This is a genomic window from Mucilaginibacter sp. OK098, assembly GCF_900142915.1.
Lineage (GTDB): Bacteria > Bacteroidota > Bacteroidia > Sphingobacteriales > Sphingobacteriaceae > Mucilaginibacter.
On the sequence record NZ_FRCM01000005.1, the window covers coordinates 576,717 to 634,387 of the forward strand.

Annotated in this window: 47 protein-coding genes (2 of these 47 cut by a window edge); 22 read left to right on the forward strand and 25 right to left on the reverse strand. The window is 38.3% G+C overall.

Annotation, left to right across the window (positions count from 1 at the left end; translation table 11 throughout):
• The 10 genes from BUE31_RS19225 to BUE31_RS19270 form a co-directional block, all read left to right on the forward strand.
• Positions 1-389, forward strand: partial view of a glycosyltransferase family 2 protein gene (locus BUE31_RS19225; RefSeq protein ID WP_073405436.1) — the 3' end only. The gene continues 400 nt to the left of window position 1, outside the view; the window shows 389 of its 789 coding nt (coding positions 401-789); the start codon falls outside the window, past its left edge; the stop codon is at positions 387-389.
• On the forward strand, positions 390-959 hold the full coding sequence (locus tag BUE31_RS19230) for a DapH/DapD/GlmU-related protein (RefSeq protein WP_073405437.1): 570 nt from the start codon (positions 390-392) through the stop codon (positions 957-959). It begins immediately after the preceding gene.
• Positions 956-2,107, forward strand: a complete 1,152-nt coding sequence (locus BUE31_RS19235; protein WP_234997864.1) for an SDR family NAD(P)-dependent oxidoreductase — start codon at positions 956-958, stop codon at positions 2,105-2,107. The genes BUE31_RS19230 and BUE31_RS19235 overlap by 4 nt, the downstream gene beginning before the upstream one ends.
• A 6-nt stretch (positions 2,108-2,113) precedes the next feature.
• Positions 2,114-3,133, forward strand: coding sequence for a WaaS/CpsH family glycosyltransferase (locus BUE31_RS19240; protein ID WP_073405439.1), 1,020 nt, complete (start codon positions 2,114-2,116; stop codon positions 3,131-3,133).
• Positions 3,130-4,029, forward strand: a complete 900-nt coding sequence (locus BUE31_RS19245) for an NAD-dependent epimerase/dehydratase family protein (RefSeq protein ID WP_073405440.1) — start codon at positions 3,130-3,132, stop codon at positions 4,027-4,029. Before BUE31_RS19240 ends, BUE31_RS19245 begins: the two co-directional genes overlap by 4 nt.
• 219 nt (positions 4,030-4,248) lie before the next feature.
• A complete protein-coding gene (locus BUE31_RS19250) occupies positions 4,249-5,220 on the forward strand; it encodes an MraY family glycosyltransferase (protein ID WP_073405441.1) in 972 nt (323 codons plus the stop codon).
• Between the two features lie 164 nt (positions 5,221-5,384).
• Positions 5,385-7,340: a polysaccharide biosynthesis protein gene (locus BUE31_RS19255; RefSeq protein ID WP_073405442.1), complete on the forward strand. Its 1,956-nt coding sequence runs from the start codon at positions 5,385-5,387 to the stop codon at positions 7,338-7,340.
• The gene (locus BUE31_RS19260; RefSeq protein ID WP_073405443.1) at positions 7,337-7,978 is read left to right on the forward strand and encodes a hypothetical protein; all 642 of its coding nucleotides are present in this window, start codon (positions 7,337-7,339) and stop codon (positions 7,976-7,978) included. The genes BUE31_RS19255 and BUE31_RS19260 overlap by 4 nt, the downstream gene beginning before the upstream one ends.
• Positions 7,975-9,672 carry a capsule assembly Wzi family protein gene (locus tag BUE31_RS19265; RefSeq protein ID WP_073405444.1) on the forward strand — a complete coding sequence of 566 codons (1,698 nt, stop codon included), beginning with the start codon at positions 7,975-7,977 and terminating at the stop codon, positions 9,670-9,672. Before BUE31_RS19260 ends, BUE31_RS19265 begins: the two co-directional genes overlap by 4 nt.
• 13 nt (positions 9,673-9,685) lie before the next feature.
• Positions 9,686-11,380, forward strand: coding sequence for a capsule assembly Wzi family protein (locus BUE31_RS19270; protein WP_073405445.1), 1,695 nt, complete (start codon positions 9,686-9,688; stop codon positions 11,378-11,380).
• Here BUE31_RS19270 and BUE31_RS19275 read toward each other — a convergent pair.
• The 3 genes from BUE31_RS19275 to BUE31_RS19285 form a co-directional block, all read right to left on the reverse strand.
• Entirely contained in the window at positions 11,370-12,440 is a 1,071-nt protein-coding gene (locus BUE31_RS19275) for a hypothetical protein (RefSeq protein WP_073405446.1), read from the reverse strand. The genes BUE31_RS19270 and BUE31_RS19275 overlap by 11 nt on opposite strands.
• A 2-nt stretch (positions 12,441-12,442) precedes the next feature.
• Positions 12,443-14,782: an SLBB domain-containing protein gene (locus tag BUE31_RS19280; protein ID WP_073405447.1), complete on the reverse strand. Its 2,340-nt coding sequence runs from the start codon at positions 14,780-14,782 to the stop codon at positions 12,443-12,445.
• A gap of 212 nt (positions 14,783-14,994) precedes the next feature.
• A complete protein-coding gene (locus BUE31_RS19285) occupies positions 14,995-16,227 on the reverse strand; it encodes a glycosyltransferase family 4 protein (RefSeq protein ID WP_073405448.1) in 1,233 nt (410 codons plus the stop codon).
• Positions 16,228-16,767: 540 nt separating this feature from the next.
• Here BUE31_RS19285 and BUE31_RS19290 point away from each other — a divergent pair.
• Together BUE31_RS19290 and BUE31_RS19295 are read left to right on the forward strand one after the other, a co-directional pair.
• On the forward strand, positions 16,768-17,712 hold the full coding sequence (locus BUE31_RS19290; protein WP_073405449.1) for an SDR family oxidoreductase: 945 nt from the start codon (positions 16,768-16,770) through the stop codon (positions 17,710-17,712).
• Positions 17,713-17,727: 15 nt separating this feature from the next.
• Positions 17,728-18,831: a glycosyltransferase gene (locus tag BUE31_RS19295; protein ID WP_073405450.1), complete on the forward strand. Its 1,104-nt coding sequence runs from the start codon at positions 17,728-17,730 to the stop codon at positions 18,829-18,831.
• Here BUE31_RS19295 and BUE31_RS19300 read toward each other — a convergent pair.
• The 5 genes from BUE31_RS19300 to BUE31_RS19320 all read right to left on the reverse strand — a co-directional run bounded on the left by BUE31_RS19300 (position 18,828) and on the right by BUE31_RS19320 (position 24,247).
• Complete coding sequence (locus BUE31_RS19300) at positions 18,828-19,958, reverse strand: glycosyltransferase family 4 protein (RefSeq protein WP_073405451.1); 1,131 nt, start codon at positions 19,956-19,958, stop codon at positions 18,828-18,830. The two genes, BUE31_RS19295 and BUE31_RS19300, sit on opposite strands and share 4 nt — an antisense overlap.
• Position 19,959: 1 nt before the next feature.
• The gene (locus BUE31_RS19305) at positions 19,960-20,658 is read right to left on the reverse strand and encodes an acyltransferase (protein ID WP_073405452.1); all 699 of its coding nucleotides are present in this window, start codon (positions 20,656-20,658) and stop codon (positions 19,960-19,962) included.
• Entirely contained in the window at positions 20,648-21,931 is a 1,284-nt protein-coding gene (locus BUE31_RS19310; protein WP_234997866.1) for an O-antigen ligase family protein, read from the reverse strand. Before BUE31_RS19310 ends, BUE31_RS19305 begins: the two co-directional genes overlap by 11 nt.
• Positions 21,932-22,059: 128 nt before the next feature.
• Positions 22,060-22,992, reverse strand: a complete 933-nt coding sequence (locus BUE31_RS19315) for a glycosyltransferase family 2 protein (protein ID WP_073405571.1) — start codon at positions 22,990-22,992, stop codon at positions 22,060-22,062.
• Positions 22,985-24,247 carry an oligosaccharide flippase family protein gene (locus BUE31_RS19320; protein ID WP_073405454.1) on the reverse strand — a complete coding sequence of 421 codons (1,263 nt, stop codon included), beginning with the start codon at positions 24,245-24,247 and terminating at the stop codon, positions 22,985-22,987. Before BUE31_RS19320 ends, BUE31_RS19315 begins: the two co-directional genes overlap by 8 nt.
• A 133-nt stretch (positions 24,248-24,380) precedes the next feature.
• Between BUE31_RS19320 and BUE31_RS19325 the strand changes: the two genes are divergently transcribed.
• From BUE31_RS19325 to rfbA, 3 genes are all read left to right on the forward strand, one after another.
• Positions 24,381-25,214 carry a 2OG-Fe(II) oxygenase gene (locus BUE31_RS19325; RefSeq protein WP_073405455.1) on the forward strand — a complete coding sequence of 278 codons (834 nt, stop codon included), beginning with the start codon at positions 24,381-24,383 and terminating at the stop codon, positions 25,212-25,214.
• Between the two features lie 146 nt (positions 25,215-25,360).
• Positions 25,361-26,218, forward strand: coding sequence for a dTDP-4-dehydrorhamnose reductase (gene rfbD, locus BUE31_RS19330; protein ID WP_073405456.1), 858 nt, complete (start codon positions 25,361-25,363; stop codon positions 26,216-26,218).
• A gap of 13 nt (positions 26,219-26,231) precedes the next feature.
• Positions 26,232-27,092, forward strand: coding sequence for a glucose-1-phosphate thymidylyltransferase RfbA (rfbA, locus tag BUE31_RS19335; protein ID WP_073405457.1), 861 nt, complete (start codon positions 26,232-26,234; stop codon positions 27,090-27,092).
• A gap of 53 nt (positions 27,093-27,145) precedes the next feature.
• Here rfbA and miaA read toward each other — a convergent pair whose 3' ends face one another.
• The 7 genes from miaA to BUE31_RS19370 form a co-directional block, all read right to left on the reverse strand.
• Positions 27,146-28,045, reverse strand: a complete 900-nt coding sequence (gene miaA, locus BUE31_RS19340; protein WP_073405458.1) for a tRNA (adenosine(37)-N6)-dimethylallyltransferase MiaA — start codon at positions 28,043-28,045, stop codon at positions 27,146-27,148.
• A 95-nt stretch (positions 28,046-28,140) separates the two neighbouring features.
• Complete coding sequence (locus BUE31_RS19345) at positions 28,141-28,785, reverse strand: IS1096 element passenger TnpR family protein (protein WP_073405459.1); 645 nt, start codon at positions 28,783-28,785, stop codon at positions 28,141-28,143.
• Between the two features lie 136 nt (positions 28,786-28,921).
• Positions 28,922-30,331, reverse strand: a complete 1,410-nt coding sequence (locus BUE31_RS19350; RefSeq protein WP_073405460.1) for a CCA tRNA nucleotidyltransferase — start codon at positions 30,329-30,331, stop codon at positions 28,922-28,924.
• Positions 30,332-30,482: 151 nt separating this feature from the next.
• Positions 30,483-31,049: an L-threonylcarbamoyladenylate synthase gene (locus tag BUE31_RS19355; RefSeq protein WP_073405461.1), complete on the reverse strand. Its 567-nt coding sequence runs from the start codon at positions 31,047-31,049 to the stop codon at positions 30,483-30,485.
• 2 nt (positions 31,050-31,051) lie between these two features.
• Entirely contained in the window at positions 31,052-32,170 is a 1,119-nt protein-coding gene (locus BUE31_RS19360) for a glycosyltransferase family 4 protein (RefSeq protein WP_073405462.1), read from the reverse strand.
• 201 nt (positions 32,171-32,371) lie between these two features.
• Complete coding sequence (locus tag BUE31_RS19365; protein ID WP_073405463.1) at positions 32,372-33,187, reverse strand: 2,3,4,5-tetrahydropyridine-2,6-dicarboxylate N-succinyltransferase; 816 nt, start codon at positions 33,185-33,187, stop codon at positions 32,372-32,374.
• Positions 33,188-33,505: 318 nt separating this feature from the next.
• Positions 33,506-34,150: a hypothetical protein gene (locus BUE31_RS19370; RefSeq protein ID WP_073405464.1), complete on the reverse strand. Its 645-nt coding sequence runs from the start codon at positions 34,148-34,150 to the stop codon at positions 33,506-33,508.
• Between the two features lie 300 nt (positions 34,151-34,450).
• Here BUE31_RS19370 and BUE31_RS19375 point away from each other — a divergent pair, with 300 nt between their 5' ends.
• Together BUE31_RS19375 and BUE31_RS19380 are read left to right on the forward strand one after the other, a co-directional pair.
• Positions 34,451-34,852, forward strand: a complete 402-nt coding sequence (locus tag BUE31_RS19375) for an RNA-binding S4 domain-containing protein (RefSeq protein WP_073405465.1) — start codon at positions 34,451-34,453, stop codon at positions 34,850-34,852.
• Between the two features lie 59 nt (positions 34,853-34,911).
• Entirely contained in the window at positions 34,912-36,315 is a 1,404-nt protein-coding gene (locus BUE31_RS19380; protein ID WP_073405466.1) for an undecaprenyl-phosphate glucose phosphotransferase, read from the forward strand.
• A gap of 6 nt (positions 36,316-36,321) precedes the next feature.
• On the opposite strand, the gene BUE31_RS19385 is transcribed toward BUE31_RS19380, so the two are convergent.
• Together BUE31_RS19385 and BUE31_RS19390 are read right to left on the reverse strand one after the other, a co-directional pair.
• A complete protein-coding gene (locus tag BUE31_RS19385; RefSeq protein WP_073405467.1) occupies positions 36,322-36,804 on the reverse strand; it encodes a nucleoside deaminase in 483 nt (160 codons plus the stop codon).
• 104 nt (positions 36,805-36,908) lie between these two features.
• The gene (locus tag BUE31_RS19390; RefSeq protein ID WP_073405468.1) at positions 36,909-37,502 is read right to left on the reverse strand and encodes an OmpH/Skp family outer membrane protein; all 594 of its coding nucleotides are present in this window, start codon (positions 37,500-37,502) and stop codon (positions 36,909-36,911) included.
• A 695-nt stretch (positions 37,503-38,197) separates the two neighbouring features.
• On the opposite strand from BUE31_RS19390, the gene gyrB reads away from it, so the two are divergent.
• From gyrB to BUE31_RS19410, 4 genes are all read left to right on the forward strand, one after another.
• Positions 38,198-40,156: a DNA topoisomerase (ATP-hydrolyzing) subunit B gene (gene gyrB / locus BUE31_RS19395; RefSeq protein WP_073405469.1), complete on the forward strand. Its 1,959-nt coding sequence runs from the start codon at positions 38,198-38,200 to the stop codon at positions 40,154-40,156.
• A 156-nt stretch (positions 40,157-40,312) separates the two neighbouring features.
• A complete protein-coding gene (locus tag BUE31_RS19400; RefSeq protein ID WP_073405470.1) occupies positions 40,313-40,651 on the forward strand; it encodes a PadR family transcriptional regulator in 339 nt (112 codons plus the stop codon).
• Positions 40,648-41,328 (forward strand): hypothetical protein, encoded by a 681-nt coding sequence (locus BUE31_RS19405; protein WP_073405471.1) that lies wholly within the window; start codon positions 40,648-40,650, stop codon positions 41,326-41,328. Before BUE31_RS19400 ends, BUE31_RS19405 begins: the two co-directional genes overlap by 4 nt.
• Complete coding sequence (locus BUE31_RS19410) at positions 41,325-41,999, forward strand: hypothetical protein (RefSeq protein ID WP_143167182.1); 675 nt, start codon at positions 41,325-41,327, stop codon at positions 41,997-41,999. Before BUE31_RS19405 ends, BUE31_RS19410 begins: the two co-directional genes overlap by 4 nt.
• A 147-nt stretch (positions 42,000-42,146) precedes the next feature.
• Here the strand turns inward: BUE31_RS19410 and BUE31_RS19415 are convergent, their stop codons facing one another.
• On the reverse strand, positions 42,147-42,554 hold the full coding sequence (locus BUE31_RS19415) for a hypothetical protein (RefSeq protein ID WP_073405473.1): 408 nt from the start codon (positions 42,552-42,554) through the stop codon (positions 42,147-42,149).
• Between the two features lie 77 nt (positions 42,555-42,631).
• Here BUE31_RS19415 and BUE31_RS19420 point away from each other — a divergent pair, with 77 nt between their 5' ends.
• Positions 42,632-43,354 carry a hypothetical protein gene (locus BUE31_RS19420; protein WP_143167183.1) on the forward strand — a complete coding sequence of 241 codons (723 nt, stop codon included), beginning with the start codon at positions 42,632-42,634 and terminating at the stop codon, positions 43,352-43,354.
• A 66-nt stretch (positions 43,355-43,420) separates the two neighbouring features.
• Here the strand turns inward: BUE31_RS19420 and BUE31_RS19425 are convergent, their stop codons facing one another.
• The 7 genes from BUE31_RS19425 to BUE31_RS19455 all read right to left on the reverse strand — a co-directional run.
• Positions 43,421-43,912 (reverse strand): aspartyl protease family protein, encoded by a 492-nt coding sequence (locus BUE31_RS19425; RefSeq protein WP_234997867.1) that lies wholly within the window; start codon positions 43,910-43,912, stop codon positions 43,421-43,423.
• Positions 43,893-45,443 (reverse strand): PAS domain-containing protein, encoded by a 1,551-nt coding sequence (locus BUE31_RS19430; RefSeq protein ID WP_073405476.1) that lies wholly within the window; start codon positions 45,441-45,443, stop codon positions 43,893-43,895. The genes BUE31_RS19425 and BUE31_RS19430 overlap by 20 nt, the downstream gene beginning before the upstream one ends.
• Before the next feature lie 253 nt (positions 45,444-45,696).
• A complete protein-coding gene (locus BUE31_RS19435; RefSeq protein WP_073405477.1) occupies positions 45,697-47,994 on the reverse strand; it encodes a translocation and assembly module lipoprotein TamL in 2,298 nt (765 codons plus the stop codon).
• Between the two features lie 3 nt (positions 47,995-47,997).
• The gene (locus tag BUE31_RS19440; protein ID WP_083620114.1) at positions 47,998-53,139 is read right to left on the reverse strand and encodes a translocation/assembly module TamB domain-containing protein; all 5,142 of its coding nucleotides are present in this window, start codon (positions 53,137-53,139) and stop codon (positions 47,998-48,000) included.
• Positions 53,140-53,463: 324 nt separating this feature from the next.
• Positions 53,464-54,735 carry a type IX secretion system plug protein gene (locus tag BUE31_RS19445; protein WP_073405479.1) on the reverse strand — a complete coding sequence of 424 codons (1,272 nt, stop codon included), beginning with the start codon at positions 54,733-54,735 and terminating at the stop codon, positions 53,464-53,466.
• Between the two features lie 265 nt (positions 54,736-55,000).
• Positions 55,001-56,926, reverse strand: a complete 1,926-nt coding sequence (locus BUE31_RS19450; protein WP_073405480.1) for an ABC-F family ATP-binding cassette domain-containing protein — start codon at positions 56,924-56,926, stop codon at positions 55,001-55,003.
• Between the two features lie 143 nt (positions 56,927-57,069).
• Positions 57,070-57,671: the 3' portion of an SGNH/GDSL hydrolase family protein gene (locus BUE31_RS19455; RefSeq protein WP_073405481.1), read on the reverse strand. 169 nt of this gene lie beyond the right edge of the window; only the last 602 of its 771 coding nucleotides appear in the window; its start codon lies off the right edge, out of view — the gene reads right to left on this strand; the stop codon is at positions 57,070-57,072.

Genomic DNA, 57,671 nt, shown 5'->3' on the forward strand with positions numbered 1-57,671 from the left:
ATAAATTTGGAAAGATTGATTTTAAGGATCTTTTTATTAAAACTTATCCACAAACTTCAACAGCTGTTTTTAAAAGTAATATTCTTGAGGATATAGGACTGTACGATGAAAGCCTCAGATACGGAGAAGATGGGGATTATTGGCTAAGGATTTGTGAAAAAAAGCAAATGTTTTTTATGCCTGAAAGTTTAGTAGTTACAGGGGGGGGCAAGCCCAATTTTGGTTTTAGTGGGATGACTTCCAAATTAAAAGAAATGGAACAGGGGAATCTCAAAGTACTTTACAAAAACTTCAAACTAAAAAAACTTAATTTATTCGAATATCTTTCTTTAAGGGTGTTTTATTGGATAAAATATATTAGAAGGGTATTGATTACTAATTTTCGATAAATGATATATAAACTTTATTGGGGTATAATGGCTCTTATTTATGCGCCTTTTTTCAAAAAGTTTTCGTTCCCATCTCATATTGGAGTGCCTATTTTTACTAAAGGGTTAAATAGAGTAATTATTGGTAAAAGAGTAAGGATACTTCCTGGCCTACGGATTGAAACGCATAATAATGGAACAATCACTTTCGAAAAAAACATTTCAATTGGGCAGAATTTTCATATAACCTCAGCTGATAATCTTATCATTGGGAGTAACACTACAATTTCTGGAAATGTTTTTATTACAAATATAGATCATGATTATCAGGAAATAGGAAAACCTATACTTGATCAAAAATTAATTATTAGGGAAACAAGAATTGGAAGTAACTGTTTTATTGGTTATGGCGCAGCCATTCAAGCGGGGACAATTTTAGGTGAACAATGCATTGTGGGGGCGTCTTCAGTTGTGAGGGGTAAATTTCCTGAATATTCAGTTATTGTAGGTATTCCTGCAAAAGTGGTAAAAAGGTATGATGTTGTTACAAAAACATGGGTTAAAACTAATCCGGATGGAACATTTAAATGATGCATAGAAAACTAAAGAACATTTTAATAACTGGTGGTGCGGGTTTCATAGGAAGTAATTTAGCTCTAAAGCTCCTTAAAAGAGGTTATAAAGTTACTGTTTTAGATAGTTTATCTCAACAAATACATGGGGACAATCCTATACTTACATCCCCTTTATTTCAGTCAATAAAAGATAAAGTTATTTTTATTGAAGGAACTGTTACTTCAAAGAATGATTGGGAAAAAGCAATTCATGGTCAGGATGTGATTGTGCATTTTGCAGCCGAAACTGGTACAGGCCAATCTATGTATGAAATACAAAAATATGTAGATGTTAACATTAACGGTACAGCAATAATGCTGGATATTTTAGCTAATCATCAGCACAGTATTAAAAAGGTTGTAGTTGCTTCATCTCGTTCTATCTATGGAGAGGGTAAATACAAAAGTGTTGAAAATGGTATTGTTTACCCCAAGCATCGCACTGCTTTTTATATGGATGCCGGTGATTATGAAGTTAAATACCCCGGTTGTAAACAGGCACTTGAACTAATTGCAACGGATGAAGAATCAAAGATACACCCTTCTTCTGTATATGGCATTACTAAACAGAATCAGGAACAGATGATTATGACGGTTTGCCCTACTTTAGGAATAGCTCCTGTAGCGTTTCGTTATCAGAACGTATATGGACCCGGACAGTCCTTAAAGAATCCATATACAGGAATATTATCAATATTTTCTACTCAAATTAAAAATGGAAACCCGATTAATGTTTTTGAAGACGGAAAAGAAACAAGGGATTTCGTATATATTGACGATGTAGTTAGTGCAACTATCCTGGGCATAGAAAAGATTGAGGCAAACAATGACCTTTTTAACGTGGGATCCGGTGTCTCGACTAGTGTACTTGCTGTGGCTGAAGAACTTGTAAAAAATTATAAAAAAAATGTACCTATTAACATTACTGGTAATTATAGGCTAGGCGACATTAGGCACAATTTTGCTGACTTAACTAAAATTAGAAAAATATTAGAATTTGAACCTGAAATCAGTTTTGAACAAGGAATAAAAAAATTCACAGAGTGGGTAAATACACAAGACGTTGAAAACGATAATTACGCCAGGTCAATTGAAGAAATGAAGTCCAGGGGCTTATATAAATAATAAAAAATGACTTTAGACATCATAAACAAAACTATTTTGCTTATTGCTCCAAAATACTTCAATTATGAAAAGGAAATTCAGAATGAATTAGAAAAGAGAGGAGCGGATGTATATTTTATAGATGACAGGATAAAAAACACTACGATAAACAAAGCGTTATTTCGTCTTAAAATTAAGACACATTTATCGCAAACAAGAGTGTTTAATTATTTTAAAACGAATTTAGAGAAAGTTAAAAATAAAAAAATTGATTATTTAATAGCGATTATACCCGAAGGTTTTTCAAGGGATATAATTAAATATTATAAAGCAGAGCTGAAGGATACAATTTTTATTCTTTATATGTGGGATAGTATTGATAATAGACCCTACATAATCGAAACTCTAAATCTATACGATAAAGCTTTTACATTTGATAAAAGCAATTCAGAGAAATATGGCTTAAAATTCAGACCATTATTTTACACAGAAGATTATAGAAAATTGGGGGAGTCAAAACCTGATTTTAATGGTGCGAAATACGATCTTTCATTTATTGGTACCGCGCATTCAGATAGATATTCTGTTATAAAAAAATTAATCGGCACATCTGCTAAGAAATTAAATACCTTTCTTTTTTTTTATTTACAACACCCTGTTTTAATTGTATATTATTATATGAATGACCCAATGTTCAGAAATATAAAAATAAAGGATATTTCTTTTAAAGGTTTGTTAAAGCACCAGGTATTATTGGTAATAAAAGATTCTGCTTGTATAATAGATATCAATCATCCGAAGCAAACCGGCTTAACGATTAGAACATTAGAAGTTCTTGGTGCAAAAAGAAAGCTTATTACCACAAATAGTGATATTTTAAGCTATGATTTTTATCATCCTGACAATATTTTTTTGATTAATAGGGAAAATCCAATTTTTGATGATTCCTTTTTAGCAAAGCCTTACAAGGAATTAAGTGAATCTATATATAATAAATATTCAATTTCAACATGGGTTGATGAAATCTTATCAATAAACAATAAATGAGTTTAGCTATTACGGGATTTTCAGGATTTGTAGGAAAGAATTTAGTTAATTACATGAATGAATTGCACATTAATGTATGTTTGTTTAGCCGAAATGACCTCCAAAATATAACTATTGATCAAAACATCAGTACTATCCTCCACCTTGCAGGTAAAGCTCATGATTTGAAAAAAACCTCTAATCCGGATGAGTATTACCAGGTAAACTATGAACTTACGAAGAAACTTTATGATGCTTTTCTAAAATCGAATGCTAAAAATTTTATTTTTATAAGCTCTGTAAAAGCAGTTGCTGATGAGGTACATGAAATTTTAACTGAAGATGTTGAACCTAACCCTCAAACCCATTATGGCAAATCAAAATTAATAGCCGAACAATATATTCAAAACCAACCTTTGCCTGCTGGTAAAGAGTATTATATACTTAGGCCCTGCATGATTCACGGCCCAGGAAACAAAGGTAATTTGAACCTATTATTCAAATTAGTAAAAAAAGGTATACCATATCCCCTGGCGGGATTTAATAATAAGCGCTCATTTCTAAGTGTTGAAAATTTATGCTTCATTATAAAAGAAATCGTAGAACGTGAGGATATTCCAGGAGGAATTTATCACGTATCCGATGATGAGGCCTTGTCAACAAATGAGGTTGTATCTATTCTGGCCTCTTCATTAAATGTAAAACCCAGGCTATGGAAAATACCCCCATCATTTATAAGGTTTTTTGCCCAAGCCGGTGATAGGTTTCATCTGCCTTTAACAACTGAACGTTTGAATAAACTTACAGAAAACTATGTGGTAAGCAATCAAAAAATTAAGCGAACCCTTAATAAAGAATTTCCAATCTCCGCTGTTAGTGGATTAATAACTACCGCCAACTCATTTAATAAAGATTGATCTTCACAATAAGTTAGCATCAATATTCTTACCAATCAAAAAACCGTTAAAAATGTTGAAAACTAGTTTGTTCTACTTGTTCTCTTATTAATTACTGATTTTCTTATTACTAATAGTTAAGCAAAATCATAATATCAATCCTTATTCGTTATACGATATTATTTGCTGCTAATTGATTTATTAAACTTAATTTTGCAGCTCTGATTTTTTAACTCTTGCATGAACATACTTCTGCTTCTACTTTTTTTTCTGATATTATTCGGTATTGAGATAGTTTATTTCCAAATAGCCGACAAATACAATATCATTGATCACCCAAATCACCGTAGTTCTCATACTGATGTAACAATAAGGGGCGGAGGTATAATTTTTAGTATTGCATTGTTATTGGGCCCCCTATACTTTGGCTGGGAGTACAAGTTTTTTCTTGCAGGACTCTGCTTAATCACCTTAATCAGTTTTATTGACGATGTTAGGCATATAAAAAAAAGAGTTAGGATAGTTTTCCATTTAATGGCAGTTGCTTTGTTATTCCAGCAGTTGCACGTTTACGATCTGCCATTTTATTGGATAATTGGGGGATTTGTTTTATTTATCGGAACCATAAACGCTGTTAATTTTATGGATGGAATTAACGGCATTACTGGTGGTTACAGCCTGGTAACACTACTTACCTTGTGTTATATTAATAGTAGTGTAATTTTATTTACAGATGAAAAGCTTCTTGTAATAAGTGTTATTTCAGTATTGGTTTTTAATTTTTTCAATTTCAGAATTAAAGCTAAGTGTTTTGCCGGTGATGTGGGTAGTGTGAGTATTGCTTTTATTATGCTTTTTTTTCTTTTACAATTAATTATTAAAACAAATGATCTCAATTATCTGTTGTTGCTGTTAATTTATGGCTTGGATTCATCCACAACAATTATATTCAGGATTTTAAGAAAAGAAAATGTCACCGAGGCGCACAGAACTCATTTGTATCAATTTTTGGTGAATGAAAAAAAGGCTTCACATTTAATGGTTGCTGCATTGTATATGGTTGTGCAGGGAGTAATAAATGTTATATTGATATGCTTTTTATCAAAATCTCCGGTAAGCTTTGCTTTGGCAATGGTTACAGCAACTTTAATATTTGTTTTAATTCGCTTAAAACTTGAGGGAAAACGCAGGCTTTTGAATATTGAAGAGTAGTTTTATTTCAATTAATATACGAATACTGTATAAGTTGATTACTTTTGTCACAATCTAAATCTGGCCTATTTAATCAATTGTATTGATATAGTGGCTCATTTGATAAGTTGGACTAACCTATTAATGACTTTATTTTAAGTAATTTGTAGTTTTATATTTTTACCATGAATTCTTCTACCCTGTTCAGGCAAATAAATATAGTACCCCGCTGGATTATTTTCATACTTGATTTATTAATCAGCTTTTTATCTTTAGGAATAGCCTATTCAATAAAATACAATTTCAATATCACTCTCATAAATTATGTTGAATTTAGTAGAAATACTTTAATAGAGCTGGTAATAAGCACAATAGTTTTTTTTACAGTAAAAACTTATGCCGGTATAATAAGGTACACCAGCGCACAAGATTCTTTTAGAATTTTAATGGCGGTGATAATAAGCAATGGTGCTTTTTTTTTAATGAACATTGTTTCTGTAGCATTTTCCAAGCCTGTTTTTATATCTAACACCATCCTGGTTGTTAATAGCTTAACCTGCTTTTTATTGATGGTTATTTACAGAGTGTTGATAAAATATATTTTTGTTTATATTAAGAATTTAAAATTAGACAAGAAAAGAATTATTATTTATGGTGCAGGTGAGGCGGGCGTAGCTACAAAAAGAACTTTTGATCACGATTATAAAGTCAATAAAAACATTGTTGCATTTGTTGACGATGACCAAAGAAAAGTTGGAAAAACAATTGATGGGATTAAGATATTAGATGCTAAAGATTTGTTAACACTGATAGAGGAACATGAACTGGATGAGATCATTTTTGCCTCTTATACTATACTTCCTGAGGTTAAAAACAACATTGTAGATATTTGCCTTGAAAACGACATTAAGGTACTGAGTATTCCTCCACATGATGTTTGGCCAAGTGGAAAATTACAGCCTATCCAGATTCAGAAAATTAATATCGAAGATCTTTTAAATAGGAAATCTATTGAGATTGATATTGCAGGCATTCAAAAGGAGTTAAAAGGAAAAAGGATACTAATAACGGGAGCTGCCGGCTCAATAGGCAGTGAAATCGTCAGGCAGTTATTGAAATTAGATACAGGATTGATCATTATGTGCGATCAGTCTGAAACTGCTCTTCATCATTTGTACCTGGAAATTGAGGAAACACATACTGATTCAAACTTTCATGCGTTTATTGGTGATGTTAGGGATGAAAAAAGAATGCAGCATCTGTTTGAAACTTATAAACCCCACTACGTGTATCATGCTGCAGCTTATAAGCACGTTCCAATGATGGAAGATAATGCAGCTGAAGCAGTAAAAACCAACGTTTTAGGTACCAAAACCATTGCAGACCTTGCTGTGAAATTTGGTGTGCGAAAATTTGTAATGATATCTACAGATAAGGCTGTAAACCCAACAAATGTAATGGGGGCCTCAAAAAGAATTGCCGAAATTTATGTGCAATCTTTAAATAAGTCGTTAAGCAATAAAGATTTTGCCTTTAGTAACGGTTTAAGTCATTTAAATAGTACAAGGGCAAATACCAGGTTTATTACAACACGTTTTGGTAATGTACTGGGATCAAATGGCTCAGTTATCCCAAGATTTAAACAACAAATAGAAAAGGGGGGCCCCGTTACAGTTACTCATCCGGAAATAACCAGATATTTTATGACCATCCCTGAAGCCTGCAGATTGGTTTTGGAGGCCGGCTGTATGGGTGAAGGAGGTGAGATCTATATTTTTGATATGGGTAAATCTGTAAAAATTATTGAGCTGGCCAAAACAATGATCCGTTTAGCGGGTTTAGTGCCTAATCATGATATAAAAATTGAATATACAGGATTACGGCCGGGGGAAAAGCTATTTGAAGAACTGCTGAATGATAATGAAAACACTATGCCTACTCATCATGAAAAAATTATGATAGGCAAGGTGCGCGAATACCTTTTTAATGAAATTGAAAGACAGATATATGACCTGATTCATCACGCAAAAAACAATGACGATCAGCAGGTTGTAATGTCAATGAAACAAATTGTACACGAATTTAAAAGTAAGAATTCGGTTTTCGAGGAGTTAGACCTTATACCTAAAGCTATTTTATGATTAAAAAATTCCTTTTACTCATCGCTCTTTTTTTTATCACCGCATGCAATAAAAATGTTAGTAATGAGGTGGTGGTTTATCATAATGATTTTGAGACAAATGACCTGTCAAATATTACTAATGGAATAATAAGTACTTATAACAACTCTGCAGTACTAGGTCAGTATAACAATGGCAATTTTATATTGACGCTTAATAATTTGCCTAAACATGATCTTATTACTATAACTTTTGATCTGTATATTCATGATAGCTGGGATGGTAATAAGAAAGCGCCTGATGGGCCTGACATCTGGGAGATGTTTGTAAACGGCGATCCTTTTATATATACAACATTCTCAAATGCGTCATGTACAGCACCAGACTTTTGCTCTCCCCAGTCGTATCCTGCTGACTACCCCAATGATTATAATAATCCCCGGAGTGGTGCGTACCGAACTGATTTACCGGGTGTGTGCAGCTGGAAAAACGACCCTAATGGGACATCATTGTATAAAATATCGAAAACTTTCAGAAATTCGGATTCAAAATTAGTGTTGCAGTGCGTGGACAAATTAGTTCAGACTAATGCTATAGATCCAAAGTGCGATGAGAGCTGGTCTGTGGATAATATCAATGTTAAAGCTATTACTTTATGAAGATCCTGAAGCTTTCCTTTATTTGTGCATTAGTTACGCTTGTACAATTTGGTTTACACGCCCAAACCTTACCCGTAGGCACAACGGCATTGGAAGATTATTACAGGCGGGCACAGTTGCTTGGCATTGCTGATTCAAGTGTTTCTTTTACTGTCCGTCCGATTTTTCCCAATTATATTAATAAGAAGGCAGATGTATTTTACCCGGATAGTACTATGCCAAAGTACAATACATTGGGTGCAAATCGCTTGTGGAAGAACAAGGGCAAAAGCGATCTTAAAATAAGCTATTTACCTTTAAGCCTTCAAACGCAATTTAACTCAGACCACCCCTATGGATGGAATGATGGCGCTATGATACCTGCCAAAGGTTTACAAACGGTACTAAGCGGGGGGATTTTTGCGCAATACGGACTTTTGACCATTCAGTTAAAGCCTGAATTACTTTTAGCCCAAAATTCCGATTTTGAAAATCTTAATAAAAATAGCTATGATGTAATTTTTGCCCGCTATTACGACATCTATAATAATATTGATTTACCTGTACAGTTTGGAAAAGGTGCATATAATAAATTATATGGTGGACAAAGCAGTATCCGTTTAAATTATAAATCCCTTTCATTTGGGTTATCAACCGAGAATTTATGGTGGGGTCCGGGTATAAGAAACTCATTATTAATGAGTAACACTGCTCCAGGCTTTCTGCACTTTACCTTTAATACTTTACGCCCTGTACAAACACCCATAGGCTCGTTCGAATGGCAATTGATTGGTGGCAAACTGAGCAATTCAGGATTTGCCCCGCTTACGCCTGATCATAGCTATTTCGGTACTGATCTTTATGTACCCAAACCTAATGATTGGAGGTATTTGGCCGGGATAGTTTTTACATGGCAGCCAAAATGGATTCCAGGCTTGTTTTTAGGATTTGACCAGAGTTCACAAACGTATGGAAAAGATTTAAGTGGGATAAGAGATTACCTGCCACTTTTTGCACCGGTAAAAAAGGTAAGCGCCCCAGACGATCCAATTAATAAGCAGGATCAAAGAAGCTCGTTATTTATGCGCTGGCTATGGACACAGGAACACGCTGAGATTTATTTTGAACTTGGACACAATAATTATTCGGGCGACTTAACACAAGCATTATTAACACCAGAATATTCACGTGCATACATTTTTGGAATAAGAAAGCTTATGCCATTTAATACAGCCCGTAATGAAAATATAATGATTAGTGTGGAGGTAACCCAACTCCAGGAGAATAATATTGATAAAATTAAGGCAGGAGATGAGTGGTATACAAGCAAGGCTATAAGACAGGGATATACAAATATGGGTGAGGTTTTAGGTGCGGGCATTGGTCCTGGAGCAAATTTACAATCAGTAGATGTGAGTTGGGTAAAGGGACTGAAAAAGATAGGCTTGCAATTTGAGCGCTATATTCACAATAACGATTTTTACTATTACGCGTACTATGATAGCTACGATTTTAGAAGGCATTGGGTAGATTTGAGTATAGCTGCTAATTATGAGTGGGATTTTAAAAATTTAATATTCAATGCTAAGATCCAGGGTATAAAATCTTTAAATTATCAATGGTACCTAAAGCAAAATCCTGGTGATCCATATTTTGTAAATGGAGCTAATGCGTTTAATTTACAGATACAGGCGGGTATTACGTATAGGTTTTAACGACTATAGCTAAATGAGAAAAATATTTTTTATATTAAGTATGGTATTGATTTTTACTTGCTTTAAAAGCATAGTAAAAGCGCAATCTCTTCCGGTGGGCACTCCTGTACTTGATGATTATTACAGAAGGCAACAATTGCTGGGAAAGGTTGATTCAAATATCTCTTTTACTGTTCGTCCTCTTTTTTCAGGACCTGCATTAAAAACGCATGATGTATTTGACCCTGATAGCACTTTGAAAAATGATCACTGGGTATCAATGGGCCCTGTTTCTTTTGCTAAAGGCTTAGGAGCCTTTCAAATATTGCCGGTAAGCTGGCAGCAGCAATTTAATTCTGATCACCCATATGGTTGGAATGATGGGCCTATGATTCCTGCAAAAGGGTATCAAACAATGCTTAGTGGTGGTTTCTTTGTTAAGCTTGGGCCTTTAAGCATTCAATTGCGACCAGAATTTGTTTATGCTGCAAATCCATCTTTCAATGGGGTTGCTACCGGAGGACGTTCTGATAATGACCTTATTGATTATCGCGCCTATCATAACTATATAGATCAGCCTGAAAGATACGGTAATGGACCGTATAGCAAAGCTTTCTGGGGACAAAGCAGCATAAGATTAACTTTTGGACCCGCATCGATAGGGCTATCGAATGAAAATATATGGTGGGGGCCAGGCATCCGCAATTCATTAATATTAAGTAATAATGCTCCGGGGTTTAAGCATATAACTATAAATACTGTGCGGCCCATAAATACTTATATCGGATCATTTGAAGGCCAGATAATTGCCGGCCGCCTGGATTATTCCGGTTTTCCTGAGCTTAACACCACCTTATCAAATGGAAAAAATCTATTCCCGATAAAAAAAGATGATTGGCGTTATTTTACAGGATTTAATATTAATTATCATCCCAAGTGGATTGAAGGATTTACACTAGGATTAACCAGGACATTTAACGCCTATCATAAAGATGTTAAAACTTTTAGTGAGTATGTGCCTTTCTTTTTCCCTTATCAAAAACAAGACACTAATGATGGCGACCCTATACCCCGCGATCAGTACACTTCACTATATGCTAGGTGGTTATTTACTAAAGCACAGGCGGAAGTTTATTTTGAATATGGGCTAAATGATAATTCATATAACACCAGGGATTTTATAGGCTCGCCCGATCATTCCCGCGCATATATTTTTGGCGTGCGTAAAATGCTTCCATTAACTGGTCGTGCAGATCAGCATATTTTATTTAGCGCCGAAGTTACCCAGCTTTCACAGACTCCTGACAGAATAGTTAGGGGTGCAGGCGGGTGGTATGTACATGGCGGAGTAACAGAAGGGCATACTAATGAAGGACAGGTTCTTGGAGCGGGCACCGGTTCTGGTGGCAACCTACAATCAATGGAAGTTAGCTGGGTATCAGGATTGAAAAAATTAGGCGTTAGATTCGAGCGTTATGAACACGACGTTGACTTTCAGGAAACGTATTTTCCGGATATAAACGGGAATAGCCGGAAATGGGTTGACTTTGCATTTGCCTTGCAAGGTGAATGGAATTATAAGAATTTAATATTTAACGCAACGCTTGAAGAGGTTAAATCATTTAACTATGAATGGATATTAAAAGATTATACGCCTGGTCAATATTATATCCCGCATAATGATGTTTACAACCTGCATGCGGTGTTGGGCGTTACCTTTAGATTTTAGCCTGTTTTTTCCTGGTTAATAATATATAAAAACTGAATAGTGTTCCGGAAATAACCAGGCCGCCTAATATAGCTATTGAGTATTTAAGCCTGTTTTTCTTTAAAGGTAATTCTGGTTCATCAACTATCTGTACGGTTGGTGTTTCCTGTGCAAGCATAGTTTTACTTGATTCAAGGTTTTTAACCGTTTCAGAAAATATAGTGCTGAGTACAATTTTGTCACGTTCTTTTATATCCACACTGGCATTTGCCTTTGTATAAGCAGGGTTAACATCTAATAAGCTTTGATTTGCAGCTGATAGATCATATGTTTTATGATTAAGAATTGCACCAATGCTATCCGCACGCTGTTGTAAACGTTCCACGTTGTTTCTTAATCTTTTTGTTTTTGTGCTGATAAAAAAGTCTGTTGATTGTTTGATCATCCTGGTACAAAAAAGCTGAGCCAATAGTTCGTCTTTCATGGTGGCATCTACTTCAAAAAAGCCAAGCTTTTTATCTGTCTTTGATATTCCAAACTCTCCGGAAAGAATTAACGTGGTCATCTCATGTAACAAACTATCCTGTAACCTGCTATTTTTTACACCATTTAACGGGAAGCGGATTGTTTTACCATCGGGGCTATATTTTAGCCATTTTTTATCTAATTTATTTACAGTAGCATAGCGATCTGCAAGTGTTTGTGTACCATCATATGCAGTTAATAAAGTTGCCTTGATCAATTTATGACTTTTAATCAGTTCTTCAACATTATCACCTGCCAATACTCCACTTGCCCCGCCTAATCCATCCAGGTTAAATCCAAATTGACCTGCCAATGCTGATAACCCGCCCGCACCTCCGGCCGATTTTGAATCATCTACAACAAAAGTTAGTCTGGCAGTATATGTAGGCGCCCACAGCCAAGCAGTTAAAGCACCTAGTAATGCACCAATAATTAAAACCAGTGCCAGTGCTTTTTTGAATTGAAAAATATAAGCCACATCACTTGCACGGTCATTAAGCAATTTTTTAAAAGAGAATTCCGGTTCGTATGGGTATGGAGGATTTTCCTGGCTCATTATTATTTATGTAAAATGGCAATTATACTAACTATTGCGGTTAACGCTGCGGCTATTCCACTTATATCTCCAATACCTATCTTGATTCTTGAGTCGGGTGATTTTTCAGGAACTATAATTTTACTTCCAGGTTTTACAGCAGGGTAATTGCGAAAAAATAAAAAGTGCCTTACCGGTTGATTCAGGCCATCAGGGTATTTAATGTATGCACCTTTTAATCGTGCATTTTCAGTGGTACCGGCCGCTGCATTAATATAGTATTTAAAGCTACTTCCGTTATAGCTTATATATTGCGGGTTGTTTACCGCTCCGGATACCTCAACATACGAAATAACCCGCGGAACATATACGCTATCGCCGGGCAGCAATATCATATTGCTGTTTTCTTTCTTACTATGGTCTTTGGTTGTTAGATCAACATTAACCCTAATCCCTTTTCTGTAAACTTGTGCATTCTCAAGCGAGCCATAAGGGGTAACACCGCCTGCACGGTTTAAAAAGTCGAGAGCGGTTTCATCCCTTTTTTGAACCGCGTAATCTCCCGGAAACACAATCTCGCCTTTAATACTTACATTGCCTAATGAACGATAGTTAACCAAACGCGGAACATAAATAAAGTCCATCGGTTGCAATTCAACATCTGCATTACTACCTGTCCTATCATCCATATCCACAATAAATGTATTAACTAGTTTATTGGCCACACTATCAGATTCATTTTTAATGATCCTTGAGATCTCAACATGATGGTCAGCAGCTTCCTCGCCAAATCCACCGGCCATTGCGATAACATCAGCCAGTTTTAGGCCTTTACGATAGGTTATAATAGACGGCTTTCTGACAAAACCATCAATAGTTATTTTTTGATCAGGAGTAAAAACATCACGGTTAAGTATTACTACAGAGTCTTCCCTCAATAATGGAATATCATTTTTCCCGCCAACAACATCGCCCGGTTTAAATGAAACAAGTTCTTTGGCAAGGTTAGGTAGGGTTCTTTTAATATATCCCCGCTCCATATAGGCTTCAGGCTTTAAACCCTGCGCATTTTTTAACAGCTGGGCTAATGTAAAGCCGGCAGTAAGCTCATATATGCCAGGACGGTAAACAGCACCTTCTAATGTAATTCTGTTGGTATACCGATCAGTAATGGCCCCAATTTGGACCATATCGCCATTATGGGGGATGTAGTTTGCAAAAAGATTTGCAGGCACATCTTTCACCTCACGCTCAAGCGCATTGATCTGGTCAACCTTAGCAATACCTTTGTAAGCTATATCAGTATACCTGCCTGCGTACTTTATCAAATCTTCGAGGTTTTCATTCTCCCCTAATTCATAAATAGCAGGGTTTTTCACTTCTCCGCCAATGCTTACTCTCTTTTTGTAAACAGGGATCCTGATTACATCCTGGTCTTCCAGACGGATATTTCCATCCAGCAACCCTTGTTGCAGGAAACTATAAAAATCAACCGTTTTGTAAAGCTTGTTATTTCGTATTAGTTGTATGTTCCTTAATGATCCATTTTGATTTGGGCCACCCGAATTATAGAGTACATTAAACAAGGTAGATAGCGAAGAAAGGGTATATGATCCCGGAGTTTTTACTTCGCCAACAATGGTGATCTTAATGCTGCGGGTGTTACCTAAGTTAATGGCCAGTTGCGTTTGTCCCGAACTTAATGCAGGGTAAACTTTGGTCATTTTGCTTTTAATTAAATTAGTAGCCTGCTCAATAGTAAATCCATTTACATAAACAATACCTGCATAAGGGATTTGCAAATTACCTTCCGGACTGATTTTTGACCTTACGCTGCTTTCATTTAACCCCGTTAACAACACAATTATTTCATCGCCAGGCCCTAATACATAGCCCTTTGGGGTAGCCACTGAGAAATTAGGTTCAAATTTTATAGCTGTTTGGTTAAAAAAATCGGTGCCGTATACATTCAGCGTCTTTGCTGCTGAAGCAGATTCGGGCTTAACAGGTTTGGGTGATAATACGGTATCATTGGCATCCCTTGAGTAATCTATTTTTTTCTTTTCTGAAGATTTGTTGGTTTTTATGCCGGTCTTTTTATTTAGGCCAAGTAAAGTTACCCTGTCTTTAAATGCCGCTACCTCACCGGCGGGCATTCCTTTTTGAATTAACAGCTTATAGGCATCCTCTTCGGGGATTCCTGAGTCCTGTAACTTTTTCCAGGCCTGGGTTATTTGATCGTCAGTTAATGTGCCTACTTTAACATTTTGGATATTGCTAAGGGAAACATCCTGTGCCTTTGCCTGTTTTGAAAAAGCAACTAAAGCAAAAAATAAAATATATAATAAGTATTTAATCCGCATGTAAAATTTGAAGTTAATCCAGTGGTGCAAATATAAAATATTATATCAGTCTAAAGCTATAAATAGCGGGTGGCCAAGTAAGTTAAAGCCTTAATATAATATATGCGTTTGCTTAACAAAACCTTGTTCAATTAGTTTGTTTAGTACTGATAAAAATGTTTAGCTCCAGGGATTGTTTACATTTATAGAACATAGATTTTATCTATAATAGTTTATAACGATGGGATGAGCTTTTGCAGCTTTTCAAAATGAGTTTCGTTATTAATAAGAATGTTAATATGTGCATTAGCGTTTTTGCCCATTTTAGTTACAAAATCAGGGTTTTCATATAACCATTTTACTTTTTCGGCTAACTGCTCAGCATTACCTGGTTCAAATAATAATCCTGTATAATTATCAATAACCATTTCGGGAATCCCACCAATAGCAGCGCCAATAACAGGTTTGCCTAAAGCCATAGCCTCAACTACAGTAAATCCCAGCACCTCATAACATTCTGACGGACAGATTAAAAATTCAGCGCCATTAATAATTTCAAGTGTTTCCTGTTTGCTTTTTTTTCCTAAAAAGGTAACATTATTTAATTGATGGGCGTTTTTAAACGTTTTTAAATCTTCTTCCTGTGTACCATCGCCTATTATTTTAAGCAAAATTTCCGGGCAGACTTGCATTGCCTTTAATAGGGTGTGTGCTCCTTTTATTTTTTCGAGCCTGCCCACAAAAACAATGTATTTTTCATCACTTTTAACCGAAGTCAGTTTTGCTTTTTCAACCACCGCATAATCATACCCATGATACACCTGTACCAGCTTTTCATTAAAAAAATTGAATTGTTTGTATTTTTCGTATTGGAAAACAGAAGGGCACACAAAGTAATCTACGTAAGCGTAATAGTTAAGGTATTTATGAACATAGTTTTCCAAAGCAGCCACTGTGCTTGCCAGGTATGATCCTTTTTTACAGGAATGCGTAATACAATTATAAAATTTCCCGCCAAAACATCGTTCACAAATTTGACCATGACTAACAAATATGCTATCGGGACAAATAGGGGTATATTCATGCAATGTCCAGATTATGGGAATATTTTTCTTTTTTAAGATCTTTAAAATGGTTGGTGTTATGTAATGATGAATAACATTAATATGGGCAAAATCTATTTTAACATCATTTAAAAGCCTTTCCAGGTTTTCCTGTGCTTCAAATGAGTAAATACTTTTCATTACCACTTTTACACCTGCAGACAGGCTCCGCTTATTAACCTTTTTATAATCAATGTTTTCTATAAAGTAATCAGAATAAGAAGAAGGGAAATTTCTGTCGTCTTTCATAGAAAAAGGGATAACCTGATGTCCCTTTTGCTGATAAATATTTACCACGTTTTCAACGTATGTCCAATCTCCGCCACTTGGATACCATGACCAGTTTACAACAAGAATATTCATTTCAGCTAGATATTTAATTTCAGGATAAAATTTGATAATTATTATTTTTTTAAAAAAAGCAAAACAAAATTCAAAGATGACTGTATTAAATCATAATAGTGTGATAAAAATAAAAATTTAATAATTTGACGGATAAATTTACATTAAGCCCCGACTGTGTTTTTTCAAGCTATAAACCGATGTTTTGTCTTGAAACTTTAATTCTTTTTGATTTTTCTGAATTAAAATGCACTCATGTTGTAGCGGTATGATGTATCTTTCACGTAATTTATAAACTTTAATTATTGTATTTAGCTGAAGTTATAATAATTGCAGCCCTGACAATCAATATTTGAATTGGTGTTGTGGTTGTTAAAACGTTATATACCTGTACTAAAAATCAAACTATTTGAATTATATTATCAAATTATTAAGAGTTTTAAAAATTATTCTGGTTAGTAAAGCAAAAAAAGTTAATTTTGGCAAGTGATTACTATCTATATAAAATCCTGTCACTATTGAATCAACTACCAGATTCGCCCTTATGGTTTTAACATTTATATGAAGAAAAAGATTTACATTGCTGGTGCAGGTGGAATGCTTGGGGAAGCTTTTTATCGCATATTTAAAAATGATTACGAAGTTAAGTGCACAGACAAGGATGTAAATGAAAAATGGCTTAGCTTTTTAGATTTTCGTGATTTTGAAAAATATAAAAAAGAAGTTGAAGCTTTTAAACCCGATTACCTGTTTCATTTAGGCGCATATACTGATCTTGAGTTTTGCGAGCTTAATTTAGACGATACCTATCTAACCAACACTACCGCTGTTGAAAATGCTGTCTTCATTGCCAATAATTTAGATATACCTATGTTGTATATTAGTACCGCAGGTATATTTGACGGAACAAAGGATTTTTATGATGATTGGGATGAACCAAACCCACTTGGGCATTACGCACGATCAAAATATATGGGCGAGCGGTATGTACGCGAAAATGCAAAAAGATATATAATTTGCCGTGCTGGCTGGATGATGGGTGGCGGGCCTGAGAAAGACAAAAAATTTATCAGTAAGATAATTAAGCAATTAGCCAGCGGAAAACGCGACCTGTTTATTGTAAATGATAAAGACGGAACGCCAACTTTTACTGTTGATTTTGCTAAAAATGTAAAATTACTTATTGAAAAGGAATACTGGGGTTTGTATAACCTGGTTTGTAATGGCGAAACCAGCAGGCGCGAAGTAGCTGAAGAACTGGTGAAAATACTTGACCTGGATAATGAAGTTACTTTTCATGAGGTTTCATCAACTTATTTTAAAGATACTTATTTTGCACCCAGACCGCCTTCAGAACGTTTGATAAACAAAAAGCTGGAATTAAGAAATTTGAATATTATGCGCGATTGGAAAATTGCGTTAAAAGAATATATTACAGACTACTACACAGATTATTTAAAAGAGAAGAATATCTATTCTGTAAAAGAAGATATAATTACTTTATAAATATTACATATAAGAATGCGTATTGCTGCTTTTGGCTTCCGCTCAGTTCCCCCCTCAAAAGGCGCTGCCGGTGCTGATAAATTTGCTCTTGAACTATTTCCGCGGCTTGTTAAGAGGGGGCATAGTGTTGTTGCTTACAACAGGAGGTATCCTGATGTGTTTGTTGATATCAACGAGTATAAAGGTGTACGGATAAAAACCTTTAAAACAACCTCAAAAAAAGGGTTTGATACGCTATTACATTCCTTTAAATGTACCCGGGATATTATTTTTAATAACACAGCCGATATTGTACACATACAAAATGGCGGCAACAGCATTTGGGCACTGCCGCTGCGGATGTTTGGTAAAAAGGTATTTATAAGCCAGGACGGAGTGGATTGGAAAAGGGACAAATGGCCATGGTACGGTAAACTATATTTAAAAATATCCGCATTTATTACCGCCCATATACCCAATGAGGTAATATTTGATAATGTAATAGCTAAAAAGCTTTTTGAAGAGAAATTTAATAAACAGTTTAAGTTTATACCTTTTGGAAGCGAAGTTGAGGCTGGAACCGGCAGTACTGAAATCTTGCTGGAACATGATCTTAAAAAAGGAGAATACTATTTATTTGTAGGGCGATTTATCCCTGATAAAGGCCTGCATTATTTAATACCAGCATTTAAAAAGTCTATCTCCAATAAAAAACTGGTGCTGATTGGTGGATCACCCAATCCCTCTCCTTATGAAAAGCAACTGCTTGATATGGCTAGTGATAGCATAGTGTTTCCCGGCTATGTTTATGGAAATGATGTAAACACGCTTATGTCAAACGCTTATTGTTACATTCAGCCTTCTGACGTTGAAGGCTTGTCGCCGGTTGTGTTAACGGTAATGGGCTTAAATGTGCCAATGATTGTTAGTGATATTGAAGAAAATCAATACGCTGTTTTAGATACGGCACGCATGTTTAAAAAAGGCAACATTGAATCGCTAACGGAAGAAATCGATTTCTGTGAAAAGAATTATCCTGAAATGTTAGCCCTGGCTCAAAAAGCACAGGTTAGGGCTTTAAGTGTTTTTAATTGGGAAATGGTAGCCGACGAGCATGTAAAGGTTTTTGCAAACAGCTAAACAGCCTTTTTAAAGACTCCGATCAGCTCAATAGCTGTATTCTCCCACGAAAAAAGTTTTAAGCGTTCTTGTCCCTTGCTTATCATGTCCTTCCGCAGATCAGCATCATCCAATACGGTCTTTATCTTTTTAGCAATATCATCCATATCGAACGGATCGAATTGTAAAACTGCATTCCCGCCAACTTCGGGCAGGCAGGTATTATTGGCAACTAATACAGGCACATCATTTTTAAATGCCTCCAATATAGGAATCCCAAATCCTTCATTTACTGATGGGAAAACATACATTAACGCATTTTGATAAAGCTCACCTAGTTGCTGGTCTGATAAATAACCTGTCAGTACTACTTCATCCGCAAGCTTATGGGCTTCAATAGCATCTAATATCACTTTAAAATCACTGTCAAACTGGTTTGCCGGGGTTGGCCCCGCCAGTACTAATTTTAATTGTGAATAGCCCAAAATTTTTATCTTACTAAAGGCTTGAAGTAAAGCAGGTATGTTTTTCCTTTTAAACATTGATCCTACATGCAAAATATAATTACCCGCGTTTAATGAAAATGAGCTTAGTAACTGTTCGGCATTGTTGGCTTGCCCGGTATGCTTTAGTTCTTTGGGGCCTTCATAAATCACCACTAGTTTATCATCAGGAATCTGCGTAAAATGATTGATCTGTTTTTTTGACCAGGCAGTAGGTGTAATAATAAATGGTGATCTTTTTGCTGCCGGAACCGCAGTCTTCATATAAAGCCACAACCATAATTTGCCATACGCTTCGGGCGATTCAAAACAAAACGCATCATGAAAAACCGGGACTGTTTTATAGCCTAAATGTAGTAAGGGTACACAATTATCGGTACAAAAAACAATATCACAACTTTTAAAAAAAGCTTTCAGTGGTAAAATTAACTGTTTCCATAGCTGGTACCTTGCGTGTTCAACGTACTTTAATAGTTTATTACTGCCTGTATAAACAGGAAAGCTGGTATCTAAAAAATGAAAACGGAGCTCCCTGTTCTCCATTTTTTTAAATTCCTTGCATAGTTCTTCCAGGTAAGTACGGGTTCCTGTTTTAGCTACCCGCAAATCGCGTACATCTACAGCTATGGTTAATGGTTTTGGCATTTTATAGGTCTTCCCTGTTTTTAACCAATTTTGCAGGAATCCCTGCAATTACTGAATTTGGAGGGAATGATTTGGTAACAACACTACCTGCTGCAACTACGCATCCATCGCCAATAATAACGCCCGCTAATATGGTAGTGCCTCCACCCAGCCAGCAGTTGTTACCTATAATAACAGGCTGTTTGGTAACACCTTGTTCTTTTATAGTTAAGTTAAGATTAGAGAATTCATGATTTTCAGAAAAGATCTGAACGTTTGGCCCCATAATTACATCTTCGCCTATTGTTATACCGCCTTGGCCGGCAAAATAAGCCCTCGCGCTGATGCCCGTTCTGTTGCCTATTGAAATCCCTTTTCCGCGGTATGCAATAACGCCTGTGCAAAATAAGATGGAATCACGCGCAATAGAAACGTGGTCGCCTATTGTTATGCCGTTTTCGGAAAGCGCATTGATGCTTACATTATCTTCAAGGATCAGGTTTTTGCCCGCTATTATTTTGTATGCGTGCCTTACTTTAACCCTACGGCCAACAAATAATAAACCCGATGATCTTTTTAACAATGGCTTTAAAAATAGGCCCCTTATGAGTTGCATTACTCTAACCCAGCTTATACTGGCCAGATCACGGGTAGAGTGGGGGCTTTCCCATTTATAATCGGGATCGTTTTTTAATGTTTTTACTAGCTTCTCAATGATCATTGGCCGGCTGTATTTGAGCTGTTTTAAATTGCATGATAATACTAATAAGCAAACCGGATAAAAACCAGTTTACATAGGATATATATGACGATGACTCCACCTCGGATGTTAATAATGGAATAAAAAATCCAATTTTCAAAAGCAAAACGGCCATGCACACTTGTCTTTCTTTCCCCCGCAATTTAGGAAGCCATTTTAAGCTTGTTCTTATCAGCATAATATAAACTGACAGGTATAAAAATAAAGCAATAATACCAGCCTGTACACCAATTATAATGTATTGGTTTTCGCCCCCTACGTTTTCACCCAGGCTGCCTGCAACCCTGCCCGATGTACCCAAACCAAGCCCGAAAGGCTTTTCGACCATGGAAAGGATCCCTTCGGCCCATTCCAAAAGGTGGCCAACGCTTGAGGGGTTACTAAAGTCGATTGTATTCATCACAACTTCGGTAATGCCGCTGTTCTTATCTCCAAACTTAGTAAATAAATAAATGAGATATAGCGCAGCAAGTCCAAAAACTATGTGTACGGTATGAGTAATGTATTTCTTTTTGGTGATAAGCGCATATACATAAATGATAATAAAATAGCTTACAAAAGGAGCCCGTGATAAAGCGAAAGTAATTGACAGTAATGATGCTGCAAAGCCAAACCAGCCTATGCCTGTAGGCTTAAATTTGTTATTGTCGCGGGTGAATAAGGCAATCATTACAGCGAGGGCCAGCAATGTAGCGGAGGCATGTTCAAGCGGGTTAGCGAAAAAGCTGGCAAACCGCGGGTAGCCGCCCTCCGACTCAAAGGTCCAGCTGAGGCCAAAGTTACCGCTTGGTTCAAAGTTGAAAAAATAATAAACATAGTCGGCAAAACCAGTTATGGTTTGCAGATGCTGGTTAAATATTACCTCAAGCAGCAATACGGTACCGGCGGCAATAGTTAATAATACAATGTAATTAAAGTATTTACTAATATAAATGGTGCGGATATCCATTAAGCGGCCTGTAAAATAAACCACTACAAAAAACGAGGTGCTTTTAAGGGCAAGCAAGCGGTTAAAAAAGCTTTCTTCGCCAATTGGTAAAATGGCATATATAAAGGTGTACAGCAAAAAAGCAAGAACAGCATAATCAATTAAATGCAGCCTGGGGAGATATTTTAGGGTTACTATATTGATAATAAGCAGGCTTATGATCAATACCTCTTTAAAATATTGAAAAACGGGGATGAAATCTTTAAGGCCAAGTAAAAAAGCAACTGACATTGCTGTAGTATACATTGACAGGCCAAAAATTAAAAAAACGAAAATACCCTGCCTATTGCCTTTTATGACTTCCCGCAATGCCACAAAAAAAGAAGTGAGATAAATAAGTGGGAAAATGAACAGCATCCTTAGCAGGTAAAATATTAATTATTCTGAGGCCAAATTAGGTTTTTTGAAGTAAAAATTCCTTCTTTCAAACCTTTAATTAAAAATTGAGCTTTTTCATTGCGGCGGCGCAGTATAAAATAGGCCAACAAAGCAAGATAGTAAAAACCGTTATAAATTAGATTAACCGGGTAGTATACAGGATTTCCATATTTCCGTAGAAACCAGATGTGATTCCTGCTGATATAGTAATGAATAACCGGGCTCAAGATCCCTTCTTTTTTAGGCGCTGATACTTTGGCAGATACACCGGCTTCATGATACATTTTACCGGATGGTAAATAATGAACCTCAAAGCCGGCATCACGCAGCCTGAAGGAAAGCTCAACATCCTCATAATATAAAAAGAAGCGCTTATTAAACAGTCCACATTTTGTTAATGCCTGATTTCTGATTAACATACAACAGCCCGTTACCCATTCTGCAACTTTGTAAGAGTTTAAAGCAGCTTCATCAGGAACTGTGGTATCAGATATAGTTTTGCCCAGCAGCCTGTTAAATTTCCCTTCTCCATTCCAGATCTTGCTTTTGTCATGCATCCAGTATATGGCCGGTTGTACTGCTGCCGCTTCCGGGTGAGTATCCATATGTAACAAAAGGCCCGATACAAGGGCATTATCAACTAAAGTATCCGTATTCATCACCAATGAATAGGTATAGCCTTTTTCAATACTATAAATCAACCCCCGGTTATTGCCTTCAGCAAAGCCAAGGTTCTCCATGTTTTCGATGAAGATCAGTGCAGGAAACCGGGCTTTTAGTATGGCGAGTGAATCATCTGTTGAGCCATTGTCTGCAACAATTATATCAAACAAAGTTTCATCGCAATATTGCTTTAATGACGAAATACAATTAACCGTATGTTCCGGCGTATTCCAATTGAGCAGGATTAATGCAACCGGCTTAACCATTTTGCAGGTGTTTTTTTTTAATAGCGTACTCATACATCAGCACGGCGCTTGTTTCAATTATCAGCGTAAAAGATCCAATTAACAGGTAATTACCCGCAGTAACTAATATAAATGCCACAAAAACGGATAACACGAACAGGAGCATTGCAATTCTGAATATATAAACTGTATTATTCTTTAAAAGCTGGTCTAGCACATTTAAAACATTCAAGGCCGACATAATAGGTACAAATGCCATTACTTTCAAAAACAAAACAGCGGTAGCATTGTGCTCCTTTGATAAAGTAAAAACAATAAAATCGGCCAGGATAAATATAAGTATTGAGCTTACAAAAAAAACGCCGGCAAGCAGGTATTTTGTTTTTTTTCTATACACATTCCACAAGCTTGTACTTTGTTGATACAGGCGTGCTGCGTTGGGGTATATAGCATTTGACACAGTGATGAGCAAAATTCTGCATTGACCAATAATTTTATCGCACAACGTATAAGGGCCTAACAAAATGGAGTAACCCCACCTGGGCAAAGCAAATATGATGATTGATTGCTGGAGGTTAACAGAAATATTGTTTACTGTAAGGTAAAAGTTATCTTTCCCAATTTTTAACAATTCACGTTTCGAAGGCAGGTTAAAACTTAATTTAAATTGTAAACCAAAATAAATTAATAACCCTATATAGGTAACTGTATTAGCTGTGCCCAAAATAAAATTCACCCATTTGGCATCGTGAGCGCTTTTTATAAAAAACAGGATGGCGAGGATAGATACAACGTTTGACACCAGGTTTAATAAATTGAACATCTTTAATCTTTCGGCGCCTATAAAAAAGCACAAGGGGTTAAACACTTCGGCTAAAGCAATTGGTACCGATAACAAAATATAAGGATAGTAATCTACATTAAACCAGTGTAAGCCAAATAGTAATGCTATAAACAGGATGAAAATAAATACCCTGATAAACAAATTATTATAGTATACAATACCCAGCTTTTTACGGTCTTTTATATTAAAGGCAACATCTCGTACCCCTGATTGACCTGTACCATAATTGATAACTGAACCAGCCAGTTGTGCAAACTTGCTGGCAAACATTATTATACCAAATTGCTGAATGCCAATAATGCGGGTAATTATTGGTATTAAAAGCAACAGCAACAATACATTTGAAATTTGGATGCTGCTTAAGTTTAAAAAGTTAGCTATAATATTAGTTGCTTTTAACTTATTATAAATATCCCTGGTACGTTGTTTCAAGTGCTATAGATTGATGGCAAATTTAATTTAATTTAATTGTAATCAATATCACGGGTGAGGATTTGAGGCATCATATTTTTACTTAGTTACTCATTGTATAAATATTATATTCGTGAATTATTAAATTTACGCTATGAATTATCTAAATCCGGATATAAAAGACCTTACACAGCTTGGTAAAGACAAACGGGAAGAGTATTTGAATGCAGACCCATTTCCCAGCATAGTGTTTGAAGATTTTTTTAATGAGGATGTGTTAAACCAGGTTTTGGCTGATTTTCCAGACCTGTCAAAGCAAAAAGAAGTTATTGCCTATAACAACCATAACGAGAAGAAATTTGAAGCAAAGGGCGAAAAATATTTTAGCGATATAACTAAAGCTTTTACGCATTATTTAAATTCTCAGCCTGTGCTTGAGTTTTTGCAGGAACTTACCGGGATAAAAGAAACCTTATTGCCTGATCCTTATTTTGTTGGCGGAGGCTATCATGAAATTAAGCCCGGTGGTTTACTGAAGGTACATGCCGATTTTAATAAGCATGATTTTACCAAACTCGATCGCAGGATCAATTTATTGGTTTACTTGAACAAGGATTGGGATGAAAGTTATGGCGGGCATTTTGAACTATGGGATAAAAGCATGACAAAGGCTCATAAAAAAGTACTCCCTGTATTTAACAGGGTAGCTATTTTTTCAACTACTGATTTCTCTTACCATGGACATCCCGACGTGCTAACTTGTCCTCCTGATCGCAGTAGAAAATCGCTGGCTTTTTACTATTATTCCAATGGCAGGCCCAAAAGCGAAATAAGTGACAGAACCCACGGCACCCTTTTTGTAAACAGGGCAGAAATTAAGGATGATGTGGTTAAAGAGCCGGTAACTTTCAGAGACATAATTCTTGATATTGTACCCCCTGTTTTAATAAGAACAGCAAAACAGCTCATGGGGCGGAATAAAAATTAGTTAGTGTAAACTGTACATTTTAAAACAATTTTTAATTATTGCTTTTTAAAATATAGTGAACATATTTGTCTCACTAAACTATTAGATGCTTTATTGGTTTTAAACATACCTGTAATACGTGGTTTTTAAGGGCAAAAAAATACTAAATGAATAATATACTGATTTTCGGTGCTTCGGGTCAATTGGGGCAGTGCATACAGAACGTAGCAACTTTAAAAGGAATATCTTCCATCATTTTCCTGGCAGAATCAGAAGCCAATATTTTAAACACAGATACTCTTAATAAAGCATTTGAGAAGTATAAACCTGCTTATGTAATTAACTGCGCAGCCTATACTGCGGTTGATAAGGCAGAAGATGATGCTGAACTGGCTGAAAAGGTTAACAAAACAGGGGCAGAGAACCTGGCCATCCAATGCAATATACATGGCGCGGTATTGATCCATATATCTACCGATTTTGTTTTTAAGGGTGATGTGGCCATGCCGTTAAAAGAAGATAGTGAAACAAATCCAATAAGTGTTTATGGTCAGACCAAACTTGATGGGGAAAAAGCGGTAAGCGCCGTATTAAAAGAACATTTTATTATCCGTACCGGCTGGTTATATTCTGAATATGGCAACAATTTTGTTAAAACCATGCTAAAGCTTGGGAGTGAAAGGGAGGAGCTTAAAATTATAGCCGACCAGGTAGGTACGCCAACTTATGCTATTGATCTGGCAGCGTTTATTTTGATGATCATATCAACGGAAAGTAAGGCTTATGGCATTTATCATTACAGTAACGAAGGGGTAACTTCATGGTTCGATTTTGCCCGTGCAATATTTGATATCTCGGCTACCAAAGTAAAAGCTATCCCTGTACGCACAGATGAGTATATAACAAAAGCAGTACGCCCGGGCTATTCTGTAATGGACAAAAGCAAGGCAAAACAAACATTTAATATAGAAATACCGTATTGGAGAGACAGCTTGATAAAATGTATCGGCAAACTTCAAAAATAATCTACCTAAATACATGAAAGGAATAATTTTAGCAGGCGGATCAGGCACCAGACTTTATCCGATAACAAGGGCAATAAGCAAACAATTAATGCCTATTTATGATAAGCCGATGATCTATTACCCCTTATCGGTATTAATGCAGGCGGGTATAAGGGAAATTTTAATTATTACTACCCCCGAAGATAATGAAAGCTTTAAACGTCTGCTTGGTAATGGAGAGGAGTTGGGCTGTAGTTTTAATTATGCTATCCAGGAAAAGCCGAATGGCCTTGCACAGGCATTTGTTATAGGCGAAGAATTTATAGGTAATGATAAAGCTGCGCTTATTTTGGGTGATAATATATTTTATGGAACAGGTTTTACTGAATTGATCCGCAGCTTTAATGATGTGGAGGGTGCTGCTATTTTTGCATACCCGGTTGCTGATCCTGAAAGATACGGCGTGGTAGAATTTGATAAGGATTTTAAAGCTTTATCAATAGAAGAGAAACCTGATAAACCAAAATCAAACTATGCGGTTCCGGGGCTTTACTTTTATGATAACAATGTAGTTGAGATCGCTAAAAATCTGGAACCATCTCCACGCGGCGAATATGAAATTACCGATGTAAATAAGTTTTACCTGGAGCAAGGCGACCTGCACGTTGGTGTGATGGATAGGGGCACAGCGTGGCTGGATACAGGTACATTCGACTCGCTGAGTGATGCTTCTGAATATGTGCGGGTTATTGAAAAACGCCAGGCCACAAAAATTGGCTGTATTGAAGAAGTAGCCTATCGGCAAGGATTTATTGATGATGCACAATTAAAGGTATTGATAGCCAAATATTTAAAAAGTGGATATGGCGCTTATTTAGAGACTTTGCTGGACTAAATTGATTGCGGAGGTTGGAGTGCCGATTGCGGAATGAAAAATCGCTTCAGAAATTAAACCAAAGCAATTATTTTCTGAACCAGGTTTTTGTCATTTGCTTCAAGCCAGTTTATCTCTTTATCTTTTCCAAACCAGGTCATCTGGCGTTTTGCGAAACGGCGGGTATTTTGTTTGATAAGGTCCAACGCAGTATTTAGATTAGTTTTTCCATCAAAATAATCAAACAGCTCACTGTAGCCAACGGTGTTTAACGCGTTTAAATGCCGGTAGGGTAAAAGAGATTTTACTTCATCAATCAAACCATGTTCAACCATTATATCAACGCGCTGATTGATGCGATTGTATAAAACTTCGCGTGGTAGGTTCAAACCTGTTTTTACAATATGAAAAGGTCGCTTATTTAAAGCTGATCTGCGGTAAGAGGAGTAAGGTTTACCTGAGCTTTCAAAGATCTCCAGCGCCCTTATAACGCGTTGCGGATTATTAATATCTACCTGGCTGTAGTATTCAGGATCAGCAGTTTTTAATTTTCCCTGCAGATATGTAATTCCTTTTTCCTCAAGTTCAATATTTAGCCTCTCCCTCACAGCAGGATCGGTATCGGGAAACTCATCAAAACCCTCGCAAACGGCTTTTATAAACAAGCCCGATCCGCCGGCCAGTACTACAATACTATAAGTTTTAAAAAGCTCAGCTAAAAGCTCAAGACATTGTTTTTCGTAGTCCCCGGCCGTATAGGGTTCATCTATTGAAAGCGAATTGATAAAGTAATGTTTTACAGCGCTCAATTCTTCCCCGTTAGGTTTTGCGGTGCCGATAGACATTTCACGATAAAACTGCCTGGAATCAGCCGAGACAACCACGGTATTATAATGCTTTGCAATCTTAATTGCCGCCGCCGTTTTGCCGGAGGCAGTTGGACCTGCAATTACGATGAGGGTGGAAGGGTTCATGGTTGATAGTTCATGGGTTGTTCATGGTTCACAGGTCATGGTTCATAGCAAAAATTGCGGCGGCCATGAACTATGAACCATCAACTATGAACTAATTAATAATCATCCCCGTGTGCCTTGCTGTCATCCTCAAAACCTTCATCATCCTGGAACTCTGCGCCAAATTCATCTTCCTCTTCATCATCAACCTTCGCTACCGCGTCATCGTCTTCCACTGTTTCTGAGATCTCTGAAAAATCTTCAGCATCTTCTTCACCAATGGCCATTTCATTCAGAAAATCAAAATCATCACCTTCAGGTGCTGCGATTGGTACATTAAGCACATTACCAAATTGTTTTGGTGCTTCGCCGGTCGATTTTATAACAGCCGGATAGGTAACGCCAGGAGTGTCATCTAAAATGATCTTCATTAATTCAACATGAAAATCAAACGGGCGGTCGAAATTAAAGGTATAATAAAATTTTTGGTGCGGATCGTCAATATAGCTCAGCAGCTTTACTTTGTTCATTAGGGCAACACCGCGGTCAATTCTTTTTTGATTTGGCAAATAGGTAATCTCTTCCCCCTTTGTCCATTGATCATTACTGATATAAAACGATGAGGGATATTCTGAATTGTAACCAGTTGATTGATGGATTGCCCTGTGAAGATCTTCAAATGTTTGATTGGATTTCACATCAATCTCCCTTACAACATCATCGTAATCTTCAAAAGTAATCCTGAACCTGTATAAAGCCATTTTTTAGTATAGTATAGTTTTTACAAAAATAGTAATGATTTCGGAATTCGGATGTTCGATTTTTCGCTATTGTTTTATTTTTTTAGGGGTGCTCAAGAGGGCTTCGCCGTTTCGGATTTATAGAAATCCGGTATAGTTATTCCTTACCCACAACTTTTAAGCCAATTTCTGCGCCTTTTGCAATTGTGTACTTAATTGCCTCCTCGCGGGAGTTTGGGATCTCGCCTTCAAGTATAGCTTCGCGGATCTGATTCTTAATAATACCCACTTCGCGCCCTTCTTTTATGCCGAAAAGTTCCATAATGTCAATACCTGTCACTGGTGGCTGCCAGTTTCGCATATTATCGCGTTCTTCAACATCTTTTAATTTTTGCTGAACAAGCTCAAAATTATTGCGGTATTTTTTTACCTTATATTCATTTTTTGTGGTGATGTCTGCTTTACACAACAACATCAGGCTTTCAATATCTTCGCCGGCCTCAAATAATAAGCGCCGCACTGCCGAATCTGTAACAATGGATTGTGCCAAAACAATAGGCCTTAAATGCAGCTGCACCATTTTTTGTACAAACTTCATTTTTTCATTAAGCGGCAGCTTAAGTTGTGTAAATATTTTAGGCACCATGCGCGCGCCCTTATCTTCATGCCCGTGAAACGTCCATCCGTGGCCCGGTTCAAAGCGTTTAGTGGCAGGTTTGGCAATGTCATGTAATATGGCTGCCCAACGGAGCCAAAGGTCGTCTGTTGTTTCGCAAATATTATCAAGAACTTGCAGCGTATGGTAAAAATTATCTTTATGTCCTTTCCCATCAATATATTCAACGCCATAAAGTGTGGTCATTAGCGGGAATATTTTATGCAGCAGGCCGGTGTCAAACAAATAATTGAAACCAATGGATGGTTTGGCCGATAAAATGATCTTATTCATCTCCTCTGTTATCCGTTCCTGCGAGATGATGCTGATCCTGTCCACATTGCTTTTTATGGCAGCAACGGCCAGCTCATCTATCTTAAAATTAAGCTGAGATGCAAAGCGAATAGCCCTCATCATCCTTAAAGGATCATCAGAAAAAGTTTCAACAGGATTAAGAGGTGTGCGGATCAGCTTTTGCTCCAGGTCATTTATTCCGTTGAACGGATCTAAAAGCTGGCCAAATGTATCAGGATGCAATGATATGGCCAATGCATTAATGGTAAAATCCCTGCGTTTTTGGTCGTCATCAAGCGTGCCATTCTCAACAATAGGTTTTCTCGAATCAAGCCGGTATGATTCTTTACGGGCGCCTACAAACTCAACTTCAAGGTCATGGTATTTAAGGGAGGCGGTACCAAAGTTTTTAAATACCGATACCTTTACCTTTAACTTTTGCGCCACGCTTTCAGCAAACTGAATGCCGTTACCAATTATAACGATATCAATATCTTTTGAGGGGCGGCTTAAAAAAATATCCCGCACAAAACCACCGATGGCATATACCTGCACATTATGCTCGGCAGCGAGCTTTGATATGGTTGAAAATACAAGATGTTGCAGGTGTTGTTTCATTGAACCGCTGATTCTTTTGATTTAAATGATTTCGCTGATTTTAATCGCTGATGTTTGCTGATATTTATGATGAAACTGATTCTTTGGGTAACTTAATTGTACTTGTTCTTTTAACCTAATCAACTCAATCCAACTTAAGCAACCCAATCAACTATTTCCTGATAAACTCAAACTTTCCGTCGGGTGCTAAACGCATTATGGTTGACGGTGTTTTTATCTCCATATCGTGCTGGTCAATATCAACAACATAGTCAACCCCGCTGATTATTTCATCCTCAATTTGTGAAAAATATTGAGGTGACGGTTTTCCGCTAATGTTTGCTGATGTGGATACCAACGGTTTGCGTAAACGCTGAATTAGTTGCTGGCAAAATGGGTGTTTTGAAATTCGGATCCCTACACTGCCATCACCGGCAATAAGCGCAGGCGAAATGTTTTTAGCGCCCGGCATAACCAATGTTAAAGGGTTTTCGGCATATTCTATCAAATCGTAAGCCAGCGGGTTTACATCGCTTATATAGCTTTCCAGCTTGTTTTCCGTATCCAGCAAAATGATCATGCTTTTTGCCTCATCGCGCTGTTTTAGCCTAAAAATTTTATTTACAGCCTCGGTATTAGTGGCATCGCATCCTATCCCCCAAATGGTATCGGTAGGGTACAGGATTATCCCGCCTTCCTGGATCACCTTTAAAGCTTTGGCAACTTCGTCTTTTAGCATTGTTAAATGTTGTTATATAATTGCATTAGTTGTGCGCTAAGCCTGCTGTTTTCAAACTTTGCCGCATGCTGCTTTCCCCCGGCTATCATTGTTTGCCTGAGATTTTCATCTGCAAATATACGATTGATCTTTTGTGCAAGGTCATTTTCATCATCCGGATCAACATATAAACTATCCGGGCCACCCGCTTCTTCAAGGCATGAGCCTGTTGCAGCTACTACCGGTGTACCACTGCTTATAGCTTCCAGCACCGGCAAACCAAAGCCTTCATAGCGCGACGGATAAATAAACACCGATGCCAGCTGGTAAATTGCCGGGAGTTCCGGGAAAGTTACATCATGCAAAAAAATCACCCTTCCGGTTAATTTTTTCTCAGTTAAAAACCGTTTAACGACTTCCAAATATTTTGTGGGTTTCCCTACAATAACTAAAGGGATCTCATCAATATGCACCAATGCTTTAGCTGCCAGCAGCAGGTTTTTGCGTGTTTCAATAGTGCCTACACTTAGCAGAAATTTTTCTGGCAAGTTATATTTAGTTTTTACGGCTTCTTTCTGTTCTGCGCTTTGCGGGCTATTAAATACAGGGTCAATTCCCTGGTATAGCACTTCAATTTTACCGGCATCAACATTTAAAAGCTCAACCAGGTCATCTTTTGTTTTTTGACTGATGGCAATAACTTTATCAGCTGTTTTGCAGGCGTATTTAACTTTGGCCGTATAAATGCGCCTGTTTATGCTTCCAAAACTTTCCGGGAGCCGCATAAAGATCAGGTCGTGCACGGTTACTACAGTTTTAATACCGCGTTGTTTTATCCCGGCAGGTAATTCATGGCTCAGCCCATGGTAAATATCTATCCCGTCGCGCTGTAAGTTATTAACCACACCCTTGCTGCGCCACCACGAGGTAAATAACTTAAACTTAATTTTAGGCGCAACCGTTTTTATATTGCTGCAACTCTGCAAAAAGCCTAACCTGTTATTTGCTTTTACCTTTGGCGTATATAAAAAGTATTCATTATCAGGATAATATTGTACCACGTTTTTAACCAGCCACCTGCTGTAATTACCCAGCCCGGTGTTGTTTAAAAACAAGCGTTTTGCATCATATCCTATTTTCATGGGTGGGTTAGTTGAGTGGGTTGATTAGGTTGGATTAGGTTGATTAAGTTAGATTTGGTTGATTAAGTTGGATTAGGTTGATTAAGTTGGACTGGTTGCTCCGATTTTTCTTTTAACCTAATCAACCAATTCACTCACTCTAACTTAATCAACCTATTCTCCCAATCAACCACTCACTTAATCAACCCAATCAACTATTCACTATACCGCCACATTATTTTCACGCAGGGCATCATTCAACGATGTTTTTTTATCGGTTGATTCTTTACGCTTGCCAATTATCAATGCGCAAGGCACCTGGTACTCGCCGGCAGGGAATTTTTTAGTATATGAGCCCGGGATAACTACAGAGCGTGCCGGTACGTGACCTTTATACTCAATAGGTTTATCGTGCGTAACATCAATAATTTTGGTTGATGCAGTAAGTACAACATTAGCGCCCAATACAACTTCACTTTCCAGGTGTACGCCTTCAACAACTATGGCCCTTGAACCTAAAAAGCAATTGTCCTCAATAATAACGGGAGCAGCCTGGATGGGTTCTAAAACACCGCCAATACCTACGCCGCCGCTTAAGTGCACGTGTTTGCCAATTTGAGCGCATGAGCCAACTGTAGCCCAGGTATCAACCATGGTACCTTCATCAACATACGCACCTATGTTTACATATGATGGCATCATGATAACCCCTTTTGCAAGGTGAGCGCCATAACGGGCTATAGCATGCGGCACCACACGAACGCCGGTTTTGGCATAGTCCGTTTTTAACTTCATTTTATCATGAAAAACAAAAGGGCCAACTGAAATTTCTTCCATCTGCCTGGTAGGGAAATACAATATCACCGCTTTTTTTATCCACTCATGAGTATGCCAGCGTGTGCCTATAAGTTCGGCTACGCGCATCTCGCCTTTATCTAATTTTTCTATTACGGTATCAATTGCGTTAACGTATTCATTATAACGCAGCAGGTTCCTGTCTTCCCAGGCATCCTCGATAAGTTTTTTAAGGTCTTGCATCAGTAAATTTAACTTTCAGCAAATTAAAGGATTTTTAAGGAATTTGTTTTACTATGTGTTAACATGAAATTCATAATTAGAAAATTATTATGAACATAAACCTGCAAGTGTATAAAACTTTGTAATTTTGGCTATATTGGGTCAAACCTAGGCAACAGTAATATAGCTTACTTTAAGCGCAAAAAATAAGACTAAGTAATTCAGGATAGAACCAGGTTACAATCATGCAGATACAGCCTAAAAAAAGCTTATGAGCTTAAAGTTTGGCGGGGTTTCCATTGTAGGTATAGGTGCATTTTTGTTGCTGCATAAATAACCCTATTTGTAGTTAAAGGATAAGTTTTTAAGTTCAGTTACAGGGCACTTATAGGAAATGTCTTCAATATTTCCTATAAATAATTCTATAGCCTTAGCAGATGTATTGTGAATGGCTATTCTGTATTCTTTTTGATATTCATATTCAATTGGTTTTTCAAAAACAGTCTTTTTGCCTGTATATTTTGAATAATCAACATATTTTACAAGGCTTAATTTATAAACAAAATTCTTTCTTTTTAAAGCTTGTTCTAATCTTCTAATAAACTCAGCACCTTTAAAAATTATGAGACAATGTGTTCCCATATCTTTCATTTCATCAGGTATGACAATTAATTCTCCAAGCTTATAATTAGCCCGGTCTATTGAATAAAGACAGAAAATATTAACAAAGTATTCAGTTGCCATCTTTTTAATACTTTGATTGTCATAACTAAAATCTTTTAATTCAGCGTTGGGCGTATCAACAAACTTTATTTGAATTATCCCATTTTCAGAATAATCTTGCTCAAATATATTTTCATATACATCCCCTCTGCCAACAGTATCTATGTACTCTGCGAATGTTTGAATACTGTTCAAATAATGATGCCCTTCGTTTTGTAGCCTGGTTAAATACTCATTGTTTGAAAATCTTAGAAAAATCATAAATAAAGGTAACGTATTTTCTTTTCCATAATTAACTTCAAAATCCCGTTTTTTTGCTTAAAAACAAATTTTTTGAGGCTTTTATGGTTTTGAAAAAGGGACAAGAAAAGGGACAAAATCAAGGATTTTTAGAAAAATAATATGCATTTAATTGAATAAAAGCACTTTTTATTTTGTTTTAACGAAAAGGATTTTTAAGGAATTTGTTTTACTATGTGTTAACATGAAGTTCATAATTAGAAAATTATTATGAACATAAACCCGCAAGTGTATAAAACTTTGTAATTTTGACCTCCAGCCATGCCAGTAAAAGAAAAACTTAGAATAGATAAATACCTGTGGGCCATAAGGATGTTTAAAACCCGTACCCTGGCATCTGATGCCTGTAAAGCAGGCCGGGTAAAATGGGATGGCCAGAATATTAAACCGGCACACGAGGTTAAACTGGGCGAAGTGTATCAAATTTCAAAAGGGCCTGATAAAAAGATAGTTAAAGTTACCGGTTTGCTTGAAAATAGGGTTGATGCCAAAACCGCCATTAATTTTTATGAAGATATAACCCCGGTTGAACAAACCCCTGCTTTTAAATCAATGTTCCAGGCGCCGGTGTTAAAACGCGACAGAGGAACCGGCAGGCCAACCAAAAGAGACAGAAGAGAAATTGACGAGTTACAAGATGATTTTTTTAAAAAAGATGCTTAAAGCTTTATCTATATCATTACCTTGACAGACCCATATCGAATTTAATCTGCAAAATTTGAATGATAAACAGACATACCACTTTTTTTAAAGCGTTAAATCTTATAATTGACTACCTGGCATTAAACTTAAGTTTAATAGCTACCTACTATATTGAAAACCGGGCAAATATTTTTTCGGCCGGGAACAGGAAATATCTACCTGTTGTTCTGATCTTTAACCTGATCTGGCTGATGTCGGCCAATATGTCGGGCCTTTATTTAGAAGTATTAAATAAGGACTCAATTTTAACCTTCCGCAACGTATTTCGCACCTATTTCCTTTTTGTAAGCTTTATCTGTTTTACCATACTTATATTAATTGGCTCGGAGGCTTATTTTGTAACCCGTGAATACCTGTTTTATTCATTAGCGCTTTTTGGGTTTTTACTTGGCTTTTGGAAGGTTATCTTCCTGCTGATCAGGAAAAGTGAGCGGGCCTCGCTTATGGATACCCGAAATGCAGTTATTGTTGGAGCCGGACGTACAGGATATGATCTGCACGAATACTTATTGAAAAATTGGGATACAGGATACAGGGTTGTAGGTTTTTTTGATGATGATCCTGCCAGGGTTAGTGACAGTAAAATGTACCTCGGTAATACAAATCAATGCATTACATGGGTTAAAGAACATAAAATAACTGAGATATTTTGCACCTTACCGGTTTCTGAATCAAGTAAGATTGAAAAACTAATGCTTGATGCTGATAAAAATATGGTCCGCTTTAAATCAGTGCCTGAGTATTATGATTACGGGAATAAGCCAACATACATCCAAAGTTTTGGGCAAATCCCGGTAATTTCGGCAAGGGCCGAGCCGCTCGAACATTTACTTAACCGCTTGATAAAGCGATGCTTTGACGTTGTTTTTTCCGTATTTGTTATCGTTTTTGTTTTTAGCTGGATGTTGCCCATCCTGGCTATTTTAATAAAAGCGGGATCAAAAGGGCCGGTATTTTTTGTTCAAACACGCTCAGGCCATAACAACCACCCTTTTAAGTGTTATAAGTTCAGGAGCATGTACGTTAATAATAACGCGGATAAGATCCAGGCTACCCGCAATGATAGCCGCGTGACCAAACTTGGCGCATTTATGCGCAGGACCAGCATGGATGAGCTGCCTCAGTTTTTTAACGTACTGATAGGCAATATGTCGGTAGTGGGCCCAAGGCCGCATATGATAAACCATACGGAGGAGTATTCGGCTTTAATAGATGTTTTTATGGTAAGGCATTTTTTAAAGCCAGGTATTACAGGATGGGCCCAGATAAAAGGCTTCCGGGGAGAAACTAAAACGGTGGAAGCCATGAACCAGCGGGTTGAAGCAGACTTGTGGTACCTGGAAAACTGGTCGTTTTTACTCGACCTTAAAATTATTTTTTTAACAGTAAGGGACGCTTTGGTGGGGGATGAGAACGCTTTTTAAAGTAATTTAATAGTGAGTATTATTAAGCCCAGCTGTTCCCCATTGCTTAAAAACCGGTAATGCTTCATCGCGCAAAAGCTGAACGAAAGGAAGCTTGCGATCTTCCATATTAAATGCTATTTCATTATAAATAAAATGATCGTCAAAGCCAATATCTGCGGCATCAGCTTTGGTATTGGCATAATAAATTTTATCTAACCGGGCCCAATAAATAGCTCCCAGGCACATAGGGCAGGGCTCGCAGCTGGTATAAATTTCGCAGCCTGATAAATTGTAAGTGCCTAACGCTGTACAAGCCAGCCTTATTGCTGAAACTTCGGCATGCGCGGTAGGATCATTTTCGGGGATAACTTTATTGGCGCTGCCTGCTATAACTACACCATCTTTAACTATTACAGCACCAAACGGCCCACCCAGGCCCTGTTTAATATTATATTCAGACAGCTCAATAGCCATCCGCATAAATTTTTCATGTAACTGGTTTTCCATCTACCCAAAATTAAAAAACCTCAGTCATAAGCCGAGGTTTTTCTTTATCTTATTCAAAGCGATAAGCACTTGCAGATCCGCAATATGCACATCTGTATATCAAATTATTTTTTCTCTTTCGTGTATGCGTCGTTTAATTTCTTCAGGAAATCAGCAGTAATGTCAAGGCTTTTGTCGGCAAATAATAAATTGGTATTACCGTTGGTAAAGGTAAAAACCATTTTATAGCCATTATCCTTAGCATATTGTTTGCTGAAATTGTAAACCTTCTCGTATAATTTTTGAGTTTCGCTGGCCTGGTCACTCTGGAACTGGGCGCTTGCGTTTTGCTCATAAGTTTGCAGTTCCTGTCCTTCACGCTGTAAACGCTGCTCAGTTGTAGCGCGTTGGTCTGCACTTAAGCTATTAGCACCTTTTTGATATTCAGCAACCTCTCTTTGAAAAGCCTGTTTGCGGCCACCTACGTCACCCTGGGCAGTTTTACCTTTATCTTCCAAACGTTTGCGCATATCTTTAGCGTAATCGTATTTAAGTGATAAACTATCCTGGTTAATATAAACTATCTCGGGTTTATCAGAGGCAGCGGTTGTAGCAGCAGCTGCTTTATCTGCGGGTTTGTTTTGGTTACATGCTGCTATGCTTCCGGCAAGTAATACACCTAAAGTAATTTTTGTAAAAATTGAAGCCGTGATTTTCATTGTTCTAATTGGTTTTTATTGCGCATTAACGCAAGAAATTTTGATCTTTTTAATTTATGTAAATTTTGACAAAGATAAACTTTCAACACAAGTATCCTAATTTAATGTGCGGAGGGGAGAAATGATGTGCAGATGTGCAGATATGCGGATGTGCGAATGAAAAAGATGTGTGGATAGATGAGATGTGCGGATGTGCAAATGTGCGGATGTGCAGATATGCGGATGTGCGGATGTGCGAATGAAAAAGATGTGCGGATGTGCAGATATGCGGATGTGCGAATGAAAAAGATGTGTGGATAGATGAGATGTGCGGATGTGCAAATGTGCGGATGTGCAGATATGCGGATGTGCGGATGTGCGAATGAAAAAGATGTGTGGATAGATGAGATGTGCAGATATGCGGATATGCGAATGAAAAAGATGTGTGAATAGATGGGATGTGCAGATATGCGGATATGCGAATGAAAAAGATGTGTGAATAGGCAAATGTGCGGATTGGAAAAAACGGACATGCGGGGTTTAAGTTTTTTAGCCTTTTATACCTATTTTGAACTTTACATTGTGATACATCTCCACATCAATTCCTCATCCGCACATTTGCATATCTGCACATTCGCACATCAATTTTACTTATCCACAAATGCGGTAATATGGGGTATTTTTCGTACTTTTGAAGGTTATTGTTTTAACCATATATGAGCGAAGAAAATCAAGACAAATCAAATTATTCAGCAGATAATATACAGGTTTTAGAAGGTTTAGAGGCGGTGCGAAAACGCCCATCCATGTACATTGGAGACACAGGCGTTAAAGGCCTTCACCATTTAGTATATGAAGTTGTTGACAACTCGATAGATGAGGCGCTGGCCGGTCATTGCGACACTATCAAAGTTGTAATTCAAAAAGATAATTCAATTTTAGTTTCGGATAACGGCCGTGGAATCCCAACCGGGATCACGACTAAAGAAAAGCGTTCGGCATTAGAAATTGTAATGACCGTTTTACACGCCGGTGGTAAATTTGATAAGGATACTTATAAGGTATCAGGAGGTTTACACGGTGTGGGTGTTAGTTGCGTTAATGCGTTATCAACACATTTAACCGCCCTGGTTTACAGGGAAGGAAAGATCTGGACACAGGAATATGAAAAAGGCAAGCCAATGTTTGACGTAAAAACTATTGGCGAAACCGACAAAAGGGGCACAACCATAATTTTTCAACCCGATCCTGAAATTTTCAGTCTTACTACCGAATATAAATATGATACGCTGGCAGCCCGTTTGCGCGAGTTGGCCTACCTGAATAAAGGGATCCGCCTGTCATTAACTGATGAGCGCTATCCTGAAGATGACGGCACTTTTGTTACCGAAGAGTTTTACTCGACCGGTGGATTAAGCGAGTTTGTTAAATACCTTGATGGAACACGTTCAGCTATTATTCCTGAACCAATTTATGTTGACGGTATAAAGAATGGCATCCCGGTAGAACTGGCTTTGCAGTACAACGATACTTATTCAGAAAACGTGCACTCGTACGTAAACAATATTAATACTATTGAGGGTGGTACCCACGTTGCCGGTTTCCGCCGCGGATTAACGCGTACTTTAAAGGCTTATGCCGATAAAGAAGGCTTATTGAAAAATATGAAGGTTGAAATTACAGGTGATGACTTCCGCGAAGGGATGACCGCTGTAATTTCAGTTAAAGTTCAGGAGCCGCAATTTGAAGGGCAAACCAAAACCAAGCTGGGTAACAACGAGGTAATGGGCGCTGTTGATATTGCGGTAGGAGAAATACTGGGTAATTACCTGGAAGAGCACCCCCGCGAAGCCAGGATGATTGTTAATAAGGTGATACTTGCCGCTACTGCCCGTGCCGCTGCCCGCAAGGCCCGCGAAATGGTGCAGCGCAAAAGCGTAATGAGCGGATCTGGTTTGCCGGGTAAGCTATCTGATTGTGCTAATAGCGACCCTGCATTGTGTGAGCTTTACCTTGTGGAAGGTGACTCGGCGGGTGGCACTGCCAAACAGGGCCGTAACCGCGAGTTTCAGGCTATTTTGCCTTTGAGGGGTAAGATCCTGAATGTAGAAAAAGCCATGGAGCACAAGATTTACGAGAACGAGGAAATAAAAAATATGTTTACAGGCCTTGGTGTTAGCATTGGTACACCTGAGGATGATAAGGCATTAAACATAACAAAGCTGCGTTACCACAAAATAGTGATAATGACGGATGCTGACGTGGATGGATCGCACATTACTACCTTAATATTAACCTTCTTCTTCCGCTACATGAAGGAACTGATTGAATTTGGTTATGTATATATAGCATCTCCGCCTTTATACCAGGTTAAAAAAGGAAAAGAATTTGAATATTGCTGGACAGAAGAGCAACGTGAGGCAGCGGTTCAGAAATTAAAAGGTGCCGGTAAAGAAGATAGCGTACATATACAACGCTATAAAGGTTTGGGTGAGATGAACGCCGAGCAACTGTGGGAAACTACCATGGACCCTGCAAGACGTACTTTAAAACGTGCAAGCATTGAAAACGCAGCTGAGTGCGATCATACCTTCTCTATGCTTATGGGCGATGAAGTTGCCCCGCGCCGCGAGTTTATTGAGAAAAACGCGAAATACGCAAGAATAGATACATAGGAAGAATCTTCCTTAACAGACTTACGAAGTTTAAAAACTTCGTAAGTCTTTGAATGCCCCGCCAATTAAAGCGGGGCTTTTTTATTTTCAATCGCTATGCCTTTAAATTTATATACATAATTTTCTTATGTATATAAATTATTTTATATTTGTTGTATGAGTTCTAACCCAATGCTGAAAGGCACTTTGCAAACCATCATTTTAAAGCTGTTGGAAGATAACAGCCAGATGTACGGTTATGAAATAACCCAAAAGGTGAAAGAAGTAACCGCAGGCGAGTTTATCCTTACCGAGGGTGCACTGTATCCTGCCCTGCATAAACTGGAGGCCGATGGCATGCTTGAAACTTTTACCGAGGTTGTTGATAGCCGGGTGCGTAAGTATTATCGCCTTACAGAACAGGGTGGAAAGGAAGTTACCGATAAGCTAAATGAAGCACAGGTTTTTATTGAACAGCTTCAGCTTTTGTTAAACCTTAAACCTGCAGTAAAATGAAACCAGGCCCGCAACAAAAACAACAATTACAGGAATACCTGCGAAAAGGATTGAAATATCGTGAAACGTATGAGGAAGTATATGATCATATACTTGCTGCTTTAGCATACAAACCAGAAACTTCAACGTTTAATAGTACTGTTAATGAAATAATCAGGGATGATTTTGGCGGCAGCAAAAATTTATGGCGGATAGAAGAGAGCTTTCGTAAATCTGTAGCGAAAGATATGAGCAAGCAGTTTTGGCAGCTTTTCAGCGCATATCTGAAATTTCCGTTAGTGGTATATACGGCAATAATTTCTGCAATTGTTTATTATATAATTTACAATATAAATGTTCAGCCTGTAGCTTTTGAGCGCATCTTTATTCTTTTCGCTTTCCTGCCGGCTCTGTTGGTGCCAGTTAGGTATTACAAAATAGGCTATATATTTAAGGATACAAAAAAATCAGTAAGAGACAATATTTTTATCTGGATAGCGCAGTTTCCGCTGCGGCTTTGTATTTGCAGCAATATGCTGTTGCTTATTTATCATAAAGCTGACTTTTCTTTTTTAGGGAGCCTAGAGCCTCTTATCCTTACAATTATCATTGTTGCCGAAATTACACTATCGTTAGCTGTTATAAAACTGAGTAGCGCTGAGTTCAAAATTATTAAATCTTTAACCCACCAGCAATGAGTTTGACAACGCGGGAGTTAGACTGGATAAATAAACGAATGGATTGGTATGGTATTAAGTTCCAGGAGATCTTTGATGAGATGGCAGATCATATTATCTCAGCTATTGAAGTTGAAAGGGCGGAGGGTGATCAGCGCACCATAGATATTGTTTTTGATAAAGTAACTGCCCGCGATTTTGGGGGCTACCTTGGAGTGGATAAGATTGTAAAAACATATGAGTATGCTTATAGGAGCAAAATAAGAAAAGGTATGTTCGAAAACTTTAGTTTTTATCTTAATAAACCAACCATTGCTACTATAGCACTGCTCATTATAGCGGGGTTTTATCTGCCCCGTACTAAAATAACAATTCTGATAATGCTGATCGGGTTATTATTAACCGCAATAATTCCATTGGTTTATGCCTACAGAAACTCTCCCCCAATAAAACTTGATGATGGCAAGCAATCAATTATCCAGAGCTATATGAAAAGCCGGGCGTTATTTTTACTGACGCTGATAAATTTAATACTCTGCGTAATTGGCGGTGCGGCACGTACCTGGGATATATCGTTTTTAAACCCTGCACATTATCATCCGGTGGTTTATTTGCTGCTCTTATCCTTTTTTATCATCTATGGGTTAAGTATAATGCGGTTATGCAGGCAGGAGTTTAAAATAGCGGGGTAAAGGAAGAGCTAGCTCTTCACGAGCGAAGCTGTTCCCTTCTTGAGAGGGGCCTTAATATACAAATTTACACTAGCTTTGGGCGAACTTTAGTAAATGAAAGTAGTTGAAAATAAGGTGGATGAAGAAGTTTTTCATTAAAAGGAAGTTTTAATAGTGACCCAAATCTACCAGCTGTTCTAAAAGCGATTCTCCCATTTTATCGAAGTTTGGCCTTGTACGCCCGAAAATATTGTAGGGCAATCTCATTTTTTCTTGAAAATCAATTTCAACATTAATAAACGTATCTGAACAAAACTTAGTTAGTATTGGCAAATCCGTTTCTTCGGTTCCAAATTCCGATATGTCCGAGAGTGCTTCACGCACATAGCCAAAAACTTCTTCATTATTTTTATTCACCGCATATACTCTATATCTGCACAATAAGCCCCGGTGTTCTTCAAAAACACCAACAATAGCCACCGGGTCAATTACAAACGGAATATTACTAATATCATCTGCTTTTGATATATCTGAATCAAAACGGATGGGCTTGCCTTTAGGCCAAGATAGTTTCATATATCAAATATACCATTTTCCTAAGCCCTATTTTACACTGGTTATGCGTAGATTAGATGTGTAAAAACCTTGATCTTATGGATTTGGATTATTTTGAAGTTTTAGAATATTTAAAGGTAAATGATGGCTTAAATAAAATGGTAAGCATCGAACCATTAATTGACAAAGCCGTTCCTAATGCGCCGTCCTTTGATGAATGGATGCACACAGCTATGAAGCAGGTTAATAAAGTACTTTTTAAACTCGAAGAAGATAAGTGCATAAAGGTAGCTGATAGAGCAAGCCCTAATGGTAGTACATATAGCTGGAGTATTGTAAAAGCAATTAGTGCTGAATTAACCCAAGAGGGAAATTCAACCATCAATAAGCACATTCAAGACAAAACTAATCAGAAACTAAATCAGGCATTGTTAGATAGTCATTCATCCACAATGACTACCAACGAATCGGTTCGAGAGGTAAACAAATCGGTAATTGATACTAATAATTCTATGCTTACCATTTCGACCGAACAATCAGCGGCAAATAAAATAATAGCTACAAATTCAACAACACAAACAACTATCTTAAATAATCAAAAATGGATTCTATGGGCATCTGTTGCTGTGGCTTTTTGCAGTGCATTTATATCGTATCTTAATTACCGGAAAGACGTACCAAACAGTCAGTTAATACAAGAATTAAAAGTGACAAACAAACGCATAGACAGCCTATCGCACAAATTATCTAAAACAAAGATTGACTCATCTGCGGTGTTAAGAATAAAGAAAACGGAGACTAAAGCCGACACCAAGAAGTAGCTATTTGGGTTTTTATGTAAACTCGTATATTGTTGCTCTCAAGAGGGGAACAAAAAAGGCACACCCCTAACCCCTCTTAATAACTGAACTATCTTTTCTCAACACAAGCTTTCCCTTACCATAATCAATAACAGCCTTATACTTCATCAGTATATCTCCTCCTAAAACGCCTAAAACTTCGGGATGACCTAATTGGCCATAAGCGATGTTGATAGTGGAAAGATCAAGTACGGCAACCTCAAATTCATCAATTAAAAGCTTACCAACGTACATGTCTGTAACTATGGCGGTTGATGATTCCATGTTGCTGGTGCCAAGGCCGGTTGAAAGCCTGTCGCTTATGGTTACAACGGCATGCTCATAAGCCCGGAGCAACATGGTTTTATCAAAAGCTGTTTTTGAGGCGCCGGTGTCTAAAACCACGGTGAATTGCTTCCCGAAAACCTTGATTTTAACCAATGGATGAAAACCATCCTCGTGCAGGTCAATAATTTGTAAAGGAATGGTAACTCTCTTCTTTACCGTATGTTTTGTAGTATCAATCATGATCTGATGCATCCTCCGCCATTTCAATAATTATAGTATCCATCCGGTTTAGCTCATTCTGGATATGCGTAAATACTTCGGAGTCCTTTGGGGCATCTTTAAGCATTGCTACCAAGCCCTTTAAATTTGCTAAAGGGCTTCTTATCAGGTGCGATTGTTTCCAGGCCATATCCTTTATGCTGTTAATATGGTTCTGGATCCTTTCATAAGCGCTTTTTAAATCGTTTTCGGCATGAAGTTTTTCTGTAATATCGTTTGTCATCGAAAGCCTCACCGGCCGGCCTTCAAATATAATATCATGCGAGATGATGTGAACAAACATGATGGTTCCATCCTTTTTAAGGTGCCTCACAATGCGTACACTATTTGAGCTAACCTCTTGCCGGTAAGTTTCCAGTTGTTGTTCAAGATCTTCTTTGGGCCTTAACGTTTTAGCATCCATGTTCAAAAGCTCGTCCTTTGCGTAGCCATAATGTTTTGCTGCAGCATCATTTACAGCTATTACTGTTTGGTCATCTTTTGTTATCATCCACATTGGCATGGGATTACTGTCAAAAAGCAATTTATACTTTTGTTCTGATGATCTTAATTCCTCTTCGGCTTTTTTTCTTTCACTAATATCTATCATAGAGCCCATAATTGTGGGTTCTCCACCAATAATGGCACGGCTTCCATAAAATTCAACCCAATTGCTTGTGCCATCTTTTTTATTGCCCATTGCTTCATAATGGATACTTTCAATTTCGCCACTCATGCGGCGCCTTACATTTTCATTAGCGGTGGCGCGGTAGCTTTCATGAAATATTGTTTCTATTTTAAATGAATTGACCATTTCGTCGGGCTCGTAACCGAAAATTTCCGCAAACCTGGGATTTACATAAACAAAATGACCTTTTTGAACTATATAAACACCAACAATTGATTTTTCAGCAATAGACCTGAATTTTACTTCGGCTTCCCTAAGTTCTGATTCCATTTTTTTACGGTCGGTTATATCTCGTGCAATAACCATTATACGGTCGGCAAATTTTTTCACATTCACCTCCACGGTAAATATCTTTCCATTTTTCCTTATAAATCTTCTTTCACGAACTATGGACTCTTTTGTGCTATCCATTTTTTTGGGTAAGGGGTCGGTCTCTAGCTCGCCGGGATCAACTATCGATTCAATGTTTAACCGCAGTAATTCTTCCCGGCTATAGCCCATCATTTTGCACATGCTGGCGTTTACATCGGTAAAGCTTCCGTTTAAATCCAATATGTAAATGGCATCGGAGGCTTGTTCAATAAGTGAGCGGTACTTCTCCTCGCTTTTTTGAAGATCCTTTGATCTGTCCTTATTGATCCGGATTTGTGTGTAAAGCAGTATCGTACCCACTACAATGTGACAAAGGGGGAAATAGAATTTTGTAAATATTGAGCTTGTTATCAGGCTTTTAAGTTCGGAAATATCAAACAGCCAAACTAATATCGCTAAACACCCTGTAATGGTAGATAGTATGGCTATTACTAAAACCGTTATATTTCTTTCTTGCTTATACATTTAAGATGACAGGTTTGGCATAAAAAGTTATAGTAAAACAGCATTTGTGTACAAGGATAATCAAATTATTGCTGCTACTAAAGTTAAAATTAAAAGTGCATTAAATTGGATTTACCCATAAATTACCGGCAAAGTTATAGCAAATAAGGCTACAGACGTAAGAGAATGATGACAAAAATTGTGGGTGGCGCCCGATGTTTCAACGTGAGAATAAAATCACTAATTCACCAAATAAAATAAATCACTAATTAAATTAAAACGGATACCCGATAGCCAGGTTAAATATCATGTTACTGCCCTGCCATTTAGCATTGGTAAAGTCAATACCATTGATCACTCCACGCTGGCTGGCAGGTAATTGAGGCTTAATTAAAGGGAAGCCAAAGTCGGTACGTAGAACAAGAACAGTAAGGTTAAAACGTAAGCCAAAGCCGGCATCAACAGCCATCTGGTTGATAAAGTTTGTGCCAAATGCTGCGCCTGGCTGAAGCTTATTAGGTCGCAATAACCATATATTGCCAGCGTCTACAAATAAAGCGCCTTCAACAATGCTGAATAATTTAGGCCTGTACTCTGCGTTGGCCTCTATCTTAATGTCGCCAGATTCATCAGCTGTGAAACTGTTTGATCCGGTTATGAGGGATGGAGGCAAATTATAGGCTCCCGGACCTATTGACCGTGCCTGGAAACCGCGCAGGCTGTTTGGTCCCCCTATAAAAAACTGCTGGCTGTAAGGTAAAACAGTCGAGTTGCCATAAGGCAGGCCAATACCCACCAAAAAACGAGTTGCAATTTTACTGTTGGGGCCTAATTTGTGAAAAAACCTGATCTCATTTTCAAGCTTTGTATACTGGTTAAACGGCGTACCAAACAGCTTGCTTACTTTTCCTTTTAATGTATCTGCTCCTGTTATTATACCTAATAAATTCCCTGATAAGCTTACTTTGCCATTGTAATAAAATGTATTGGTGCGAAAATCCTCCGTAGTATTGGTATAAGTGTACCCGTATGAAGGGCCAAAAGTAAACTGGTTGTTAATTACGTGTGCCAGGGCAGGGTTTCGGGTTTTGGCAATACTATCCCTGTACTTTTGGCTAATACTCGCGGCATCCACATAGGTTATATTGATCAGGTTTAAATCGTGCTGTTTATGGATACCCGGTTTCCATGAATACCCGAAAGATGTGTTAAACGAATTTAGGGTATAAAGCTTTGTGCGGTTAATTAACGTGTAACCTGCTGTTAAAATAGTATGCGGGATAAATGCATTATCCGTATTAAAATTGAACGGACTTATAAACCGGGGCCATGAAATACTGGGCTGGATACCAGTTTGGTAAACATTATAACCATTGCTGTTTCCGCCAAATTGTATATCGGTACTGGCGAACAGGGTTAGCGTAAATAATTCCGCCCCTTTAAAAGTATTGCGGTTTTTAAAGTTCAGGTTTACCTGTGCACCATTATAATTTGCTGATGTTTGTCGCCCCAACAGATCAAGTGATAACGATTTTCTTTTATATTGCGTTAGCTGATAATAGATATCAAGGAAAGCAGAATCAGGCGTAACATCTTCAAACCTGTTTTTTACATAGCTAAACGGCCCGAGGTTTATCATCCTGTTTAGTGAATTATTATGCTCCGTACGGTTGTAAACCTCACCGGGTTGTAACAGCACTGCATTTTTAAACACAAACGGTCTTACTGTTTTCCGTGGATCGATAACATTATACCAACGGTATTTTACTACGGAATCTAATTTTAAGGAAGTATCACGTAATTTATAATTCGGGTACAGGTAAATGTTCCTGATCTTGTAGATCCACCTGGCTTCATCAGGCGTAGCATCTTTAACCTTTACAAACATATCAATCTGGTGATTGACAACTGTGCTATCGTATCGCATTATCAGGTCTTCGGGAGCAAAGTAAAAAAAGCCCTCTTCCTTTAAACGGGCATCAATTCTCAGGCGTTCATTTTTAATTACGTCGAGATTATACTTATCACCAGGTTTAAGGAAAGTTTGTTTTGATGTACCGGTAACGGCTGTATCAAGGTCATCATTATCAGCAGGGAATTTTATAGAACGGTAATGGTATGATGGTCCTGCATGCACTGTGTAAACCGCTTTTGCCGTTTTGTTTTTACTAACCGTATCACCATTTACCTGGGCTAAAAAATAGCTTACATTTTGTAGCCGGTTCTGTAATATGCTGCTATTTTTTACCATATCAACACTGCTTACTAAAACAGGTGGTTCGCCAATATGTGTATTAAGGTAATGCCTTAGTCCGCTTCTTTTATTGGTGCGGGTTTTGTTATAAACCCATAGCTTAAACTTTAAGCCCAGTATGCTGCCATTAGGTTGTGGCCTTAACAAACCTTCCAAATCCTCTTTTAAAGCACTTACCTCGCTTTTCTTCAGATCCTTATCATCAATTTTTATTTCGCCACCTGTATACAGCTTCTGGCCCGGAGCCAAATACTTTGTATTGCTGCAGGCGCTTACAAAAAGGGCTAAAAAAATAAATAAATATCTAAGCCTGGCCATAGTTTAGTTTGCTGGTGGTTTGTTGTTAATAGGTTGCACAGGTGCTGCTGTTGAATCGGCTTTTTTATTAGCTGCCTTTTGCGCGTTCTTTATTTCCTTTTGTTTGTCGTTATATTCTTTTTGCAGCTCCCTGTCTTGTTTTGATTTCCTGGTGAACAATTCTTTAAACCGGTTATACTCATAGGTTAGGGTAAAGCCAACACCGGTTTCAATAACCTGCCCTTCCACCACAATAAACTGATCGCGGCGGTAAACGCGTACCATATAGCGGCCATCCTTGGTTATTTTATAATTTACCGATACGTTGCCGGCGATATCAGTCGATTTTTGTCCCGGCTGGTTTTGCCCTTCCAAATTAAAGTTGTTGCCAACCGTTACCGTTAACCGGTCATTAAGGAATTGCTTGGACAAGCCCACATTCAGATCTGTCCGGTTTTGTTCCGTTCCGGTAGAGTAATCTTCACCCGAAGTAAGGTCGAAGCTTAGCTGTACGCCACCTATCAGGTTACCAGCCAGCTTATTTAGCTGCTCAGATAACAGGCTGCTTACACTACTGCGGATAGCCCCGCCAATGCCTGCATTACCGCCCAGGCTCTGAAAGGGATTATCGCCAATAAAGTGGCCAAGTACCAATACCCCTAATACCTGTTTGTTCAATTCATTAGGGTCTTGCCTTATTTGCGATAGCCGCGCATTAACGGTGGAAACAACATCCGGCGATACTGTATATGAGTCATCAGGCAATACTATGTCAAAGCTTATATCTGGTTTTAACAGCTCATTTTTCAGGCTCAGGTTAACATTAAAAGGCAACTTTTGCTTATACATGGTAGCATTCTGATCACCGCCAAGCTGCTGACTTACCAAATCAATAGGGGGGACGTTTGCTATGTAAGTAGCTGTAAGGTCAATATTGGCACTGGTGGGATCGCCGGTCCAGGTAATAGTACTGCCCGGCTTAAAGTTAAATTTACGTTTAACCGTTGCGTAAGCTAAATTGTACGAACCCTGGTTTACTTTGTAGGTGCCCGTAAGGTTTATCTTTCCGCTTGGGTCAATAGCCCCGTTCAGGTTGGCTTCGCCCTTAAGTTCAACCACATCGCCGCTACGCTCATCAACCACAATAGTAAATTTGGCGTTTTTATTTACGGTGATGTTTGCTGTTACATCAAGCCCTATAACGTCTGATTTTCGGAGAGAATCCAGTTGTTTGGCTAAAAATATGGAATCGAGCTTTGGCGCATTTGGGTTTATCACCTCAACAACACCCTGCCGGTCTTCTATCCCCGGGTCACTCTGGGGCAGCACAATGGTTAAATCGGTTTTATCGTTAACAGTAAGATTTGCGTCAACAACCGGCTTAGCCATATTACCACGAATGCGAATGCGGGTATCAATAAACAGCTTGCCGTAATATAATTTATTATCATCCTGAGTTGAATTGATAACCCTGAAATTGGTAGCATTGATATCCAGGCCAAATTTAAAATCAGTAAACGTTTTGGTATAGAGTGTACCAGTTACCACAGCTTTATTACCCAGCGAGTCAATAAGAGTGAAATCATTGAACAGGATGCCGTCATTATTAAACGTTATGCTTTCTTTCGGCATGGTAAAGTAGGAATTTAACATAGATACGTTAAAACCAACCTTATTAAAATTAACATCGCCCCTTACAATTGGAGCGGTTGTAGTCCCGGTTATTTTCAGCTGCCCGCTAATATCGCCGCTTGCACGCCTTATGCTGCCAAAACTAAAGCCCTCAATGCTTTTCATTTTCAGGGTGATGATATTCAGGTTCATGTCAAGCTTGCTTTCGGGGGCGGTATAATACAAGCCGTTTAAGTTAACCTGGTTGCCTTTGCCGGTAACGGTAACATCAGCAGCATAAGCATTTGCTGTTTGGTTATTAACCTTAAGGGCTATATTGCCTACTGTATCCGTTTTAAAATTAAAATCCTTAATATTTAATGCCGCTGTAAGTACCGGCGATTGCTGGAAATTGCTGATATGTGCGTCCCCATCAATAACGCCGCCAACCTGTAATGAGTCCTGCTGGGCAGCAGTGGTAAGGGTTTCTATTTTAAAGTTTTTAAAGCTTACCGTAATTGGGGCGTTATACTCCTGGGTATCGCTGTTAATACTTAATACCTGGTTGCTGTTTGTAAGTGCAAAATCACGGGCCATAATGCCTTTGCTGCCAAATTGCAGCGCATTGTTTGAATTAACTGCCCATTGGGTATAGTTCAGGATCAGGCCATCCTGTAAAAAGCTAAACTGGTACTCGTTTGGTAAAACGCTAAATACCCCTGCCATGCGGTAGCGTTCCTTTTTAGCGGCATCACGAATCTGTAAATTAACATTCAGCTTGTTGTTCTGTGCACTACCAGTTACGCTGGTGTATAACAGATCAATGCTTGATGACGCTTTTATCTTATCTACAGTAAAGCTGTAATTAAGTGCGTTGTTTTGGGTATTAACCGCCAGTTTCATGTTATCTACAATGTAGGTTCCATAAATAACCTTTGGCGCTGTTCCGTCAATGGTTAAATCACCGGCCTGGCTATCAAAATGTCCGGTTATATTTACCGGGTCGAGCCTTTTTAGGTCCGGTGCAAATTTCTCTGTTAATGGTGTTTTAACCAGGCGGAGATCAAACTTAAATTGCTGCGGCGAGTATTGAGGTTTGACTGTTCCCGGAGCCTGCGCCAATTGGGTGTTATAATATTTATTGATCAGATCCTCCATCGCCGGGGCTAACTCGGTAAGCTTATATTTACCGGCCATGTGGGCATTAAGCATTGGCGCTTTTAACCTGAGCGTGCTGCTATCAGCATTAGCTGTTGAAACCAGGCTGATGGTATCCAGCCTTGTCACCTGGTTTTTTTGAGCCACCAGCAGATCTATTACCTGGATATTGGCATTCAAATAATCCGGATCGGCAGTTGGCACATCGGCAATAATTTTACCATGAATGCGCATGTCATCCTTAGTAAAGTTCAGATTTTTCAGGTTGATGCTGTCCAACTGTAAAGTTGCCGCTACTGCCGGATATTTTTTGTTCATATCAGCCTTGCCATCAAGCGTAAAGCTAATATTAGGGTCCTTCATGGTGGCTTTGGTTGTGTAATTACCATCATGGGCAGTGCCCGTCATTACCAAGTTTTGGTAGGTATAACCTTTAACATATGCCTTTACCACATCGCCGCTAAATTGCAGGTTTGCCTTTTTCGGGTCAAGACTTACGCCTTTTACATTTGCTGTTGCGGTTATGCCGCCAACCGTTTGCGGCTGTTTAATTAATGCACCAACATTAAGGTTATTGGCTTTTATGTCGGCAGTATAGCTTTCATGGCCTTTATTGTTGCCGTTCTTCATGCCTGCCACCAAATCAACAGCGCCATAGGTGGAGCGCAGGTTCATTTTAGTATTAAAATCATACATACTGCCTTTAAAGGTACCTTTCAAATTTAAATTGGCAGGGATGCTTATCGAAGCCGGGATCATTGAAGCTGCAACCAGTTTTGATATGTCTGCGCTGCTGGTAGTTAAATCGTCAATAGTTACATCAAAATAAGACTTATTGATATTCGGCAAGCCCCTCATACTTGCTGAAGCTTTGATATGGGTATTACTTAAACCCTTAACTTCAAGATTCGGGATCCGCAGATCGTTTACTTTGCCAATAACCCTGCCGTCAATCCTGAAAACAGCATTAGGCGAATGTTTAAACGGCTCCATACTTGCCATAGCTGGCATCAGCAGCAATACATCTTTTAAGCCCAGCTTGCTGCCATCTAAATTGGCATTAATGTAAAGCTGCCCCAGGTCATTTGTAATTGCCTCAATTGACGGATAGCTAACCTGCAATTGTTTTTGCAGCACGGTTTGCGGTGTTTCAACCAGCAGATTGTTCAAATAAGCGCTCTTGGGTCCGTATAAAAACGAGGTGTGGAATTTTTGGATGATGAGTCCGCTTTTTTCGGCGAATGTAAATGAGTTGATCTTCCCTTTTATCGTATCAGTGCTATATGCAATATTCTCTGCATCGGCATTCAGGCTTGTGATGTTCATGTGTGCAAAATCAAGTCCTTTGGCTATGGGCGCCTGCGCATCATTATCAAACCGGATGTTATCATTAATGAGGCTTATTTTTCCAAGGTTGGCCCTCCATCCTTTGGTGCTTTTAGGCGATGCTACCAGCGTATCCAATTTTTTTATAGCCTTAACGACGGTTTTTTTAACAGATTCAGGTTTGGCGAACACTATGCCTGCTTTGGTATCGTTCAGCTCGATATTTTTTATGCCTACGATTTGATTTTTAAGGTCGATCTTATCCATTTCCACCAAAAACTTACCCAAATTAACCTTACTGCTCATGTCTTTGCTGCGGTAATCAACCTTTACTTTTGATACATCAATGGCGCCCAGGTTAAGCGTCATGTTGATAGGGGTGGTAGTAGTATCAACCGGGATTACTTTAGTACCATCGGATGTTATTGGGGTTTGGATAATGCGGGCGTCAAGATCAGACAGGTTGATCTTTGGGATAGTAAATTTCATCTTATCCAGATCAAAATCCTTAATCCGGGTATCAAAATGGCCAAGAATGAATTTTACATCATTACCGCTGATCTTATCTTTAAAGGAAATGTTGATCTTATCGAGGATGATCTTATCGATAGAAAATTTCATGGTGGATGCTGTGTCCGTTGGCTTTACCTCTTTTTTCTGTTCACCTGCAAAGGCTTTGGTAATATAGTCGAAGTTGAAAGCACTGTCGGCACCGCGGCTGATGTTGGTAGTAATGCCCTGCAGGTTAATTTCATTTATCTCAACCTTATTATCCAGCAGCTTAAACAGGCTGATATCCACTTTAAGTTTTTCGCCGGCTATCAGGGTGTCTTTGTGCTGATCTTCAAAGTATACGTCTTCCAAAACAATAAGCTTAGGCAAGCCCAGGCTGATGTGCCCTATTTTTACGGGCGTATGAATTTTACCTTGTATAAAAGAAACTGCTTTATCTTTAACAAAGTTTTGAACGGCAGGAACCTGTATTAAGATTACGATGAGTAATACCAGGAAAATGACACTTGCAATTATCCAGAGTATGGTTTTTAGGGCTATTCGTCCAAATCGTTCCAATGGTATGAATTTTTCAAATGTGAGCTTGCTTTAGTTCTTTAAATATAATCAAATAACTAAGCTAAAAGTTTTTACAAACATCCCCAATTTTAAAGAAATGATTTCATAGCAATCGCTTTTAAAACAGGAGGCTCCAGTGGAGCCGTTAAAACATCATCTAATTAGCTATAAACAGGGAGTTCCGCTGGAACTATTGCAACTTTCAGTCTATGACTCCGGAGGAGTCGCCTGTTTATAGCATAAATAAAGCAGCTAATGGCTCCATAGGAGCCCCCTAATTGCCATTGAGTTTAAAAGCGATTTCCCTGGAAATGTTGTACTTTATTACTTCTTTAAGGAATTTAATACCCTATAGCCAACCAGCTCTTCCCAGCGGGCGCCGGAAGGACGGTAGTAAACCAATACCTGGTAATCATTTTCGGTTTCAAAATAGTTGCCTTCCAAAGCATTAAGATCTGGTTTGCCGGCCCTGTCAACCCAAACATAGGAGTAATCATAAACACCCTGTTTTAAAAGCAGGCTGTTGAAATACTTATTGCCCGATTCATCAAAGGTCATTTTGCTGTGCTCATCAAGCTTATAGTCATTGAACCGGCCAATTATGTAAACATTGCCTGAGTTTGCCGGCCTTTTTGTTGCAAAACTGAAGATCATATGTGCATAATCAGCATCAATCCGCGGATCGCTACCATCCTGGTTAATGATGTAGTAGCTGCCGTTAAGGTCATATTCCAGTGTGTAATTGGTTTTGTTCCGGTCAGGATCAGTCAGCATCATTACCGTGTTGGCCGTGTCGCGGTAGATATGTAGAATATTTTGAGAATTTAGCTTTAGCGTACGTGTATCAAAATGCCTGAACTCGTTACCGGCCGGAAAATCATTGATACTAATATCGCTGTAAATGAGCTGCGTACTGCGGATATAAGTTGGCTGATTATTCATTATGCCCGTTTCGCTGCGGTTGTTCTGCATTACAAGCGCACGTACATCCCTGTTTGGATTTTGTACCCGCAATGCGCCATAATCAAGCGTGAAATTTACCTTCTGATTGGTTTGCCTGGTGGAGTTATCACTGGAGGGAACTATTTCAGCCGATATATTGATCTTCGGACTAACTACATATAGCTTACGGGTTAATACCAGTTTGGCAGGGTCGCTATCTTCATAGACCTTTAAAATGTAATTGCCCGGTATTTTTGGGGCGATGTTTTCGTTTGGCAACTTAAGCTCGTAATGGGTATATTTTTGTACTGTAGCAATGGAGTAGCTATAGTTCAGGATCCGGTCGTCATTGTAATTCTTTAAATATTCGGCAGTTGATATGTTTGATGAGTTCCACTCGGCATCGCAATGTTCAATGGTGTAATGGTAATTAAGCGTGCCTCCTAGCAGGTTATCAAAACCTAAGGTTACTGTTTCGCTTGAATTTAGGGTGATTAGTGGAAAGGATGCTTGTTTGGCTGTGTTGTAAAACTCAACGCTTTTTATTTCGTGACGGTAAACGCTGTCGGTGTAGGGTTGGGCAAAGGCGGTTATAGGTAATAGTAAGACCAGGAGAAGGACAACGCTTTTAAACCATTTGTATTTCTTACTCATAATGTTGCTAATATATCATGGTTTGTTAATACATCATGTCATTGCGATCAGCTGACTAGCGGAGGGCAACCGCACGCAGTACACAACCGCCAATGCAAGTTCTACACCTTTCTGGTCGCTCTGTATAGTATGCGATTGCTTCGTTCCTCGCAATGACAAGTTTTTATAATTCCGAAATTAAAAATAAATCCATCTCCCCGTTGGCTGTGTCCCCACAGCCAACTTCCTGGTAGTAGGTTGTGAGGACACAACCCACGGAGATATTTTACGCTTCCAACTCCATTATCTGCTCAGCCAAAGCTTCCCATTGCAGTTGGATATGGCCAAGCTCCATTTTCTTTTTATCGTAATTGCTGTTGATCTCTCTCATCTTAGCCACATCATTGTATAGCTTTTCATCGGCTAACTGTGCTTCCAGTTGTTTTATGGCTATTTCAAGCCCGGAGATCTGCTCTTCCATTTTGCTCAAATCCTGGTTTAGCTTTTTTAATTGCTGATGTTTATTTTCAGAATGTTGCTGTTTAACCGGTGCAATTTCTTTTTTCTCTTCTTTTTTAGGTTGAGGAGCAGGAATTGCGGTTTTGGGTTCAAGCTTGCGTTTGGCAAACCATACGTCAAACTCGGCATAAGTGCCCGGGTATTGTTTTATCTGCTGATCTTCAATAAACCAGATCTTGTTGGCTATGTTATCAAGGAAATACCTGTCGTGAGATACAACTATGAAGGTACCTTCAAACTGTTGCAGCGCCTGGATCAATATATTTACCGATGCAATATCAAGGTGGTTGGTAGGCTCATCGAGTACAAGGAAGTTAGCATCGGCAGTTAAAGCTTTTGCTAAAGCCACACGTGATTTTTCTCCCCCTGATAATACCTTGATCTTTTTAAATACATCATCACCGGTGAACAGGAAAGATCCTAATATGGTACGCAGCTCAGTCTCGGTATGTTTTGGAGCGAATGATTGTAGTTCCTGCAAAGCAGTGTTCTCCAAATGCAATGCTTCTAACTGGTGCTGTGCAAAAAACGTTTGTGAAACATTATGACCTGTTTCGGCTTTGCCTGTAAAATCATGATCAGCCCCGGCAATGATCCGCAGCAAAGTTGATTTACCTTTACCGTTGGCTCCGATCAAGGCAATTTTATCGCCTTTTTCAATAACCGCTTCCGCACCGTTCAAAATATCAATAGCAGGGTATTTTTTAACAACATCCTCCAACGTTACCACATGGCGGCCCGACTGCTTTGAAAAGCGGAAGCTAAAGTTTACCGATGGGTTATCATCATCCACATCATCAACACGCTCCATTTTATCAAGCATTTTGATACGGGATTGCGCCATTTTTGCTTTTGATGCCTTGGCGCGGAAACGCTCGATCAAACGCTCTTCCTGCTTTATTTTTGATTGTTGGTTTTTAAACTCACCGCGCTGAATTTCTTCGCGCTGCGCCTTTTCTTCCAGGTAAAAAGTATAGTTGCCTGAGTAAACAGTAAGCTTGCCTTTGCGCGATTCAACCGTGCGGTTAATTACCTTATCTAAAAACCACCTATCGTGCGATACAATTACTATAGCGCCATCAAAAGCTTTCAGGTAGTCTTCCAGCCATACAATTGAAGGTAAGTCCAGGTGGTTGGTAGGCTCATCCAGTAAAAGGATATCAGGGGCCTGTAACAGAATCTTGGCCAGCATAACACGCATCCGCCATCCGCCCGAAAAGGTGCTTAGCTTGCGATGAGTATCCGCTTCGCTAAAACCTAAACCGGCTAAAATTTCGTGTGCTTTGTATTCAATATTATAGCCATCCAACGCTTCAAACTCATGCTGTTTATCGCTTAGCTTATGTAGCAGGTCTTCGCTGTAATCGGTTTCAAGTTTTTGAAGGATCTTTTCAATCTCGTCATGTAGCTGGTTCTGGCGTTCAAACGCCTCCATTGCCACATGCAGTATGTTTTTATCAGACGAGTAGGATAAAAGATCCTGGTTAAGATAACCTAAAGTAAGGTCCTTAGCCATTGATATGGTACCTGAAGTAGGTTTGTAGTCGCCTACAATAATTTTCAGAAGGGTAGTTTTTCCGGTTCCATTGGCGCCAATAAGGCCAATTTTCTCTCCCGGTTTTATATGCCAGTTAGCTTCATCATATAAGGCGCGCGCACCAATCTCGAACGTAAGGTTATTTATAGCTATCATTTGCGCGCAAAGATACGATTTTGAGGTGAAAGGTTAAAGGCGAAAGGTAAAAGGTAGTCCGAAAGTCGGAAAAGTCAGTAAAGTCCGAAAGAAAGAAAATCTATTTTTGCTTATCCACTTCAAAACCTTTCACCTTTAGCCTTTTACCTTTCACCTATGCTCTCCATCCACGTCTTCGCCATCAGCGCTTCACCTGCAATACTTGGGTGCACGCCATCCAGTGTCCAGTAAGTGCCGGGGGCAAGCTCAAGGGCTTTGTCGAATGCAGCCTGGTAGGGTACAAAGGCTGCATTGTATTCATTAGCTATGTCCTTTGCAGCTTTACGGAATTGGTCAAACGTTGGATACCATTTATCATCAACAGCTTTTACAGCCTTTACCGCGAATGGCTCACAGACAACCAGCTTTACATTTGGCAGCGCTTTTTTGGTGCGGTCGAGCAGGGTATGGTAGTCGGCAATATAGGTGTCAATGGTGCCGGTGTAGCCGCTGGTTAGCGTATGCCAAAAATCGTTAACGCCTATGTGGATGCTAAGTACGGTCGGGTTTATGCTAAGTGCATCAATATCCCAGCGCTCGGCCAATTGATAAACCTTATTACCGCTGATGCCTTTGTTGTAGATCTGCAGATTGTTTTCAGGGTATTTTATCAACAGCTGCCCCGATGCTAACAGCACATAACCTGTTCCAAGACTACCGGTATCATTCGGAATGGTCTTGCTGTGGTCGCGACCCCAGTCGGTAA

What these genes read in the sequence shown, in the direction of transcription:
- BUE31_RS19230 (WP_073405437.1), top strand. Translation starts at nt 390, where the DNA reads ATGATATATAAACTTTATTGGGGTATAATGGCTCTTATTTATGCGCCT.
- BUE31_RS19235 (WP_234997864.1), top strand. Translation starts at nt 956, where the DNA reads ATGATGCATAGAAAACTAAAGAACATTTTAATAACTGGTGGTGCGGGT.
- BUE31_RS19240 (WP_073405439.1), top strand. Translation starts at nt 2,114, where the DNA reads ATGACTTTAGACATCATAAACAAAACTATTTTGCTTATTGCTCCAAAA.
- BUE31_RS19245 (WP_073405440.1), top strand. Translation starts at nt 3,130, where the DNA reads ATGAGTTTAGCTATTACGGGATTTTCAGGATTTGTAGGAAAGAATTTA.
- BUE31_RS19250 (WP_073405441.1), top strand. Translation starts at nt 4,249, where the DNA reads ATGAACATACTTCTGCTTCTACTTTTTTTTCTGATATTATTCGGTATT.
- BUE31_RS19255 (WP_073405442.1), top strand. Translation starts at nt 5,385, where the DNA reads ATGAATTCTTCTACCCTGTTCAGGCAAATAAATATAGTACCCCGCTGG.
- BUE31_RS19260 (WP_073405443.1), top strand. Translation starts at nt 7,337, where the DNA reads ATGATTAAAAAATTCCTTTTACTCATCGCTCTTTTTTTTATCACCGCA.
- BUE31_RS19265 (WP_073405444.1), top strand. Translation starts at nt 7,975, where the DNA reads ATGAAGATCCTGAAGCTTTCCTTTATTTGTGCATTAGTTACGCTTGTA.
- BUE31_RS19270 (WP_073405445.1), top strand. Translation starts at nt 9,686, where the DNA reads ATGAGAAAAATATTTTTTATATTAAGTATGGTATTGATTTTTACTTGC.
- BUE31_RS19275 (WP_073405446.1), bottom strand. Translation starts at nt 12,440, where the DNA reads ATGAGCCAGGAAAATCCTCCATACCCATACGAACCGGAATTCTCTTTT.
- BUE31_RS19280 (WP_073405447.1), bottom strand. Translation starts at nt 14,782, where the DNA reads ATGCGGATTAAATACTTATTATATATTTTATTTTTTGCTTTAGTTGCT.
- BUE31_RS19285 (WP_073405448.1), bottom strand. Translation starts at nt 16,227, where the DNA reads ATGAATATTCTTGTTGTAAACTGGTCATGGTATCCAAGTGGCGGAGAT.
- BUE31_RS19290 (WP_073405449.1), top strand. Translation starts at nt 16,768, where the DNA reads ATGAAGAAAAAGATTTACATTGCTGGTGCAGGTGGAATGCTTGGGGAA.
- BUE31_RS19295 (WP_073405450.1), top strand. Translation starts at nt 17,728, where the DNA reads ATGCGTATTGCTGCTTTTGGCTTCCGCTCAGTTCCCCCCTCAAAAGGC.
- BUE31_RS19300 (WP_073405451.1), bottom strand. Translation starts at nt 19,958, where the DNA reads ATGCCAAAACCATTAACCATAGCTGTAGATGTACGCGATTTGCGGGTA.
- BUE31_RS19305 (WP_073405452.1), bottom strand. Translation starts at nt 20,658, where the DNA reads ATGATCATTGAGAAGCTAGTAAAAACATTAAAAAACGATCCCGATTAT.
- BUE31_RS19310 (WP_234997866.1), bottom strand. Translation starts at nt 21,931, where the DNA reads ATGTATACTACAGCAATGTCAGTTGCTTTTTTACTTGGCCTTAAAGAT.
- BUE31_RS19315 (WP_073405571.1), bottom strand. Translation starts at nt 22,992, where the DNA reads ATGGTTAAGCCGGTTGCATTAATCCTGCTCAATTGGAATACGCCGGAA.
- BUE31_RS19325 (WP_073405455.1), top strand. Translation starts at nt 24,381, where the DNA reads ATGAATTATCTAAATCCGGATATAAAAGACCTTACACAGCTTGGTAAA.
- rfbD (WP_073405456.1), top strand. Translation starts at nt 25,361, where the DNA reads ATGAATAATATACTGATTTTCGGTGCTTCGGGTCAATTGGGGCAGTGC.
- rfbA (WP_073405457.1), top strand. Translation starts at nt 26,232, where the DNA reads ATGAAAGGAATAATTTTAGCAGGCGGATCAGGCACCAGACTTTATCCG.
- miaA (WP_073405458.1), bottom strand. Translation starts at nt 28,045, where the DNA reads ATGAACCCTTCCACCCTCATCGTAATTGCAGGTCCAACTGCCTCCGGC.
- BUE31_RS19345 (WP_073405459.1), bottom strand. Translation starts at nt 28,785, where the DNA reads ATGGCTTTATACAGGTTCAGGATTACTTTTGAAGATTACGATGATGTT.
- BUE31_RS19350 (WP_073405460.1), bottom strand. Translation starts at nt 30,331, where the DNA reads ATGAAACAACACCTGCAACATCTTGTATTTTCAACCATATCAAAGCTC.
- BUE31_RS19355 (WP_073405461.1), bottom strand. Translation starts at nt 31,049, where the DNA reads ATGCTAAAAGACGAAGTTGCCAAAGCTTTAAAGGTGATCCAGGAAGGC.
- BUE31_RS19360 (WP_073405462.1), bottom strand. Translation starts at nt 32,170, where the DNA reads ATGAAAATAGGATATGATGCAAAACGCTTGTTTTTAAACAACACCGGG.
- BUE31_RS19365 (WP_073405463.1), bottom strand. Translation starts at nt 33,187, where the DNA reads ATGCAAGACCTTAAAAAACTTATCGAGGATGCCTGGGAAGACAGGAAC.
- BUE31_RS19370 (WP_073405464.1), bottom strand. Translation starts at nt 34,150, where the DNA reads ATGATTTTTCTAAGATTTTCAAACAATGAGTATTTAACCAGGCTACAA.
- BUE31_RS19375 (WP_073405465.1), top strand. Translation starts at nt 34,451, where the DNA reads ATGCCAGTAAAAGAAAAACTTAGAATAGATAAATACCTGTGGGCCATA.
- BUE31_RS19380 (WP_073405466.1), top strand. Translation starts at nt 34,912, where the DNA reads ATGATAAACAGACATACCACTTTTTTTAAAGCGTTAAATCTTATAATT.
- BUE31_RS19385 (WP_073405467.1), bottom strand. Translation starts at nt 36,804, where the DNA reads ATGGAAAACCAGTTACATGAAAAATTTATGCGGATGGCTATTGAGCTG.
- BUE31_RS19390 (WP_073405468.1), bottom strand. Translation starts at nt 37,502, where the DNA reads ATGAAAATCACGGCTTCAATTTTTACAAAAATTACTTTAGGTGTATTA.
- gyrB (WP_073405469.1), top strand. Translation starts at nt 38,198, where the DNA reads ATGAGCGAAGAAAATCAAGACAAATCAAATTATTCAGCAGATAATATA.
- BUE31_RS19400 (WP_073405470.1), top strand. Translation starts at nt 40,313, where the DNA reads ATGAGTTCTAACCCAATGCTGAAAGGCACTTTGCAAACCATCATTTTA.
- BUE31_RS19405 (WP_073405471.1), top strand. Translation starts at nt 40,648, where the DNA reads ATGAAACCAGGCCCGCAACAAAAACAACAATTACAGGAATACCTGCGA.
- BUE31_RS19410 (WP_143167182.1), top strand. Translation starts at nt 41,325, where the DNA reads ATGAGTTTGACAACGCGGGAGTTAGACTGGATAAATAAACGAATGGAT.
- BUE31_RS19415 (WP_073405473.1), bottom strand. Translation starts at nt 42,554, where the DNA reads ATGAAACTATCTTGGCCTAAAGGCAAGCCCATCCGTTTTGATTCAGAT.
- BUE31_RS19420 (WP_143167183.1), top strand. Translation starts at nt 42,632, where the DNA reads ATGGATTTGGATTATTTTGAAGTTTTAGAATATTTAAAGGTAAATGAT.
- BUE31_RS19425 (WP_234997867.1), bottom strand. Translation starts at nt 43,912, where the DNA reads ATGCATCAGATCATGATTGATACTACAAAACATACGGTAAAGAAGAGA.
- BUE31_RS19430 (WP_073405476.1), bottom strand. Translation starts at nt 45,443, where the DNA reads ATGTATAAGCAAGAAAGAAATATAACGGTTTTAGTAATAGCCATACTA.
- BUE31_RS19435 (WP_073405477.1), bottom strand. Translation starts at nt 47,994, where the DNA reads ATGGCCAGGCTTAGATATTTATTTATTTTTTTAGCCCTTTTTGTAAGC.
- BUE31_RS19445 (WP_073405479.1), bottom strand. Translation starts at nt 54,735, where the DNA reads ATGAGTAAGAAATACAAATGGTTTAAAAGCGTTGTCCTTCTCCTGGTC.
- BUE31_RS19450 (WP_073405480.1), bottom strand. Translation starts at nt 56,926, where the DNA reads ATGATAGCTATAAATAACCTTACGTTCGAGATTGGTGCGCGCGCCTTA.